At 70.9% G+C, this 56,503-nt stretch carries 51 protein-coding genes and 1 pseudogene (1 of these 52 cut by a window edge); 29 read left to right on the forward strand and 23 right to left on the reverse strand.

From position 1 onward, the window contains the following. From ACZ5NH_RS35475 to ACZ5NH_RS35495, 5 genes and pseudogenes are all read left to right on the forward strand, one after another. Window positions 1-423 (forward strand): annotated as a pseudogene (locus ACZ5NH_RS35475) (DUF3459 domain-containing protein); the annotation flags it as partial. Continuing rightward, entirely contained in the window at window positions 420-2,120 is a 1,701-nt protein-coding gene (gene treS / locus ACZ5NH_RS35480) for a maltose alpha-D-glucosyltransferase (protein ID WP_468781222.1), read from the forward strand. The pseudogene ACZ5NH_RS35475 and the gene treS, both read left to right, overlap by 4 nt. An 86-nt stretch (window positions 2,121-2,206) precedes the next feature. Then, window positions 2,207-3,577, forward strand: a complete 1,371-nt coding sequence (locus ACZ5NH_RS35485) for a maltokinase N-terminal cap-like domain-containing protein (RefSeq protein WP_468781224.1) — start codon at window positions 2,207-2,209, stop codon at window positions 3,575-3,577. Window positions 3,578-3,656: 79 nt separating this feature from the next. Then, the gene (gene glgB / locus ACZ5NH_RS35490) at window positions 3,657-5,861 is read left to right on the forward strand and encodes a 1,4-alpha-glucan branching enzyme (RefSeq protein WP_468781359.1); all 2,205 of its coding nucleotides are present in this window, start codon (window positions 3,657-3,659) and stop codon (window positions 5,859-5,861) included. 84 nt (window positions 5,862-5,945) lie between these two features. After that, window positions 5,946-6,785, forward strand: a complete 840-nt coding sequence (locus tag ACZ5NH_RS35495) for a hypothetical protein (RefSeq protein WP_468781226.1) — start codon at window positions 5,946-5,948, stop codon at window positions 6,783-6,785. Here ACZ5NH_RS35495 and ACZ5NH_RS35500 read toward each other — a convergent pair. From ACZ5NH_RS35500 to ACZ5NH_RS35520, 5 genes are all read right to left on the reverse strand, one after another. Beyond that, on the reverse strand, window positions 6,772-9,012 hold the full coding sequence (locus ACZ5NH_RS35500) for a HelD family protein (RefSeq protein ID WP_468781361.1): 2,241 nt from the start codon (window positions 9,010-9,012) through the stop codon (window positions 6,772-6,774). The two genes, ACZ5NH_RS35495 and ACZ5NH_RS35500, sit on opposite strands and share 14 nt — an antisense overlap. Window positions 9,013-9,180: 168 nt before the next feature. After that, on the reverse strand, window positions 9,181-9,513 hold the full coding sequence (gene trxA / locus ACZ5NH_RS35505) for a thioredoxin (RefSeq protein ID WP_388620997.1): 333 nt from the start codon (window positions 9,511-9,513) through the stop codon (window positions 9,181-9,183). Beyond that, window positions 9,510-9,938: a MerR family transcriptional regulator gene (locus ACZ5NH_RS35510; RefSeq protein ID WP_388620996.1), complete on the reverse strand. Its 429-nt coding sequence runs from the start codon at window positions 9,936-9,938 to the stop codon at window positions 9,510-9,512. The genes trxA and ACZ5NH_RS35510 overlap by 4 nt, the downstream gene beginning before the upstream one ends. Before the next feature lie 60 nt (window positions 9,939-9,998). Next, window positions 9,999-10,763, reverse strand: coding sequence for a DUF2127 domain-containing protein (locus ACZ5NH_RS35515; protein WP_388620994.1), 765 nt, complete (start codon window positions 10,761-10,763; stop codon window positions 9,999-10,001). A gap of 110 nt (window positions 10,764-10,873) precedes the next feature. Then, window positions 10,874-12,547: an MFS transporter gene (locus tag ACZ5NH_RS35520; RefSeq protein WP_468781229.1), complete on the reverse strand. Its 1,674-nt coding sequence runs from the start codon at window positions 12,545-12,547 to the stop codon at window positions 10,874-10,876. Between the two features lie 156 nt (window positions 12,548-12,703). On the opposite strand from ACZ5NH_RS35520, the gene ACZ5NH_RS35525 reads away from it, so the two are divergent. Then, window positions 12,704-13,342 (forward strand): TetR/AcrR family transcriptional regulator, encoded by a 639-nt coding sequence (locus ACZ5NH_RS35525; RefSeq protein ID WP_388620990.1) that lies wholly within the window; start codon window positions 12,704-12,706, stop codon window positions 13,340-13,342. Between the two features lie 99 nt (window positions 13,343-13,441). Here ACZ5NH_RS35525 and ACZ5NH_RS35530 read toward each other — a convergent pair whose 3' ends face one another. Further along, a complete protein-coding gene (locus ACZ5NH_RS35530; RefSeq protein ID WP_388620988.1) occupies window positions 13,442-14,821 on the reverse strand; it encodes a cation:dicarboxylate symporter family transporter in 1,380 nt (459 codons plus the stop codon). 155 nt (window positions 14,822-14,976) lie between these two features. On the opposite strand from ACZ5NH_RS35530, the gene ACZ5NH_RS35535 reads away from it, so the two are divergent. Beyond that, window positions 14,977-16,608 carry a sensor histidine kinase gene (locus tag ACZ5NH_RS35535; RefSeq protein ID WP_468781232.1) on the forward strand — a complete coding sequence of 544 codons (1,632 nt, stop codon included), beginning with the start codon at window positions 14,977-14,979 and terminating at the stop codon, window positions 16,606-16,608. After that, window positions 16,605-17,297 (forward strand): response regulator, encoded by a 693-nt coding sequence (locus tag ACZ5NH_RS35540; RefSeq protein ID WP_468781234.1) that lies wholly within the window; start codon window positions 16,605-16,607, stop codon window positions 17,295-17,297. The genes ACZ5NH_RS35535 and ACZ5NH_RS35540 overlap by 4 nt, the downstream gene beginning before the upstream one ends. A 132-nt stretch (window positions 17,298-17,429) precedes the next feature. Here ACZ5NH_RS35540 and ACZ5NH_RS35545 read toward each other — a convergent pair whose 3' ends face one another. Continuing rightward, complete coding sequence (locus ACZ5NH_RS35545; RefSeq protein ID WP_468781236.1) at window positions 17,430-17,987, reverse strand: hypothetical protein; 558 nt, start codon at window positions 17,985-17,987, stop codon at window positions 17,430-17,432. Window positions 17,988-18,020: 33 nt separating this feature from the next. Here ACZ5NH_RS35545 and ACZ5NH_RS35550 point away from each other — a divergent pair, with 33 nt between their 5' ends. Further along, window positions 18,021-18,509, forward strand: coding sequence for a hypothetical protein (locus ACZ5NH_RS35550; RefSeq protein ID WP_468781238.1), 489 nt, complete (start codon window positions 18,021-18,023; stop codon window positions 18,507-18,509). Window positions 18,510-18,628: 119 nt separating this feature from the next. After that, window positions 18,629-19,318, forward strand: coding sequence for an XRE family transcriptional regulator (locus ACZ5NH_RS35555; RefSeq protein WP_468781240.1), 690 nt, complete (start codon window positions 18,629-18,631; stop codon window positions 19,316-19,318). On the opposite strand, the gene ACZ5NH_RS35560 is transcribed toward ACZ5NH_RS35555, so the two are convergent. After that, complete coding sequence (locus ACZ5NH_RS35560; protein ID WP_451552525.1) at window positions 19,315-20,340, reverse strand: ATP-dependent 6-phosphofructokinase; 1,026 nt, start codon at window positions 20,338-20,340, stop codon at window positions 19,315-19,317. The genes ACZ5NH_RS35555 and ACZ5NH_RS35560 overlap by 4 nt on opposite strands. Before the next feature lie 209 nt (window positions 20,341-20,549). Here ACZ5NH_RS35560 and pta point away from each other — a divergent pair, with 209 nt between their 5' ends. From pta to pyk, 3 genes are all read left to right on the forward strand, one after another. After that, window positions 20,550-22,625: a phosphate acetyltransferase gene (pta, locus tag ACZ5NH_RS35565; RefSeq protein ID WP_468781242.1), complete on the forward strand. Its 2,076-nt coding sequence runs from the start codon at window positions 20,550-20,552 to the stop codon at window positions 22,623-22,625. Window positions 22,626-22,648: 23 nt separating this feature from the next. Then, window positions 22,649-23,869, forward strand: a complete 1,221-nt coding sequence (locus ACZ5NH_RS35570; RefSeq protein ID WP_468781244.1) for an acetate kinase — start codon at window positions 22,649-22,651, stop codon at window positions 23,867-23,869. An 87-nt stretch (window positions 23,870-23,956) separates the two neighbouring features. Further along, on the forward strand, window positions 23,957-25,393 hold the full coding sequence (pyk, locus tag ACZ5NH_RS35575) for a pyruvate kinase (protein ID WP_468781246.1): 1,437 nt from the start codon (window positions 23,957-23,959) through the stop codon (window positions 25,391-25,393). A 100-nt stretch (window positions 25,394-25,493) separates the two neighbouring features. On the opposite strand, the gene ACZ5NH_RS35580 is transcribed toward pyk, so the two are convergent. From ACZ5NH_RS35580 to ACZ5NH_RS35595, 4 genes are all read right to left on the reverse strand, one after another. Beyond that, window positions 25,494-26,861 (reverse strand): hypothetical protein, encoded by a 1,368-nt coding sequence (locus ACZ5NH_RS35580; RefSeq protein ID WP_468781247.1) that lies wholly within the window; start codon window positions 26,859-26,861, stop codon window positions 25,494-25,496. Then, on the reverse strand, window positions 26,851-27,405 hold the full coding sequence (locus ACZ5NH_RS35585; RefSeq protein ID WP_468781249.1) for a DUF6114 domain-containing protein: 555 nt from the start codon (window positions 27,403-27,405) through the stop codon (window positions 26,851-26,853). The genes ACZ5NH_RS35580 and ACZ5NH_RS35585 overlap by 11 nt, the downstream gene beginning before the upstream one ends. A gap of 117 nt (window positions 27,406-27,522) precedes the next feature. Further along, window positions 27,523-28,161 carry a DUF6230 family protein gene (locus tag ACZ5NH_RS35590; RefSeq protein ID WP_388620964.1) on the reverse strand — a complete coding sequence of 213 codons (639 nt, stop codon included), beginning with the start codon at window positions 28,159-28,161 and terminating at the stop codon, window positions 27,523-27,525. A gap of 624 nt (window positions 28,162-28,785) precedes the next feature. After that, window positions 28,786-29,754, reverse strand: a complete 969-nt coding sequence (locus tag ACZ5NH_RS35595) for a tetratricopeptide repeat protein (protein WP_468781251.1) — start codon at window positions 29,752-29,754, stop codon at window positions 28,786-28,788. 233 nt (window positions 29,755-29,987) lie between these two features. On the opposite strand from ACZ5NH_RS35595, the gene ACZ5NH_RS35600 reads away from it, so the two are divergent. Continuing rightward, window positions 29,988-30,605 (forward strand): TetR/AcrR family transcriptional regulator, encoded by a 618-nt coding sequence (locus ACZ5NH_RS35600; RefSeq protein WP_388620961.1) that lies wholly within the window; start codon window positions 29,988-29,990, stop codon window positions 30,603-30,605. Window positions 30,606-30,611: 6 nt separating this feature from the next. Here ACZ5NH_RS35600 and ACZ5NH_RS35605 read toward each other — a convergent pair whose 3' ends face one another. From ACZ5NH_RS35605 to ACZ5NH_RS35620, 4 genes are all read right to left on the reverse strand, one after another. Further along, window positions 30,612-32,312, reverse strand: coding sequence for an acyl-CoA mutase large subunit family protein (locus ACZ5NH_RS35605; protein WP_468781253.1), 1,701 nt, complete (start codon window positions 32,310-32,312; stop codon window positions 30,612-30,614). A gap of 86 nt (window positions 32,313-32,398) precedes the next feature. Then, window positions 32,399-32,737, reverse strand: coding sequence for a DUF3817 domain-containing protein (locus tag ACZ5NH_RS35610; RefSeq protein ID WP_388620958.1), 339 nt, complete (start codon window positions 32,735-32,737; stop codon window positions 32,399-32,401). Between the two features lie 43 nt (window positions 32,738-32,780). Further along, window positions 32,781-33,290 carry a MarR family winged helix-turn-helix transcriptional regulator gene (locus ACZ5NH_RS35615; RefSeq protein ID WP_453308460.1) on the reverse strand — a complete coding sequence of 170 codons (510 nt, stop codon included), beginning with the start codon at window positions 33,288-33,290 and terminating at the stop codon, window positions 32,781-32,783. A 22-nt stretch (window positions 33,291-33,312) separates the two neighbouring features. After that, window positions 33,313-34,569 carry an MFS transporter gene (locus ACZ5NH_RS35620; RefSeq protein ID WP_468781255.1) on the reverse strand — a complete coding sequence of 419 codons (1,257 nt, stop codon included), beginning with the start codon at window positions 34,567-34,569 and terminating at the stop codon, window positions 33,313-33,315. 74 nt (window positions 34,570-34,643) lie between these two features. Between ACZ5NH_RS35620 and ACZ5NH_RS35625 the strand changes: the two genes are divergently transcribed. Next, window positions 34,644-35,696, forward strand: coding sequence for an ArsR/SmtB family transcription factor (locus tag ACZ5NH_RS35625; protein ID WP_468781257.1), 1,053 nt, complete (start codon window positions 34,644-34,646; stop codon window positions 35,694-35,696). On the opposite strand, the gene ACZ5NH_RS35630 is transcribed toward ACZ5NH_RS35625, so the two are convergent. The 3 genes from ACZ5NH_RS35630 to ACZ5NH_RS35640 all read right to left on the reverse strand — a co-directional run bounded on the left by ACZ5NH_RS35630 (window position 35,644) and on the right by ACZ5NH_RS35640 (window position 37,129). Beyond that, window positions 35,644-36,396 carry a hypothetical protein gene (locus tag ACZ5NH_RS35630; protein WP_468781259.1) on the reverse strand — a complete coding sequence of 251 codons (753 nt, stop codon included), beginning with the start codon at window positions 36,394-36,396 and terminating at the stop codon, window positions 35,644-35,646. The genes ACZ5NH_RS35625 and ACZ5NH_RS35630 overlap by 53 nt on opposite strands. A gap of 98 nt (window positions 36,397-36,494) precedes the next feature. Next, complete coding sequence (locus ACZ5NH_RS35635) at window positions 36,495-36,788, reverse strand: MTH1187 family thiamine-binding protein (RefSeq protein WP_388620949.1); 294 nt, start codon at window positions 36,786-36,788, stop codon at window positions 36,495-36,497. Next, window positions 36,785-37,129 (reverse strand): DUF3817 domain-containing protein, encoded by a 345-nt coding sequence (locus tag ACZ5NH_RS35640; RefSeq protein WP_388620947.1) that lies wholly within the window; start codon window positions 37,127-37,129, stop codon window positions 36,785-36,787. Before ACZ5NH_RS35640 ends, ACZ5NH_RS35635 begins: the two co-directional genes overlap by 4 nt. A gap of 195 nt (window positions 37,130-37,324) precedes the next feature. Between ACZ5NH_RS35640 and ACZ5NH_RS35645 the strand changes: the two genes are divergently transcribed. The 4 genes from ACZ5NH_RS35645 (at window position 37,325) to ACZ5NH_RS35660 (ending at window position 39,985) form a co-directional block, all read left to right on the forward strand. After that, window positions 37,325-37,957, forward strand: a complete 633-nt coding sequence (locus ACZ5NH_RS35645; RefSeq protein ID WP_450981334.1) for an AIM24 family protein — start codon at window positions 37,325-37,327, stop codon at window positions 37,955-37,957. Window positions 37,958-37,959: 2 nt separating this feature from the next. Then, window positions 37,960-38,610, forward strand: coding sequence for an AIM24 family protein (locus ACZ5NH_RS35650; RefSeq protein ID WP_468781262.1), 651 nt, complete (start codon window positions 37,960-37,962; stop codon window positions 38,608-38,610). After that, window positions 38,607-39,416 (forward strand): AIM24 family protein, encoded by an 810-nt coding sequence (locus ACZ5NH_RS35655; RefSeq protein WP_468781264.1) that lies wholly within the window; start codon window positions 38,607-38,609, stop codon window positions 39,414-39,416. Before ACZ5NH_RS35650 ends, ACZ5NH_RS35655 begins: the two co-directional genes overlap by 4 nt. A gap of 92 nt (window positions 39,417-39,508) precedes the next feature. After that, the gene (locus tag ACZ5NH_RS35660) at window positions 39,509-39,985 is read left to right on the forward strand and encodes a MarR family winged helix-turn-helix transcriptional regulator (protein WP_388620939.1); all 477 of its coding nucleotides are present in this window, start codon (window positions 39,509-39,511) and stop codon (window positions 39,983-39,985) included. 108 nt (window positions 39,986-40,093) lie between these two features. On the opposite strand, the gene ACZ5NH_RS35665 is transcribed toward ACZ5NH_RS35660, so the two are convergent. The 3 genes from ACZ5NH_RS35665 to ACZ5NH_RS35675 form a co-directional block, all read right to left on the reverse strand. Further along, entirely contained in the window at window positions 40,094-41,293 is a 1,200-nt protein-coding gene (locus ACZ5NH_RS35665; RefSeq protein ID WP_468781266.1) for an MFS transporter, read from the reverse strand. 147 nt (window positions 41,294-41,440) lie between these two features. After that, complete coding sequence (gene meaB, locus ACZ5NH_RS35670) at window positions 41,441-42,397, reverse strand: methylmalonyl Co-A mutase-associated GTPase MeaB (protein ID WP_388620935.1); 957 nt, start codon at window positions 42,395-42,397, stop codon at window positions 41,441-41,443. Window positions 42,398-42,468: 71 nt separating this feature from the next. Then, window positions 42,469-43,668: an acetyl-CoA C-acetyltransferase gene (locus ACZ5NH_RS35675; protein ID WP_468781268.1), complete on the reverse strand. Its 1,200-nt coding sequence runs from the start codon at window positions 43,666-43,668 to the stop codon at window positions 42,469-42,471. A gap of 149 nt (window positions 43,669-43,817) precedes the next feature. Between ACZ5NH_RS35675 and mce the strand changes: the two genes are divergently transcribed. The 9 genes from mce (at window position 43,818) to ACZ5NH_RS35720 (ending at window position 55,267) form a co-directional block, all read left to right on the forward strand. Then, on the forward strand, window positions 43,818-44,258 hold the full coding sequence (mce, locus tag ACZ5NH_RS35680) for a methylmalonyl-CoA epimerase (RefSeq protein WP_388620931.1): 441 nt from the start codon (window positions 43,818-43,820) through the stop codon (window positions 44,256-44,258). A 206-nt stretch (window positions 44,259-44,464) separates the two neighbouring features. Further along, on the forward strand, window positions 44,465-48,346 hold the full coding sequence (gene scy, locus ACZ5NH_RS35685; protein ID WP_468781271.1) for a polarized growth protein Scy: 3,882 nt from the start codon (window positions 44,465-44,467) through the stop codon (window positions 48,344-48,346). A gap of 182 nt (window positions 48,347-48,528) precedes the next feature. Beyond that, the gene (locus ACZ5NH_RS35690; RefSeq protein WP_468781273.1) at window positions 48,529-49,464 is read left to right on the forward strand and encodes a cellulose-binding protein; all 936 of its coding nucleotides are present in this window, start codon (window positions 48,529-48,531) and stop codon (window positions 49,462-49,464) included. Window positions 49,465-49,548: 84 nt separating this feature from the next. Next, the gene (locus tag ACZ5NH_RS35695; RefSeq protein ID WP_468781275.1) at window positions 49,549-50,502 is read left to right on the forward strand and encodes an ATP-binding cassette domain-containing protein; all 954 of its coding nucleotides are present in this window, start codon (window positions 49,549-49,551) and stop codon (window positions 50,500-50,502) included. Window positions 50,503-50,507: 5 nt separating this feature from the next. Further along, on the forward strand, window positions 50,508-51,278 hold the full coding sequence (locus ACZ5NH_RS35700; protein WP_388620926.1) for an ABC transporter permease: 771 nt from the start codon (window positions 50,508-50,510) through the stop codon (window positions 51,276-51,278). A gap of 130 nt (window positions 51,279-51,408) precedes the next feature. Continuing rightward, window positions 51,409-52,818, forward strand: a complete 1,410-nt coding sequence (locus ACZ5NH_RS35705; protein ID WP_468781277.1) for an ABC transporter ATP-binding protein — start codon at window positions 51,409-51,411, stop codon at window positions 52,816-52,818. Further along, the gene (locus tag ACZ5NH_RS35710; protein WP_388620923.1) at window positions 52,815-53,702 is read left to right on the forward strand and encodes an ABC transporter permease; all 888 of its coding nucleotides are present in this window, start codon (window positions 52,815-52,817) and stop codon (window positions 53,700-53,702) included. Before ACZ5NH_RS35705 ends, ACZ5NH_RS35710 begins: the two co-directional genes overlap by 4 nt. A 362-nt stretch (window positions 53,703-54,064) precedes the next feature. Beyond that, complete coding sequence (locus ACZ5NH_RS35715; protein ID WP_468781279.1) at window positions 54,065-54,679, forward strand: hypothetical protein; 615 nt, start codon at window positions 54,065-54,067, stop codon at window positions 54,677-54,679. 132 nt (window positions 54,680-54,811) lie between these two features. Then, a complete protein-coding gene (locus tag ACZ5NH_RS35720) occupies window positions 54,812-55,267 on the forward strand; it encodes a hypothetical protein (protein WP_468781281.1) in 456 nt (151 codons plus the stop codon). A gap of 15 nt (window positions 55,268-55,282) precedes the next feature. On the opposite strand, the gene ACZ5NH_RS35725 is transcribed toward ACZ5NH_RS35720, so the two are convergent. Next, window positions 55,283-55,615: an ATP/GTP-binding protein gene (locus ACZ5NH_RS35725; protein WP_468781283.1), complete on the reverse strand. Its 333-nt coding sequence runs from the start codon at window positions 55,613-55,615 to the stop codon at window positions 55,283-55,285. 222 nt (window positions 55,616-55,837) lie between these two features. Between ACZ5NH_RS35725 and ACZ5NH_RS35730 the strand changes: the two genes are divergently transcribed. Next, window positions 55,838-56,503: the 5' portion of an LLM class flavin-dependent oxidoreductase gene (locus ACZ5NH_RS35730; protein WP_468781285.1), read on the forward strand. The gene runs 363 nt beyond the window's last position; only the first 666 of its 1,029 coding nucleotides appear in the window; its start codon is at window positions 55,838-55,840; the stop codon falls past the right edge of the window.

Here is a 56,503-nt window from a genome sequence, read left to right on the forward strand (position 1 = left end):
CAGCTCAGGCACCGGGACTGGGAGGCTGCGGCACGCGAGGGCCGGACCATCGCGCCGCTCATCACCAGGCTCAACACCATCCGACGGCAGCACCCGGCCCTGCGTCAACTGCGCGATCTGCACTTCCACCACGCCGACAGGGACGCGGTGATCGCGTACTCGAAGCGGAGCGGGTCGAACACGGTTCTGGTGGTCGCCAACCTCGACCCCCACGACACCCAGGAGGCAACGGTCTCGTTGGACATGCCGCAACTCGGCCTGGACTGGCACGAGTCCGTGCCGGTGCGCGACGAGCTCACCGGCGAGACCTACTACTGGGGCAGGGCCAACTATGTGCGCCTCGAACCGGGCCATCGGCCCGCGCATGTCTTCACCGTCCTGCGACCGTCCAACCCGCAGATCGGAGGGTCACCCACAATATGATCGTGAATGAGCCCGTCCCGGACACCTTCGAGGACACACCCGTCAAGGACCGGGACCCGGAGTGGTTCAAACGCGCCGTCTTCTACGAGGTCCTGGTCCGCTCCTTCCAGGACAGCAACGGCGACGGCGTCGGTGACCTGAAGGGTCTGACCGCCAAGCTGGACTATCTGCAGTGGCTCGGCGTGGACTGCCTGTGGCTGCCGCCGTTCTTCAAGTCACCGCTTCGGGACGGCGGTTACGACGTCTCCGACTACACCGCCGTACTGCCCGAGTTCGGTGACCTCGCCGACTTCGTGGAGTTCGTGGACGCCGCCCACCAGCGCGGCATGCGCGTGATCATCGACTTCGTCATGAACCACACCAGCGACCAGCACCCGTGGTTCCAGGAGTCGAGGCGGGATCCGGACGGTCCGTACGGGGACTACTACGTCTGGGCCGACGACGACAAGCAGTTCCAGGACGCCCGGATCATCTTCGTCGACACCGAGGCCTCCAACTGGACGTACGACCCGGTACGCAAGCAGTACTACTGGCACCGCTTCTTCTCGCACCAGCCGGACCTCAACTACGAGAACCCGGCGGTGCAGGAGGAGATGATCTCCGCGCTGAAGTTCTGGCTGGATCTCGGCATCGACGGGTTCCGGCTGGACGCCGTGCCGTACCTGTACCAGCAGGAGGGCACCAACTGCGAGAACCTGCCGGCGACCCACGAGTTCCTCAGGCGGGTGCGCAAGGAGATCGACACCCAGTACCCCGACAAGGTGCTGCTGGCGGAGGCCAACCAGTGGCCGGAGGACGTCGTCGACTACTTCGGGGACTACTCCTCCGGCGGCGACGAGTGCCACATGGCGTTCCACTTCCCGGTGATGCCGCGCATCTTCATGGCCGTGCGGCGTGAATCCCGCTACCCCGTCTCGGAAATCCTCGCCAAGACACCGGCCATCCCCTCGAAGTGCCAGTGGGGCATCTTCCTGCGCAACCACGACGAGCTGACCCTCGAAATGGTCACCGACGAAGAGCGCGACTACATGTGGGCCGAGTACGCGAAAGACCCGCGGATGCGCGCCAACATCGGCATCCGCCGCCGCCTCGCGCCGCTGCTCGACAACGACCGCAACCAGATCGAGCTGTTCACCGCGCTGCTGCTGTCCCTGCCCGGCTCGCCGATCCTGTACTACGGCGACGAGATCGGCATGGGTGACAACATCTGGCTCGGCGACCGCGACGCCGTGCGCACCCCGATGCAGTGGACCCCCGACCGCAACGCGGGTTTCTCGTCCTGTGACCCGGGACGCCTGTACCTGCCGACGATCATGGACCCGGTCTACGGCTACCAGGTCACCAACGTCGAGGCGTCGATGTCGTCGCCGTCGTCGCTGCTGCACTGGACCCGGCGCATGATCGAGATCCGCAAGCAGAACCCCGCCTTCGGACTGGGGTCCTACACCGAGCTGCAGTCCACCAACCCGGCGGTGCTCGCCTTCCTGCGGGAGTACGAGGACGACCTCGTGCTCTGCGTCCACAACTTCTCCCGCTTCGCACAGCCCACGGAGCTGGACCTGAGCCGGTTCGGCGGGCGGCACCCGGTCGAGCTGTTCGGCGGGGTCCGCTTCCCGGCGATCGGCGAGCTGCCGTACCTGCTCACTCTCGCGGGGCACGGCTTCTACTGGTTCCGCCTGCGGCGGGAAGCCGCGTAGTGGGCCCTCGTGGGGCGGTTTCCACCGCCCCACCCGGGGCACGCATCAGTAACACCCCGACGACCCGGGGAAAGGACGTGACGCCCATGGCGGAAACGGTCACCTCTTCCAGCACCACTCCTCTCCTCGCCTCGCTCGACCCCTTGTTGCGCGAGTGGCTGCCGAGGCAGCGCTGGTTCGCCGGCAAGGGGCGCCCGGTCACCGGGTTCACCCCCGTGGCCGTCACCGAACTGCTGCCGCCCGACGGCCGGCTGGGCCTGTACCACCTGCTGCTGCGCGTCCACCAGCCGTCCGCGCTGGGCGCCGAGCCCCATCCGGGCGACTGCTACCAGCTCCTCATAGGCGTGCGCGAGGCGCTGCCGCCCCGGCTGGCGCCCGCGCTGATCGGGCATGTGGCGGACGGGCCGCTCGCCGGACGCACGGTGTACGAGGCCCTGTACGACCCCCGGCCCGCCGAGGTGCTCCTGGAGGCCCTGCGCACCCGGGCGCGCATCGGCGGGCTGCGTTTCGAGCGGGAGCCGCGCCAGGAGATCCGCGAGGGTCTCGTGGCCCGGCTGATGACCGCCGAGCAGTCCAACTCGTCGGTGGTCTACGGCGATACGTTCATCCTGAAACTGCTGCGCCGGGTGGTGCCCGGCGTCAACCCCGACCTGGAGATACCCCTGGCGCTGGCCCGCGCGGACTGCCCCCGGGTGCCCGCGCCGACGGCCTGGCTGCACGCCGAGCTGGACGCGGATTCGTATGTGCTGGCGGTGCTCCAGCCCTTCGTCAGCGGGGCGAGCGACGGCTGGGAGCTGGCGCTGCGCGAGCTGGCCAAGGGCGAGGACTTCGCCGCCGAGGCACGGTCGCTGGGCCGGGCCACCGCCGAGGTGCACACCGCGCTCGCCCGCGCCCTGCCGACGGTCACCCTCGGTCATGTGCAGCTGCAGTCGCTGGCCGACGGGATGACCGAGCGACTGGAGGCGGCCGTCCAGGCGGTGCCCGGCCTGCGGCCGTACGAGAGCGGACTGCGCTCCGCCTACGCGGCGCTGGCCTCGCTCGCCGCCGAGGGCCGCACCTGGACCGCTCAGCGGATCCACGGCGATCTGCACCTGGGCCAGTGTCTGCGCTCCCCTTCCGGGGAGTGGTCGCTGATCGACTTCGAGGGCGAGCCGGCCCGGCCGCCGGCCGAACGGCGGATGCCGCAGCCGCCGGTGCGGGACATCGCGGGGATGCTCCGCTCCTTCGACTACGCCGCCCACTCCGTGACCCCGCCCGCGCCGGACTGGGCGCGCGTGTGCCGGGCCGCCTACTGCTGTGGGTACGCGGAGGTGTCCGGCCGCGATCCGCGCACCGATCCGGTGCTGCTGCGGGCCTTCGAGACCGACAAGGCGGTCTACGAGGTCGTCTACGAGGCCCGGCACCGCCCCGACTGGCTCCCCGTACCGCTCTCGGCGATCCGTCGCCTCGCCGCGTGAACAACCAGGAGGCTCGTCCGTGACCCCGAAAGGCAAGAAGCACACCAGGACCAGGGAGAAGACGGTCCCGAGGCAGAAGGTGCCGGCGCACGAGCGGCCGGCGGCCGCCGTCTCCCCCGCCGACCGGGAAAGGCTGCTGCACGGCACCCACCATGACCCTCACTCCGTCCTGGGCACCCATCCGGTGCCCGGCGGCGTGGTCTTCCGGGTCTTCAGGCCGTACGCGCTGTCCGTCACGGTCGTCACCGGCGAGCTGCGGGCCGAGCTGCACGACGACGGCGACGGGTTCTTCTCGGGGCTGCTGCCGCTCGCGGGCGCACCGGAGTACCGGCTGCTGGTGGCGTACGAGGGGAACGTCCTGGACACCGAGGACCCCTACCGTTTCCTGCCCACCCTGGGCGAGCTGGACCTGCATCTGATCGGTGAGGGCCGGCACGAGCAGCTGTGGCAGGCGCTCGGCGCGCATGTCACCAGCCACCAGGGGGTCACCGGCACCCGGTTCGCGGTGTGGGCGCCCAACGCGCGGGGCGTGCGGATCGCGGGCGGCTTCAACTTCTGGGACGGGACCGGCTTCCCGATGCGCTCGCTGGGCTCCTCCGGGGTGTGGGAGCTGTTCGTGCCGGGGATCGGCGCGGGCGAGGTGTACAAGTTCGAGATCACCCGCCCCGACGGCTCGCGCACCCTGCGCGCCGATCCGCTGGCCCGCCGTACCGAGGCCCCGCCCGCGACGGCGTCGATCGTGGACGTCCCGCAGCACGAGTGGGCCGACGCGGAGTGGATGGCGCACCGGGCCGACACCCCCGTGCACGAGGCGCCCTTCTCCGTCTACGAGGTCCACCTGCCCTCGTGGCGCCCGGGCCTCACCTACCGACAGCTGGCCGAACAACTCCCCGCCTACGTACGGGAGATGGGCTTCACGCATGTGGAGCTGATGCCGGTCGCCGAGCATCCCTTCGGCGGGTCCTGGGGCTACCAGGTCACCGGGTTCTACGCCCCGACGGCCCGGCTCGGCACCCCGGACGACTTCAGGTATCTGGTGGACCGGCTGCACCAGGCCGGCATCGGGGTGCTGATGGACTGGGTGCCGGCGCACTTCCCGCGCGACGACTGGGCGCTGGCCGAGTTCGACGGGCGGCCGCTGTACGAGCACCACGATCCGCTGCGGGCCGCGCACCCGGACTGGGGCACGCTGGAGTTCGACTTCGGCCGCCGGGAGGTGCGCAACTTCCTGGTGGCGAACGCCGTGTACTGGTGTGAGGAGTTCCACATCGACGGCCTGCGCGTGGACGCCGTCGCCTCGATGCTCTACCTGGACTACTCGCGCGAGCCGGGCCAGTGGACGCCGAACGAGCACGGCGGCCGGGAGAACCTGGACGCGGTGGTCTTCCTGCAGGAGATGAACGCCACCGTCTACCGGCGCTGCCCGGGGGTGGTGACCATCGCCGAGGAGTCGACGGCCTGGGACGGCGTCACCCGCCCCACCCACCACAAGGGCCCGAGCGGCTTCGGCGGGCTCGGCTTCGGCCTGAAGTGGAACATGGGCTGGATGCACGACTCGCTGGAGTACATGGGCCACGAGCCGGTGCACCGCAGGTACCACCACCACGAGATGACCTTCTCGATGGTGTACGCCTACAGCGAGAACTACGTCCTGCCCATCTCCCACGACGAGGTCGTGCACGGCAAGCGGTCCCTGGTGTCGAAGATGCCCGGCGACTGGTGGCAGCAGCGCGCCGGCCACCGCGCCTACCTGGGCTTCATGTGGGCCCACCCCGGCAAGCAGCTGCTCTTCATGGGGCAGGAGTTCGCGCAGGGCGCCGAGTGGTCCGAGGCACACGGCCCCGACTGGTGGCTGCTCGACCCGTCCTACGGCGCCGAGGCCGACCACCGGGGCGTACGGGATCTGGTACGGGACCTGAACGCGCTGTACCGGGCGACCCCGGCCCTGTGGCAGCGGGACACCGACCCGGCGGGCTTCCAGTGGATCACCGGGGACGCGGCGGACGACAACGTCTTCGCCTTCCTGCGCCTCGACGCCGACGGCAACCCGCTCCTCGCGGTCTCCCACATGTCCCCGGTGGTCCGCCACGACTACCGGCTCGGGGTCCCCGAGGACGTGCCCGCCTGGCACGAGTCGCTGAACACGGACGCCGCGCGGTACGGCGGCGGCGACGTCACCAACCCCGACATCATCAAACCGGAACCCCAGGGCTGGCACGGCCGCCCGGCCAGCATCCGGCTGACCCTGCCGCCGCTGGCCACTCTCTGGCTGCGGCCCGCCTGACCGGGCGGCGCGCGCCCTATAGTGCCTCCAGGTCAACTCAGGTACACCACGGGGGGATTGAGGCGCGTGCGACTTTGGAGATCAGTGACCGCTTTGCTGTGCGCCGTGGCCGTCCTGCTGCTGGGCGGCTGCGGCACCCGGGTGGCCGGAGGCGCCTCGCCCACTCGGACCGGGCCGGTCCCGTGGACCACCTTCGGCCCGTCCGGAGTCACCGGTGCAAGGATCGGCGCCGACCACCGCACGCTGAGCCTGGACGCGCGCGTGCCCAGCGGCGAGCACCCGTGCGTGCGGGATCTCAAGGCGGTGGACACCGACGCCGAGTACGGCACGGTGCCGGGCACCGTACATGTGCAGATCACCTTCAGCTCCCCGTCCGGTGACAGGCGTTCCGGGTGCACCAGGGAGACGACGGCCACGGTCCGGGTACGGCTGCCCAAGCCGCTGGGCGAGCGGGAGCTGGTGGTCGACAACGACATCGTCTTCACCGCCGACGGCGCCAAGCCGCCCGCGCTGCGGCTGTGCGGGGAACTCGGCTGCCATCCGCCGGCCACCGACTGCACCACCGCCTCCTACGAGCAGGCGATGATCGCCGTCGACGCCCCCATGCACTCCTACCGGGACGCCGAGCACTGCGACGGAAAGTGGCTGGTGCTGGACTTCTCCTGGCGCACGGGACCGGCGTGCGGCGACGACACCAAGGACCCCGCCTGCGCGTCCCGCCTCGGCGACCGGTACTTCTTCCGGGCCGAGCACTCCGGCTGGCAGCCGTTCCTCGAGAGCGCGGCCGGCGGGTGCCGGGCCGTGCAGCGCAGGGAACCGGCCTTCCCGACCGCGCTGTGCGCGTCGCTGGAGCCGCTGTCCTCCTCGCTGCACCCGAGCTACCCGCCGCCGTCGCCCACCGGCGGTTCGCCTAGTCCCCGGTGACGCCCGCGGCCAGCGCCTTGGGCCGCTCGTCCGTGTACAGCACCCCGAGCCGCTGGGTGGCCCGGGTCAGGGCGACGTACAGGTCGCTCGTGCCGTAGCGGGCCGGTTCCACCACCAGGACCGAGTCGAATTCGAGGCCCTTGGCCTGGCGGGGGTCGAGCAGCACGACCGTACGGGTCAGATCGGGCTCGGCGCCCGCCGTGACGCCGTCCAGCCGGCCGGCCAGCGAGCGGTGCAGCTCGCGCGGGGCGATGACGGCGAGGCGGCCCTCGGCCGGGGTGAGTTCGGCGACCGCCTTGGCCACTGCCTCGGGCAGGTCGCCGTCGGCCCGCCGCACCCAGGGCCGTACACCGGTCGACCGGACCGAGCTCGGCGGCTCGAAGTCCGGGTTCTCGGCGCGGACCACGGCCGCGGCCAGCTCCATGATCTCGGCCGGGGTGCGGTAGTTGACGCCGAGCCGGGTGTGCTCCCAGCGGTCCTCGACATAGGGGGCGAGGATGTCCGCCCAGGAGCCGACACCGGCCGCCTCGGCGGTCTGGGCGGGGTCGCCCACCAGGGTCATCGAGCGGGTCGGGCTGCGCCGCATCAGCAGCCGCCAGGCCATCGGCGACAGCTCCTGCGCCTCGTCCACGATGATGTGCCCGAACGCCCAGGTCCGGTCGGCCGCGGCGCGCTCGGCGGCGCTGCGGTGGTCCGCCTCCTCGTGCCGCTCGGCGAACCGCTCGGCGTCGATGATGTCGTGCGCCGACAGCACCTCCGACCCGTCCGGGTCACCGTCCTCCTTGTCCTCGAACTCGTAGGTCCGGGAGGCGTACGACACGTCCAGCACGCCCTGCGCGTAGGCGATCTGGGTCTCTCGTTCGCGCTCGGCACGGGCCCGTGCCGAGCGCTCGTCCTCGCCGAGGAGTTCGGCCGCCTCGTCCAGGAGGGGGACGTCGGCGACGGTCCAGGCGCGGGTCACCGGGCGGCGGATCGCGTCCGCGTCCGCCTGAGGCAGGTAGCCGTCCGGCTCCGCGAGGAAGTCGGCGACGAGCCGCTGCGGGGTGACCCGCGGCCACAGCTGGTCGATCGCGGACCAGACCTCGGGGTTCTCGGCGAGCTCGTCGCGGATCTGGGTGATGTCGGAGGCGTCGAGCAGGCTGCTGCCGTCGTACGGGTCGGTGCCGACGCGTTCGGCGTACAGCTCGGTGAGGGTGTTGAGGATGTGGCCCTCGAAGTACTCACGGGCCGCGTTGTGCGGCAGCTTGGCGGCGCGGGTGCGCTCGCGGGCGACGGAGACCAGCCCGTCGTCGAGCATCAGCACCTCGCGGTCGTGCTCGATCGCGATGACCGGGTCCGGCAGGGCCTGCCGGTCGCGTACGACGGCGGCGAGCACGTCGGCCATGTCGGCGCGGCCCTTCACGGCGGCCGCCTCGGCGGTGTCCGTCGCGGTCGCCTTCACGCCGGGGAACAGCTCGCCGACCGTGGCCAGCAGCACCCCGGTCTCGCCGAGGGAGGGCAGCACCTCGCCGATGTAGCCGAGGAACGCCGGGTTGGGGCCGACGATCAGCACGGCCCGGCGGGCCAGCAGCTCGCGGTACTCGTAGAGGAGGTAGGCGGCGCGGTGCAGGGCGACCGCGGTCTTGCCGGTGCCGGGCCCGCCCTCGACCACCAGCACCCCGCGGTACGGCGCCCGGATGATCTGGTCCTGCTCGGCCTGGATGGTCTGCACGATGTCGCTCATGCGGCCGGTGCGCGCCGAGTTCAGCGCGGCCAGCAGCACGGCGTCCGCGTTGTGGTCCTCGTACCCGGTGCGGCTGGCGTCGCCGAGGTCGAGGATCTCGTCGTGCAGGGAGGTCACGGTCCGGCCCTCGGTGCTGATGTGCCGGCGGCGGCGCAGGCCCATCGGGGTGTGACCGGTGGCCAGGTAGAAGGGACGGGCGACGTCGGCCCGCCAGTCGATGAGGACGGGGGTGCGCTCGGCGTCGTCCTCGCGCAGCCCGATCCGGCCGATGTGGTGGGCGGTGCCGTCGGCCAGGTCGATCCGGCCGAAGCAGAGCGAGCCGTCCACGGCGTTCAGCGCGGCGAGCAGCCCCGAACGCTCGGCGACCAGGATGTCCCGCTCCAGCCGGGCCTGCATGGGCTTGTCGCCCTGGGCGAGCGCGTCCGCGACCGAGGTCTCGGCGTCGCCGCGCAGCACGTCCACGCGCGCGTACAGTCCGTCGATGAATTCCTGCTCGTGCCGCAATTCATCGTTCGGAAATTCGGTGTTTGACAATTCCGCTCCCGCCCGGATATACTGTGCTCAGTGAACTTCTCCGTGACTTGTCGAAATGAAGTCACGAACCACTAAATATACGCACAGAAATCCCCCGAGCGCAATTGCTCAGGGGATTTTTTCGTGGACGGCTCCGCTTTACAGCACGTCGGCCAGTTCCTCCAGCAGCCGCCGCTTGGGCCGCGCCCCCACCATGGACCGCACCGGCTCACCGTCCCGGAAGACCATCAGGGTCGGCGTGGACAGCACCCCGTAGGCGACCGTCGTCCCCGGATTGCGGTCGACGTCGATCTGCACGATCTTCAGCCGGTCGCCCTCCTCGAAGGCGATGTCCTTCAGCACCGGCGCGAGCTGCCGGCACGGACCGCACCAGTCGGCCGTGAACTGCACCAGCACCGGCAGGTCCGAGCCCCGTACCTCCGTCTCGAAATCCGCGTCCGTCACCTCGGTCAGTCCGCTCACCAAGCTCATCGCGAAAGCCCTCCCAGCTCGCACACGGGCTCCGGGCCACCCGGAACCAGCGCCTCGGCGGCCAGCGCGTCACGGGCCAGCTCGGCCCGCCGCAGCTGCCCGGCGACCGTCTCCCGCACCGCCGACAGCTGCCCGATGAGCGCGTCCAGCTCCGCCAGCTTGCGGCGGTAGACCTGGAGCGAGGCCGGGCAGGAGTCGCCGTCCGGGTGCCCGGCACGCAGACACTCCACGAAGGGGCGGGTCTCCTCCAGCTCGAACCCGAAGTCCTGCAGCGTCCGGATCTGCTGGAGCAGCCTGAGGTCGCTCTCGTCGTAGATGCGGTGTCCCTTGTCGTCGCGCCGGGCGGGCAGCAGCCCCCGTGCCTCGTAGTAGCGCAGGGTGCGGGTGCTGGTCCCGGCCCGCGCGGCCAGCTCGCCGATTCGCATGTCTACGACCGTAGGTGTTGACGTCGGCGTCAAGGCAAGGCCGGGGGCCACGATGCACCCTCAGACGGTCACCCCCGCCGACTCCTCCACCTCCATCAGGGAGGCGCTGTGCCGCTCCTCCTCGAAGGCCCTGCGGCCACCGCGCAGGCCGAACAGGCGCTTGGCCAGGGCGATGTAGAGGACCGCGAGGATGTTGAGGACCAGGGTGGTGATCTTCAGATAGCTGACCTTCTCGGTGAGCTCGTAGATCTCCAGGGGGAGGAAGGCGGCGGTGGCGACGACCGTCAGATACTCCGCCCAGCGCTTGGCGTACCAGAGGCCGACCGCCTCGACCAGTTCGATCAGGGCGTAGACCAGCAGCAGGGCGGCGACCAGCAGCAGCGTGGAGTGCTTGTAGCCGAACGCCTTCTGGATGGAGCCGACCACCGGTGAGTGGTCGAGGTCGTAGTGGAAGTGCCTGAAGACCGGGCGGAAGGCATCCAGGTTCTCGTTGAAGAGCCGGCGCACCGCGTCCTGGCTGTTGCTGAACTTCCACACCGCGACCGCGACAAGGACGATGAACACCCCGCGCACGGCCCGCTCGATCGAGAGGAAGCGCAGGATGAACAGGTCGCGGAGCACCTTGCCGCGCGGCACCAGCGGGGCGTCCGCGGCCGGTCCGGAGCCGTGCGGCTCACCGAGCACGAAGTCGCCGCAGCGCAGACAGCGCCACACCTCCCCGAGCGCGGTCTCGGCGTGCAGCCGGATCCGCAGCCGGGGGTCGTCGGGCGCGTAGGTCACGTGCCCCTTGCGCGCGCAGGTGCGCCGGTCCCAGTCGATCTTCATGTCCCCCGTGCCTCCATACAGGTACTGACTCACACGTACTGACGCCAGGCACGAACGTGCCGTTCCGGTCGGTCCGGAGCGGCACGTTAGCGGATGGAGGCGGGAAACCGTCAGTCGGCCGAGCTGTTCACCAGCTCCCTCTCCTCGGTCTTCACCTCCGGCGCGGCGGCTTCACGGCGTGGCAGCAGGACGGCCACGAGGACCGTGCCGATGCCGAGGATCACCGCGCCGACCAGGCTGGTGTGCGCGACGGCGGAGGAGAAGGAGGAGCCGACCGCGTCGGCCATCTGCCGGGCGCCCGCGGCGAGTTCGGTGGCCTGCTGCTTGAGCTGTGCGGCCTGCTGGGGGTCCTTGGCGCGGGCCGCCTGTGCGGCCAGCGCGTGTGCCTTGTCGCCGATTCCCTGGGCGACGGCGTACCCGGCGCCGACCGAGTCCCGCGCGGTGTCCAGGGCGCTCGCCGGGAGCTTGCTGCCCGCGCCGGCGTCGCGGAGGTGGTTGCCGTACGACGTGGCGAGCAGCGAGCCGAGGATGGCGATGCCGAGGGAGCCGCCGAGCTCCAGCGAGGTGTCGTTGACCGCGCCGCCGACGCCCAGTTCGGACTCGGGGAAGGCGCCCATGATCGCGTCGGTGCAGGGCGAGAGGGCGAGGCCGATGGCGAGGCCGAGGATGATCAGGGGGGCCAGGAAGTCGGCGTACGTCGAGGCCGCGTCGACCCGGGTCAGCAGCGCAAGGGCCGTCGTACCGCCGACCATGCCCGCCGTGACGGTCCACTTCATGCCGACGCGCGGGGTGAGCCAGCCGGTCAGCGCCGAGCCGACGAAGACGGCGCCGGCCAGCGGCAGCATGCGTAGGCCGGTCTCCAGGGCGTCGTAGCCGAGGACGAACTGCAGATGCTGGGTGAGGTAGTAGAAGGCGCCGAAGACGGCGAGGAAGAACAGGGCGACGGCGAGGTTGGAGCCGGCGAAGCGGCGGGTGGTGAAGCGGCGCACGTCGAGGATCGGGCGGGGGTGGCGCAGCTCCCAGGCGATGAAGGCGACCAGGCCGATGCCTGCGATGACCGCCGCCGTGACGGCCTTGACGCCCCAGCCGAAGTGCGGGCCCTCGATGATCATGTAGACCAGCGAGCCGGTCCAGATCACCGACAGCAGCCCGCCGGCGTAGTCGATGCGGTCGTGGTGACCGGCCTTGGAGGGCGGCACCAGGACCAAGGCGGCGACGATCGCCACGGCCGCGATGGGCACGTTGATCAGGAAGGTCGAGGACCAGCCGTGGTCGCGCAGCAGGGCGCCGGCGACGACCGGTCCGGCGGCGATGGCGAGGCCTGCCGTCGCCGTCCACAGGGTGATCGCCTTGGCTCGCTCGCCCCGCGGGAAGGTCGCGGCGAGCAGGGAGAGCGTGGCGGGCATGATCAGCGCCGCCCCGACACCCATCACGGCACGGGCCGCGATGACGGTCGCCGCGCTGTCGGCGAGGTACCCGAAGACCGCGCCGCCGCCGAAGACGACGAGGCCGAGGACGAGCGCGCCGCGCCGGCTGTACTTGTCGCCGATGGCGCCGAGCAGCAGCATCAGCGCGGCGTAGGGGACGGTGTAGCCGTCGATCACCCACTGCAGGTCGGCGCTGGTCAGCCCGAGGTCCTTCGTCATGTCGGGCGCGGCGACCGTGAGGGCGGTGTTCGCCATCACGATGATCAGCAGGCTCAGGCAGAGCACGAGCAGTGCCCACCAGCGCCGGGCGTAGGGGCGCTCCATCTTCTCGACCGGTTCGGTCATGACGAGTCGCATGTCAGGGGTCGCCTTCCTCAGGTGTGCGACGAGTACGTGATGCACGGCATGGATTTGCACAGCGTCGTGCAATTGCACAACACTGTGCAATGTACGTCGTTGCACAGCACTGTGCAAGTCGAGTGAGACGCAGCGGGAAGGCGGAGGGAAGGCAGAATGACGGCCATGACCACGGGTAACACCAGCCGCGCCGACGCCAACCGGCGCCGCATCCTCGACGTCGCCCTCGCCGAACTGCTGCGCGATCCCGACGCCTCCATGGACCAGATCGCGCGCGCCGCGGGAGTCGTACGACGGACGGTGTACGGCCATTTCCCCAGCCGCGAGGCACTGATCAGCACCCTGGTCGACGGGGCGGTGGCGGCGCTGGCGGACGCGGACGCCCGCGCCCGTGCCGGGGTGGCCGACCCGGCGGAGTCGGTGGCCCGCTCGGTGCTCGCCATCGGGGAGATCGCCGACCGCTACCGGCTGCTGATCGCCCTGGCCCAGCGCACGGTCACCGTCCAGGGCATCCGCGAACGCCTCGCCCCGTTGCGCGAGGGCAAGGTCCGACTGCTCCAGCAGGGCCTTGATCAGGGCGTGTTCAGCTCACCCCTGCCGGCGCCGGCACTGGCGTACGTGCACGAGCAGGTGATCATGGCGGTGATGGAGGCGGTGAACGACGGCCTGCTGACAGCACAGGAGGCGGGCCGCTCGGCCACGGTCACGGTGCTGACCGCGGCGGGCGTACCCGCCTCGACGGCCACCGAGCTGGTGGCCAAGGTGAGTGAGGAACGAGAGAAGCCGGGCGGCTGAGGCACGGGGGAGCCCCAGCCGCCCGGCGGTGGTTCCCGGATGCCCGGCCCGGGTTCAGGCGGGGCCGGGCATCCGGAGTTCCTTTCGGGTGATCGGGGATCAGGCCTTGGCCAGCTCCCCCTCGCGGGGCTCGGGAACCTCGGCGACCGTGCCCTGGCCCTCGTCCATCAGCGTGGTCTCGTCGAACGGCAGCTCACCCGCGAGCACCTGCCGCACCCGCTCCTTGTCGATCTCCTTCGTCCATGTGCCCACCAGCACCGTGGCGACCGCGTTGCCCGCGAAGTTCGTCAGCGCACGGGCCTCGCTCATGAACCGGTCGATACCGACGATCAGCCCGACCCCGTCGACCAGCGCGGGCTTGTGCGACTGCAGACCGCCGGCCAGCGTGGCGAGACCGGCGCCGCTGACGCCCGCCGCGCCCTTGGAGGCCAGCAGCAGGAAGAGCAGCAGCGGGATCTGCTCGCCGACGGACATCGGCGTGCCCAGGGCGTCCGCGATGTACAGCGACGCCATGGTCATGTAGATCATCGTGCCGTCGAGGTTGAAGGAGTAACCGGTCGGCACGGTGATGCCGACGACCGGCTTGCTGACTCCCAGGTGCTCCATCTTGGCGATCAGCCGCGGCAGCGCGGACTCGGAGGAGGAGGTGGACAGGATCAGCAGGAACTCCCGCCCCAGGTACTTGAAGAGGGAGAAGACGTTCAGGCCCGCGACGGCGCGGAGGATCGCGCCGAGCACCACGAAGACGAACAGCACACAGGTGACGTAGAACCCGAGCATCAGCACGGCGAGGCTCTTCAGCGCGTCCAGTCCGGCCGAACCGGTGACGGCCGCGATCGCGCCGAACGCGCCGATCGGCGCGGCCCACATGACCATCGACAGGATGCGGAAGACCAGCCGCTGGATGTGCTCGATGCCGCGCAGCACCGGCTGCCCGACCGAGCCCATGGCCTGCAGCGCGAACCCGGCGAGCAGGGCCACCAGCAGCGTCTGGAGGACCTGGCCCTCGGTGAAGGCGGAGACGAACGTGGTCGGGATGATCGACAGCACGAAGTCGACGGGCGGCAGCGCGTCCGGGGACACCTGGGCATGCCCGGTCTGCTTGATCGCGTTCGTCAGGTGCAGCCCGTCACCGGGGTGCAGCACATTGCCGACGACGAGCCCGATGGTGAGCGCGACGAGCGACATCACGAGGAAGTAGCCGAGGGCGATACCGCCGACGGCGCCGACCTTGGTGGCCTTCCGTACGGACCCGATCCCGAGCACGATCGTGCAGAAGATGATCGGCGAGATCATCATCTTGATCAGGTTCACGAAACCGGTTCCGAGCGGCTTCAGCTGGACAGCGGCGTCGGGCCAGATGAGGCCCACGGCGATGCCGAGCGCGACCGCCACGATGACGGCGATGTACAGATAGTGGGTCCGGTCCCGCTTCACGCGGGGTGCGGCAGGTGCCGTATCGGGGGTTATGGCGGCCACGACTGCCCTCCTTGACGTCTTCGTCGGCGAACAACCGGCGTGCGGCTCACGTCCGGGGGTTGTTTGGGGAATGCCGTGACTATCTCCCGACCTGTGAGGGCGGTCACCCTTCCGTTCATTTAGTTCACGCTTAACCGGAGAGGCACACTGCTGACATGCGCTTCCCGTCCCTCCCCCGACCTCGCAGCCTCGCCGGCCAGCTGTTCGCCGTGCAGGCCGTGCTGATAGCGGTGGTCGTGGCCGGGTATGCGCTGTTCACCTACGTCAGCGACCAGCGGCAGGCCGAGGACGCGGCGGTCCGCCAGGTCACCGCGGTGGCCCGCTCGATCGCGGACGCCCCCTCGGTCCGCTCGGCGATCCACACCTCCCACCCCACGGTGGAGCTGGAGCCGTACGCGCTCATGGTCATGCGGGACGCGGACGTCGACTTCGTCACGATCATGAACCCGGCGGGCATCCGCTGGACCCACCCCGACCGGACACAGATCGGCAAACGCTTCCTCGGCCGTATCGACCCCGCCCTGCACGGCCACACCTTCACCGAGACCTACACCGGCACCCTCGGCCCCTCCGTGCGCGCGGTGACCCCGGTCGAGGAGAACGGCCGCGTCATCGGCCTGGTCAGCGCCGGCATCAAGGTGGAGGCGATCAGCGCCCGGGTCCAGGGGCAGGTCACGGCCCTGCTCGGCTTCGCGGGGGCCACCCTGCTGCTCGGCGCGGTCGGCACGTATGTGATCAACGCGCGCCTGCGCCGTCACACCCACGGCATGAACGCCACCGAACTGAGCCGGATGCACGACTACCACCAGGCGGCGCTGCACGCGGTCCGCGAGGGCCTGCTGATGCTGGACGGGCAGTACAGGGTGGCGCTGATCAACGACGGCGGCCGCGAACTGCTGGGCCTGGGCGCTCCGGACACGGAGCTGGTCGGCAGCTCGGTGGCCGACCTGGGCCTGCCGGCCCCGCTGACCGGCGCACTGCTGTCCTCCGAGCCCCGGGTGGACGAGGTGCACCTGACGGCGTCCCGGGTGCTGGTGGTGAACACCTCCCCGGTGACGGGCGGGGAGCGCCGCGGCACGGTCGTCACCCTGCGCGATGTCACCGAACTCCAGTCGCTGATGGGTGAGTTGGACTCGGAGCGGGGTTTCACCCAGGCGCTGCGCTCACAGGCGCACGAGGCCGCCAACCGTCTGCACACGGTGGTGTCGCTGATCGAGCTGGGCCGGGCCGAGGAGGCGGTGGAGTTCGCCACGGCGGAACTGGAGCTGGCCCAGGCACTCACCGACCAGGTGGTCGCGGCGGTCGGCGAACCGGTGCTCGCCGCCCTGCTGCTCGGCAAGACGGCGCAGGCCAACGAGCGGGGCGTGGAGCTGGTGGTGTCGGAGGACAGCCGCCTGGACGACGGCCTGCTCCCGGACGACCTGTCCGCCCGTGACCTGGTCACGATCCTCGGCAACCTGATCGACAACGCGGTGGACGCGGCGCAGGGCAGCGTCCGGGCGCGGGTGACGGTGACGGCGTACGCCTCGGACACCGAGGTGGTGCTCAGGGTGTCCGACACGGGCCCCGGGGTCGACCCGGACCATGCCGACCTGGTATTCCAGCGGGGGTTCTCGACGAAGCCGGCCGGGCCCGGCGGACGGGGCCTCGGGCTGGCCCTGGTCCGGCAGGCGGTGACCCGCCACGAGGGCACGTTGACGGTGGCGGAGTCCGACGAGGATGGCGAGGGCGGAGCGGTGTTCGAGGTCCGGTTGCCGCTGCGCACCCCCACGGGTGGCAGCAGATGACGAACGAGCAGCAGCCCATCCGCGTCCTGGTCGTCGAGGACGACCCGGTGGCCGCCGACGCGCATGTGATGTACGTCGGCCGGGTATCGGGATTCACCGCGGTCGGCAAGGCGCACACAGGCGCGGAGGCGCGGCGCTTCCTCGACCGCACGCCCGTGGACCTGCTCCTCCTGGACCTGCATCTGCCGGATGTGCACGGCCTGCAGCTGGCCCGCTCCCTGCGCGCGGCCGGCCATCACGCGGACGTCATAGCGGTCACGTCGGCCCGGGACCTGGCGGTGGTCCGCGAGGGTGTCTCCCTGGGCGTCGTCCAGTACGTCCTGAAACCCTTCACCTTCGCCACGCTCAGGGACCGCCTGGTCCGCTACGCCGAGTTCCGTGCGGCGGCGGGCGAGGCGAGCGGCCAGGACGAGGTCGACCGGGCCCTGGCCGCACTCCGCGCGCCGTCGCCCGCCGCACTGCCCAAGGGCTTGAGCGGGCCGACGCTGGAGCGGGTGACGGGGGCACTGCGGGAGGCTTCCGAGGGGCTGACCGCGGCCGGCGTCGCCGAGGCGGTCGGTATCTCACGGATCACGGCCCGGAGGTATCTGGAGCACCTGGTGGAAGCGGGACGGGCGGGCCGGAGTCCGCTGTACGGGCAGGTGGGGAGGCCGGAGTTGGTTTATCGGTGGGTGCCTCAGGGGCGGTGAGGGCCTCGGCCCGGGCGAGGGCTTGCGCGGCTTCGCCAGGCGCGTCGGCCCGGGCCGGCGCCTGCTGCTTGTACTCCGCCTTGCCGATGACGGGCCCGCGGAAGTCCCCGCCCCGGAAGTCGACGTGATCGCTCACCCGGCCGCACTCCCCGCCCCGAACGGCACGGCGTACTGGACGATGCACACCCCCAGCCCCACGACCGCGACCGCCTCCAGCGCGGACAGGACCACCAGCCCGGCCGAGGCATCACCGCCCGCCCAGTACACGACGAGCGCGCTCAGCGGCACGACGCAGAAGGCGAGGAGGTCCACCACGCACTGCGCGACCTTCCGGGAGACGCGCCCCGGGTCCGTGCGGTGCGCGACCTCCCACGCGAAGACCTCGCCCCCCTCGGCCTGAGCCGTCGCGGCGAGCCGGGGCCCCAACTCGCCCCGCACATAGGCCCCGATCGCCGAGATCTTCTGGTCGTTCACGAGATAGGTCCACCCGAGCACCACGCACACCGGCGGCAGCGCCAGCAGCATCGCCGGCTGTTTGGCCTGGGCGGCGGCGGCGATCACGGCGGCCACCACGGTGAGAGTGACGTAGAGCAGATTGTCCCGGAACCCGATCCGGGTCTTCTGCTCGTCCTTGATCGTCTGGTACTCGGCGAGCAGCAACTGGCCCACCGTGACGTCCCGTTCAGCCACGTGCACCCCTTCCCCAGGCATTACCTTAAGGGTGTGCCGGAGACGAAGCCCACTGTTCTGGTCCTGACCGCACTCGCGCTGGAGTACGCCGCCGTGGGCGCACACATCGAGGGACGAAGGGACCGGCCCCACCCCGGCAACGGAACCTTCGTGGAAGTGGGGCACCTGCCCGGCACACCCTGGCAGGTGGCCGCCGCCGAGCTGGGCGAGGGCGCCAAGAACACCGCCGCGCTCACCGCGTCGCTCATCGGCCGGCTGCGCCCCGAGGCCTGGCATGGCTCCCACGCGCTGCTCTCGGCGGCCCGTGCCGCGGTGCGGGACCTGCCCGACGCACGGGCGCACTTCAAGCCGATCGCCACGGCGGACGTGTCGTCCTCGCCGACGCCGAGTCCGAGATGGAGGGTTGGAGAACTTCATGGACGGGGTGCCGACGGAGCTGGAGGAGGCGGCCTTGCCGGCCTCGGTCAGCATCAACTACGACTGGGCGGCGGTTTCGCGCTGGGCGGGGCGGTCAAGGGGTGAGCCGGAAGGGTGTTCCGTCCGTTACCTACCGAACGGCCGGAACTGTACGTTCCGACAATCCGTGATCCTGGCCGAACAGACCGTAGCCATCGCGTCACAGCGGCCCTAGCTTGTGCGAGGTGCGCCAACCCTCAGCTCCCCCCTTCAACGCCCCCGCGGCCCGCCGGCTGCGCGCCGCGCTCGGCATGGGCCCCGAGCACGTCGCCTACGGCCTGCGTGCCTCCTACGGACTGCCGTACGTCACTCCCGATCTGGTGATCGCGTGGGAACGCGGCGCCGCCGCACCCAGCCACCCCGAACTCACCGCGCTGGCCGGCGTGCTGTGGTGTTCCCCGGGCGAACTCCTCGGCCGGCCGCAGACCCTGCGCGAGCACCGCATCGCCCGCGCCGTCGCGCCCGAGGACGTCGCCCGCGCCGTGGACATGGACCTGCGCGCCTATCTGCACATGGAGGAGGGCGGGCAGTGGCGGGGCAACGAGCGCCAGTCGGCCGCGCTCGCCCGGGTGCTGGATCTCACCCTGCCCGACTTCGTCGCCGTCACCGGCCGCGAGGCGAAACTCGCCGAACTGCTGCACAGCGCGGTGACCACCCGCTGGCAGGCCCATGTGCGTCCGGTGGCGAAGCTGGCACCCGTGGACCGGGCCGTCCTCGAAGGTGTTCTGCAGGAACTGCACGAGGACTACCAGGGCCACATGGCCGCCACCCTGAGCTGGGGCGGCGGCAGCACAAGCGCCAGCGAGTCCGGCCGGGAGTTCCTCGACCGGATCGTGGCGAACTTCTGGAAGGGCGTGGCGGACCGGACGGCCTAGAAGACCGACTCCGCCTCGTCCATGCGGTCCTTGGGCACCGTCTTCAGCTCGGTGACCGCCTCCGCGAGCGGCACCATCACGATGTCGGTGCCGCGCAGCGCGGTCATCCGGCCGAACTCGCCGCGGTGCGCGGCCTCGACGGCGTGCCAGCCGAAGCGGGTGGCGAGGACCCGGTCGTAGGCGGTGGGGACGCCGCCGCGCTGGACGTGGCCGAGGATGACCGGCTTGGCCTCCTTGCCGAGGCGCCGCTCCAGCTCGTACGCCAGCGCGGTGCCGATGCCCTGGAAGCGCTCGTGGCCGTACTGGTCGATCTCGCCCTTGCCGTAGTCCATGGTGCCCTCGGCGGGGTGTGCGCCCTCCGCGACACAGATGACGGCGAACTTCTTGCCGCGGTCGAAGCGCTCCTCGACCATCTTGACCAGGTCGGCGGGGTCGAAGGGGCGCTCGGGCAGGCAGATGCCGTGGGCGCCGGCGGCCATGCCGGACTCCAGGGCGATCCAGCCCGCGTGCCGGCCCATGACCTCGACGACCATCACGCGCTGGTGGGACTCGGCCGTGGTCTTCAGGCGGTCCATCGCCTCCGTGGCGACCCCGACGGCCGTGTCGAAGCCGAAGGTGCGGTCGGTGGAGGAGATGTCGTTGTCGATGGTCTTGGGGACACCGACGACCGGGAGTCCCGCGTCGGAGAGCATGCGGGCCGCGGTCAGCGTGCCCTCGCCGCCGATCGGGATCAGCGCGTCGATGCCGAACTCCTCGACCATGTCGGCGGCGCCGTCGCAGGCCTCGCGCAGCCGGTCGCGCTCCAGCCGGGAGGAGCCGAGGATGGTACCGCCACGGGCCAGGATGCCGCTGACCCCGTCCAGGTCGAGGGTGCGGTAGTGCCGGTCGAGCAGACCCCGGTAGCCGTCCTCGAAGCCGATGACCTCGTCGCCGTACTGCGCAACCGCCCGGTGCACGACCGACCGGATCACGGCGTTCAGGCCGGGGCAGTCGCCGCCTGCGGTGAGAACTCCGATGCGCATCGTGCTGTGTCTCCTGCTCGCTGTCGTTACCGGTGAGCCAGTGTCGATTGTTTCACGTCCACCGGGGCAGTGAGTCACTTGACGGGCGCCTTATCCGGGGCCAGGGGTATTGTCAAGAGGGTTCCGCTCACCTTGGTGGGCGATTTTTATGCCGAAGACGCGACATTCAAGACATACAAGTCACACGAACAGAGGAACGGAGTGGACGCGTGACGCGCAGCGTGTACGTGACCGGGATCGACCGCGGTGACGGCCGCCAGGTCGTGGAGCTGGGGGTCATGGAGCTCCTGACCCGGCAGGTCGACCGGGTGGGCGTGTTCCGTCCGCTCGTGCACGACGGCCCCGACCGGCTGTTCGAGCTGCTGCGGGCGCGGTACCGCCTCTCCCAGGATCCGGCGACCGTCTACGGCATGGACTACCACGAGGCGTCCGCGCTCCAGGCCGAGCAGGGCACCGACGAGCTGGTCTCCGCGCTGGTCGAGCGCTTCCACCTGGTGGCGCGTGACTACGACGTCGTCCTCGTCCTCGGCACCGACTTCGCCGACACCCAGCTGCCGGACGAGCTGTCGCTGAACGCCCGCCTCGCCAACGAGTTCGGCGCCTCGGTGATCCCGGTGGTAGGCGGCCGCGGGCAGACCACCGAGTCGGTGCTCGCCGAGACCCGCAACGCCTACCGCGCCTACGACGGCCTGGGCTGCGACGTGCTGGCGATGGTCACCAACCGGGTGGCCCGCGAGGACCGCGACGAGATCGCCGAGCGGCTCGCGGACCGGCTGCCGGTGCCCTGCTACGTCGTCCCCGACGAGCCCGCGCTGTCCGCGCCGACCGTCGCCCAGATCGCCCAGGTCCTCGACGCCAAGGTGCTGCTCGGCGACGACTCCGGGCTCGCCCGGGACGTCCTCGGCTTCGTCTTCGGCGGCGCGATGCTGCCCAACCTGCTCGGCGCCCTGACCCCGGGCTGCCTGGTCGTGACCCCGGGCGACCGCGCCGACCTGGTCGTGGGCTCGCTGGCCGCGCACAGCGCAGGCACCCCACCGATAGCCGGCGTGCTGCTGACCCTGAACGAGGTGCCGAGCGAGGAGATCCTCACCCTCGCCGCCCGCCTCGCCCCCGGCACCCCGGTGCTCTCCGTGACGGGCAACAGCTTCCCCACCGCCGAGCGGCTGTTCTCCCTGGAGGGCAAGCTGAACGCGGCCACCCCGCGCAAGGCGGAGCGGGCGCTCGGCCTGTTCGAGCGGTACGCCGACACCGCCGACCTGGCCGCGCGCGTGAGCGCCCCCAGCACCGACCGGGTCACCCCGATGATGTTCGAGCACAAGCTGCTGGAGCAGGCCCGCGCCGACAAGCGCCGGGTCGTCCTGCCGGAGGGCACCGAGGAGCGGGTGCTGCACGCAGCCGAGGTGCTGCTGCGCCGGGGCGTGTGCGACCTGACCCTGCTCGGCCCGGTCGACCAGATCCGCAAGAAGGCCGCCGACCTCGGCGTCGACCTCGGCGACAGCCAGCTGATCGACCCCGCCACCTCCGAACTGCGCGACTCCTTCGCCGAGAAGTACGCCCAGCTCCGGGCCCACAAGGGCGTCACCGTCGAGCTGGCCTACGACGTCGTCTCGGACGTCAACTACTTCGGCACCCTGATGGTCCAGGAGGGCCTCGCCGACGGCATGGTGTCCGGCTCGGTGCACTCCACGGCGGCCACCATCCGCCCGGCCTTCGAGATCATCAAGACCAGGCCCGAGTCGTCGATCGTCTCGTCCGTCTTCTTCATGTGCCTGGCCGACAAGGTGCTGGTCTACGGCGACTGCGCGGTCAACCCGGACCCGAACGCCGAGCAGCTCGCGGACATCGCCATCCAGTCGGCGTCCACGGCCGCGCAGTTCGGCGTGGAGCCCAGGATCGCGATGCTGTCGTACTCCACGGGCACGTCCGGCTTCGGCGCCGATGTCGAGAAGGTGCGCGAGGCCACCGAGCTGGCCCGCTCGCGCCGGCCCGACCTGAAGATCGAGGGGCCGATCCAGTACGACGCGGCCGTCGAGCCGTCCATCGCCGCGACCAAGCTGCCGGACTCCGATGTCGCCGGGCAGGCCAGCGTGCTGATCTTCCCCGACCTCAACACCGGCAACAACACCTACAAGGCCGTGCAGCGCTCGGCCGGCGCGATCGCCGTCGGGCCGGTCCTGCAGGGGCTGCGCAAGCCGGTCAACGATCTGTCCCGGGGCGCGCTCGTCCAGGACATCGTCTCCACCGTCGCCATCACGGCGATCCAGGCCCAGACGCCCGCCAACTGAGTACAGAGAGCATCAGAATCACCGTGGCAGAAAACCTCGCGGCGAGCCGCGTCCTCGTCCTCAACTCCGGCTCCTCGTCGGTGAAGTACCAGCTCCTCGACATGCGCGACGCGAGCCGGCTCGCCGTCGGGCTGGTGGAGCGCATCGGCGAGCAGACCTCCCGGCTCAAGCACACCTGCCTCATCTCCGGGGACACGCGCGAGCACACCGGGCCGATCGCCGACCACGACGCCGCCCTCAAGGCGGTCGCCGAGGAGCTGGCCCGGGACGGGCTGGGCCTGGACTCGCCGGAACTGGCCGCGATCGGGCACCGGGTGGTGCACGGCGGCATGTTCTTCACCGAGCCGACCGTCATCGACGACGAGGTGCTCGCCGAGATCGAGCGGCTGATCCCGGTCGCCCCGCTGCACAACCCGGCCAACCTGACCGGCATCCGCACCGCCCAGGCACTGCGCCCCGACCTGCCCCAGGTCGCGGTGTTCGACACCGCGTTCCACACGACGATGCCGGAGTCGGCGGCGCGCTACGCGATCGACCCGAAGATCGCCGACCGGCACCGCATCCGCCGCTACGGCTTCCACGGCACCTCGCACGCCTACGTCTCGCGTCAGACCGCGCGACTGCTCGGCAAGGAACCGTCCGAGGTCAACGTCATCGTGCTGCACCTGGGCAACGGCGCCTCGGCGTCCGCCGTCGAGAAGGGCCGGTGCGTGGACACCTCGATGGGGCTCACTCCTTTGGAGGGGCTGGTGATGGGTACGCGCTCCGGTGATGTGGATCCGGCCGTCATCTTCCATTTGGCCCGGGTTGGGGATATGTCCATGGACGAGATCGACACTCTTCTCAACAAGAGGAGCGGTCTGTTCGGTCTGTGCGGGGACAACGACATGCGGGAGATCCGCCGCCGGATCGACGAGGGCGACGAAGCCGCCGCTCTCGCGTTCGACATTTACATTCACCGGCTCAAGAAGTACATCGGCGCCTATTACGCCGTGCTCGGGAAGGTGGACGCGGTCGCGTTCACGGCCGGGGTCGGCGAGAACGCGGCGCCCGTGCGGGAGGCGGCGATCGCGGGCCTGGAGTCCCTGGGCCTGGCGGTCGACCCGGAGCTGAACGGCGTGCGCTCGGGCGAGTCCCGGCTGATCTCGCCGGAGTCGGCGCGGGTGGCGGTGGCCGTGGTCCCGACGGATGAAGAACTGGAGATCGCGACGCAGACCTACGCACTGGTCGGAAAGAACAACTGAATAGCAGCACCTGAGCGGTGCGGCACTCATTTGTATCTTCCGCCAGACGGAATATTCCGTAGCGAAACAAACCGATAGGATCGCCCCATGCGCCGTTCGAAAATCGTCTGTACTCTCGGCCCCGCGGTCGACTCCCACGAGATGCTCGTCGCCATGATCGAGGCGGGCATGAATGTGGCCCGGTTCAACTTCAGTCACGGCTCCCACGCCGAGCACCAGGCGCGGTACGACCGCGTCCGGGCCGCGTCCAAGGAGACCGGCCGGCCCATCGGCGTCCTCGCCGACCTGCAGGGCCCGAAGATCCGCCTGGAGACCTTCGCCGAGGGTCCGGTCGAGCTGGAACGCGGTGACGAGTTCGTCATCACGACCGAGGACGTTCCGGGCGACAAGAGCATCTGCGGTACGACGTACAAGGGGCTGCCGGGCGACGTCTCGCGCGGCGACCAGGTCCTGATCAACGACGGCAACGTCGAGCTGAAGGTCCTGGACGTCGAGGGCCCCCGGGTGAAGACGATCGTCATCGAGGGCGGTGTCGTCTCCGACCACAAGGGCATCAACCTGCCCGGCGCGGCCGTCAACGTACCCGCGCTGAGCGAGAAGGACGTCGAGGACCTGCGCTTCGCCCTCCGCATGGGCTGCGACCTGGTCGCCCTGTCCTTCGTCCGGGACGCCAAGGACGTGCAGGACGTGCACCGCGTCATGGACGAGGAGGGCCGCCGCGTCCCGGTCATCGCCAAGGTGGAGAAGCCGCAGGCGGTGCAGAACATGGAGGACGTCGTGATGGCGTTCGACGGTGTGATGGTCGCCCGCGGTGACCTCGCCGTCGAGTACCCGCTCGAGAAGGTCCCCATGGTGCAGAAGCGCCTGATCGAGCTGTGCCGGCGCAACGCCAAGCCGGTGATCGTGGCGACCCAGATGATGGAGTCGATGATCACCAACTCCCGTCCGACCCGCGCCGAGGCCTCCGACGTGGCCAACGCGATCCTGGACGGCGCCGACGCGGTCATGCTGTCGGCCGAGTCCAGCGTGGGCGCCTACCCGGTCGAGACGGTCAAGACCATGTCGAAGATCGTCCAGGCGGCCGAGCAGGAGCTGCTCTCCAAGGGCCTGCAGCCGCTGGTGCCGGGCAAGAAGCCGCGCACCCAGGGCGGTTCGGTGGCCCGCGCGGCCTGCGAGATCGCCGACTTCCTCGGCGGCCGGGGCCTGGTCGCCTTCACCCAGTCCGGTGACACCGCGCGCCGCCTGTCCCGCTACCGCGCGATCCAGCCGATCATCGCCTTCACCACCGACGAGGGCACCCGCAACCAGCTCACCCTGAGCTGGGGCGTGGAGCCGCACGTCGTGCCGTTCGTGAACACCACCGACGAGATGGTCGACCTGGTGGACCAGGAGGTCGCCCGGCTCGGCCGCTTCGACGCGGGCGACACGGTCATCATCACCGCCGGCTCGCCCCCCGGCGTCCCCGGCACCACCAACATGCTCCGCGTCCACCACCTCGGCACCCAGAACTCCCAGCACAACTGACGGGCCCCACAAGGGCCTTGTACGGCGCTGAGGGCGCCCCCCTGGACCAGGGGGGCGCCCTCAGCTGTGTGCGGCTCCCGAACGGGCTTTGCAGGACCGGTCAGTCGGTCGTGTACACATGCATGCCGGGCACGTGCAGGTTGCCGCCGAACTGCGCCGCCTGCACCACGTGGACGTTGGTGAAGTAGATCAGCGGAAGGTTCAGCGGGGGCGGACTGTCGGGCGTGAACGTCATCGGGATCAGACCGAACAGGTTGCCCGAGATGCTCTGGGTGTACATCGTGGTGGCGCCGCCCCGGATGGTGGACGTCGAGCCCTGGGCCGCCTGCACGTGGTAGGTCTTGCCGGAGAGCTTGTCGTTCACCGTCTGGTGCAGGTCGCCGATGTCCGTGCCACCGGAGATGACGTACTTCAGCACCTTCTTGGTGGTGCCGGACGCCGTCTTCACCTCGACGATGCCCTGGTAGTCGGCGCCCTTGAGCAGCAGCGAGCTGGCACTGAGGTACCAGGGGTCGTCCGCCACCGGCACCTTGTTGTCGACGCCGCTCTGGTCGGTCGTGGCCGCCGGGCAGTTCTGCGCCGAGGCGGAAGAGCTCGCCGACGGGTTCGGCGTGGCCGACTCGGCCGCCTTGACGGTGTCCTGGGCCGTCTTGGTGACCGTGTCGGTGGTCTTCTTGACCGTGTCGGTCGCCTTCTTGACCGTGTCCCCGACCGTCTTGCCGGCCGTGGAGACGGTGTCCTTCACGGTGTCGGTGCCCTTGGAGCCGGACGACGACGCGTCCGGGGAGGCGCTCGCCGACGGGCTCGCGGACGGCGTCGAGCTCGCGGCGGAGCTGCCGGAGTCCGAACTGCCGCCGCCGAGGATGCCGCCGAGCGTGTCCCCGAGGGTGCCCAGCAGACCGCCGCTGCTCTTGGACGCGGACGGGGCGGGCGTGGCCGTGTCACCGCTGGACGACGAACCCGACGAACCGGAGCCCGAGGAGCCGGAGCCCGAGGAGCCGGAGGTCGCGGACGGCTGGGGCGTGGCCTTGTCGCCGGAACCTGAATCCGACGAAGAGGTCTTGCCCGAGTCACCGGACTGCGTGGCCTTCGAGTCCTTGGCGTCCGCGCTCGCCGAGGGCGACGGCGTGGCCGTGTCGGCGCTCTTCGAGGCGGACGGCGAGGGCGACGACGAGGCGTCCTTGGACCCGTCCAGCGCCTTCACACAGTCCTTGTACTCGTCGGCCGTCAGGCTCTTGGACGTGGTCGACGGGGACGGGCTGCCGCCGTTGCCGGCCGCGAGGGCCAGCGAGGAGGTGAAGCCCATGCCCATCAGCACCGCCGTCGGCATCGCCACGGTGGCTATCGCCTTGCCGGCCGGCATGTGGAACCTGGTGAACAGCGGCTTCCTGGGGGCCGCGTGTCGGGGCCCGGTTCTCGCGCGCGACCCGTCCACATCGGTCGCGCGGGTCACCTCGTCAGCCGGCACTGTGCCTCCCGTTCGCCCCGTTGGCCGGGCTCGTTCCTGACAGGTCGTTCTCCCCCGCCGCGTCCATGCGCTGCTCGGGCAGCGGCGCGGTCTGCGGGGCACCGCCCTCGCCCGGGCCCGCCTCGGCCGGCGAATGCGGCTGCGGCGGAGTGCCCGGCGACCAGGCGACGGCCATCGCCCCTCCGATGAGGGCGAGCAGGAAGCCCATGATGAAGCCGCCGAAGTTGGAGACGGGCAGGGACACCAGCGCCAGCAGGATCGCCGCGACGCCCGCGAACGTCCGTACGTGCTTCTGGAACCAGAGGCTGATGCCCAGGACGATGAGCAGTACGCCGATGATCAGGGATCCCGCTCCCGCCGTCGTCGCCATCGCCAGCGTCAGATGCCCGACCTGGAGGTGGAAGTAGGGGAAGTAGATGATCGGAAGACCGCTGAGCAGGACGTACAGACCGGCCCAGAACGGACGCGTGCCCCGCCAGGCGCGGAACTGCAGCCTCCGGCGGGTGAACTGGCCGGGCGCGGCGGCAGGAGTCTCGGCGCTCATGGAAAACAGCTCCCTGGTGCGGCGTTGCTGTGGTCGTGATGTGTGCCGCGCGTGAAGACGCGGCCGGAGAGGGGACGGGCGGGGGCGCCATCGGCTCCCCCGCCCGTCAACGAGTGCTTAGTAGCACTCCGCGCCATCGGTCGACAGCGACATGTGCAGACCGCTCAGCTTGAAGGTGCCGGCGGTGGTCGCCCACGCCGTCTGCTTCACACCGACCAGCGTGGCCGAGTCGGCCTGCTGGGCGAAGCCGTACGGGTTGGCCTGCTCGCCCCCGCCCTTCATGCCCGGACCCTTGTCGGCGTCCTTGGCGGCAACACCGATGTCGATGTTGTTGAAGGTGGCGTCGGCGTTGAGGTCCGCGACGTCGATGTAGATCCGGTCGGCCTCGACCTTGTCGTGACCCGGCCCACCCGCCCGCAGGATCAGGCTGACCTTGCCGAAGATCGGCACGTCGGGCGTGACCACGGACTGGCACAGGTTGGTGATCTCGGCGTGGGTGAACGCCGACACGGCAACCGGGTGGAGCGTCTTCTTGCCGTTCAGTTCGTAGCCGTTGTCGAGGGCGCCGTACTGCTCGAAACCCTTGCCCTCGAGCGAGTCGGCCGTCACCTTGAACGACTGACCCGACACACTGAACGACGCGGCGAGAGCGCCCTGCGCGAGGGCGACACCTATCGCGGCCGTCGCGGCGACGCTGGGCACCATGACCACAGCGAACCGCTTCCATCTGGTCCCGCCACGCACCTGGGACTCCATATTTCCTCCTTCTCGGACGTACATCTCCTGGCCCGGACTCGCCACCGGTCGGCGGCTCAACCAGGCAGGGATGGGAGAAGTGCTACGTCCTCGGAAAGGAGAGCGCCCGCGCTCGGCGGCGCGAACCGCGCCCGAATCACCGGCGATCACCCCCGAGCGACAACCACTGGTCGCGCCTGACACGCATCACGCACAACCTTGCTGGACAGGCTTCGCCGTTGGGCGAAGACCCCCCTGCCCTAGAGCCGGCGCCACTGCCGTCGGCTCTGCTCGGTGGGGACCCAGATTCTCCCGTGACCCGACCGGCTGCCGGGGGTGAGGGAATGGACCGAGCGTCGCCGATCGTGGTGCATTCTCGCGCCGGGCACAAGGGGGTTCGTTACTGGCTAGTAACGGCCGGATAACCGGAGGACGACCGACCGGTCTCGGAGCGCGACGCTGGGTGGCATCCATGGGCAGAGCAAAGCCGTTGATCCCTGGATCAAACCAGACAGATCAACGGCCTCGACTTACTCCGAGTAACAGTTTGCGCAATTACCAAGCTTTGGTAAAGCAGAGCCGCCGTGACGACTCGTCGGCAAACCTTTCACCCCGGCATCACAAGCCGTGGCGTTTAGCGACTGGTCAGAACAGGGCGCGCGCGAGGGCCCTTCGTGCGCCCACCACGCGCGCATCCTCTGGTCCCACGACCTCGAACAGTTCGAGCAGCCGGCGCCGCACGGTGTCCCGGTCGTCACCCACCGTACGCTGTACGGTCTCGATCAGCCGTCCGAAGGCGTCCTCGACATGCCCGCCCACCAGATCCAGATCGGCGGCGGCGATCTGCGCGTCGACGTCCTTCGGCTTCTCCGCGGCCTCCTGACGGACCTTCTGCGGGTCGAAGCCCTGCACCCGCTGCAGCAGCTCGGCCTGCGCGAGACCCAGTTTGGCCTCGGGGTGGGCCGGGTCGTCGGCCAGCACGTTCTGGTACGCCCGGATGGCGCCGCCCAGGTCGCCCGCGTCCAGCGCCTCGGCGGCGGCGTTCAGCGCCGCGTCGTACGGCCCCGCCTGCTCCTGCGCGACCGCCTCGCCCGGCTGCGCGTCCGGGTCGACGGTCAGGCCGGTGATGCCGAAGCGCTGCTCGGCGACCTGCACCAGCTGGTCCAGGGTCTGCCGGATCTGCTGCTCGCCGGCCGCTCCCTGGAACAGCGGCAGCGCCTGTCCGGCCACGACGGCGAAGACGGCCGGGATGCCCTGCACCCCGAACTGCTGCATCAGCATCTGGTTGGCGTCGACGTCGATCTTGGCGAGGAGGATGCGCCCGCCGTACTCGACGGCCAGCCGCTCCAGGACCGGGCTCAGCTGCTTGCAGGGCTGACACCACTCGGCCCAGAAGTCGATGACGACGGGTACTTCGGCGGAGCGCTGGAGGACGTCCCTCTCGAAGCCCGCCTCATCGACGTCGATGACGAGATCGGCCGGGGCGACGGCACCCGTGCCGCCGTGCCGGGCGGCCTCGGCGCGCGTCTGCTCGGCCTTGGCCTTGGCCTCCTGGGCCGCCTTCACCGCGGCGAGGTCGACGACGCCGCTCATGGACATGTTCCGTGGCTGCATGCGCCTATCCTCCCCCGTTATCGCGCCGGAATGAAAAAGTGTCGTGCGCGGGCGCCGGGTCCCCACCCCACGCCCCCGTGGTCACCGCTCGCGTGCGTCCCGTGTTCGTCCATCACGAGCCCGCACGCGCTTTCGCTACGACTCGTAGCGTAATGCCAGACGGACCCCCCGCGACACCACTCCCCGGTGATCTCCCTCACGACCGCACAGATCCCGCCGGTTATGGTCGAGGGATGCAGAGCCGCACTCCCGCCAGCCGTACCGGGCGCCCGCGCAGCGCCGCCGCGGACACCGCGATCCTGGCCGCGACCCGGGAGGCGCTGGTGGAACTGGGCTGGTCCAAGCTCACCCTGGGGGACGTGGCGACCCGGGCCGGGGTTGCGAAGACGACGCTGTACCGCCGCTGGGCCGGCAAGCCCGAGCTGGTGTGCGACGCGGTGGCGGAACTCTTCGACGAGCTGGAGCTTCCCGACCGCGGCAGCCTGGCCGCCGACATCGAGGGCGTGGTTTTGCAGTTCGCGGCCATCCTGGCCCGTCCGGAGGCCAAGAGTGGCCTGATGGCGGTGGTCGCCGAGTCCACCCGCGACGACGCCCTGCGCGAGCGCATTCGCGCCTCCATCGTGGAGCGCCAGATGCGCCTGGTCCTGCAGGGCCGCGCCCGCGCCCAGAGCCGCGGCGAACTCCCCCCGGAACCCGACCCGGAGGAGTCCGCCCGCACGGGCGACATGATCTTCGACATGGTCGCGGGCGCGGTGGTCCACCGCACCCTGGTGAGCGGCAAACCGGCGGACGAGGAGTGGGTCCGCGACTTCACGCGGGTACTGCTCCTGGGCCTTACCTCGTCCGCCTGAGCCCGCTCAGAAGCCCGCAGGCTCCGTGTACACACCCCACTCGTCCCGCAGCACCCCGCAGATCTCGCCCAGCGTCGCCTCGGCCCGCACCGCGTCCAGCATCGGCTCGATCATGTTGGAACCCTCCCGCGCGGCAGTCAGCATGGCCTCCAGCGCGGAGCGCACCGCGGACTCGTCCCGCGTGGCCTTGCGCGCACCGAGGACGCGCACCTGCTCCCGCTCCACCTCATGGCTGACCCGCAGGATCTCCAGGTCCCCGGTCACAGAGCCGGTGTGGACATTGACGCCGACGACCTTCTTGTCGCCCTTCTCCAGCGCCTGCTGGTAGCGGAAGGCGGACTCCGCGATCTCGCCGGTGAACCAGCCGTCCTCGATCCCGCGCAGGATCCCGGAGGTGATCGGCCCGATCGGGTGCCGCCCGTCCGGGTGGGCCCGCAGGCCCCGCTCCTTGATCTGCTCGAAGATCTTCTCCGCGTCGGCCTCGATCCGGTCCGTCAGCTGTTCGACGTACCACGAACCGCCCAGCGGGTCGGCCACGTTGGCAACCCCGGTCTCCTCCATCAGCACCTGCTGGGTGCGCAGCGCGATCTCCGCGGCCTGCTCGCTGGGCAGCGCCAGAGTCTCGTCGAGCGCGTTGGTGTGCAGCGAGTTGGTCCCGCCGAGGACCGCCGCCAGCGCCTCCACGGCCGTACGGACGACGTTGTTGTACGGCTGCTGGGCCGTCAGCGACACACCGGCCGTCTGCGTGTGGAACCGCAGCCACTGCGCCTTCTCGCTCTTCGCGCCGTACACGTCCCGCATCCAGCGGGCCCAGATGCGGCGGGCGGCACGGAACTTGGCGATCTCCTCGAAGAAATCGACGTGCGCGTCGAAGAAGAAGGACAAGCCGGGCGCGAAGACGTCCACGTCCAGGCCGCGGCTGAGCCCCAGCTCGACGTATCCGAAGCCGTCCGCCAGGGTGTACGCCAGCTCCTGCGCGGCCGTCGACCCCGCCTCACGGATGTGGTAGCCGGACACGGACAGCGGCTTGTAGGCAGGAATGCCGGCCGCGCAGTACTCCATGAGGTCGCCGATCAGGCGCAGATGCGGCTCGGGCTGGAAGAGCCACTCCTTCTGCGCGATGTACTCCTTGAAGATGTCGGTCTGCAGCGTGCCGTTGAGGACCGACGGGTCCACGCCCTGGCGCTCGGCGGCGACCAGGTACATGCAGAAGACGGGCACGGCGGGCCCGCTGATGGTCATGGAGGTGGTGACGTCACCGAGCGGGATGTCCTTGAACAGGACCTCCATGTCGGCGGCCGAGTCGATGGCGACCCCGCAGTGCCCGACCTCGCCGAGCGAGCGGGGGTCGTCGGAGTCGCGCCCCATGAGCGTCGGCATGTCGAAGGCCACGGACAGACCGCCGCCGCCAGCGGCCAGGATCATCTTGTACCGCTCGTTGGTCTGCTCGGCGTTGCCGAACCCGGCGAACTGCCGGATCGTCCAGGTACGCCCGCGGTAGCCGGTCGGATGGAGCCCGCGTGTGAAGGGGTACTCCCCGGGCCAGCCGATCCGCTCGAATCCCTCGTACGTGTCGCCCGGTCGGGGCCCGTACACCGGCTCCACGGGATCGCCGGAGAGCGTGGTGAAGTCTGCGTCCCGCTTGCGGGCCGCGTCGTAGCGGGCCTGCCAGCGTCGGCGGCCCTCCTCGATGGCGTGAGCGTCCATACCATCGAATTTACTTGGACGTCCTAGTAAATGTCGATGGCTGACCGCCGTACGGCGTCCGTACGGCGGTGTGACGCCGGTCGCCCTTACGCCTTGGCGACGGCCGGGGCCCGGTCGGCGACCTTGGCCTCCAGCTCGCGGCTGATCCTCCGCTCGACGAAGAAGGCGGCCGTGGGAATCGTCCCCGCGAGCAGCACCCACAGCTGCTTGCCGATCGGCATCTTCGTCTTGGAGCCCAGGTCGAAGGCGACGACGAGGTAGACGACGTACAGCCAGCCGTGGGCGATGGCGACGACCCGGGTGACGTCGGCGGCACCGCTGATGTCCAGCCCGTACTTCGCGATCATGCTCAGGCACAGCAGGACCAGCAGGACACCGGTGGTGTAGGCCATGACGCGGTAGCGGGTCAGCACGCTTCGTTTCATGCGAACGAGCGTAACCACCCGTTCCGGGAGATCTTGTCCGGGGTCACTCGTCCTCGAAGTCGTGCGCCGCGATGCGCAGCGGGCGGAGCATCGCGAAGATCTCCGCGCACTCCTCCGCGTCGTACACGCCGAGCCCGAAGTCCATCGCCATCAGGTCGCGGGTGGCCGCGTCGACCACCTCGCGGCCCTTGTCGGTGATGACGGCGAGGGTGCCGCGGCCGTCGTTGGGGTTGGGCCGCTTGGCGACCAGCCCGGACTTCACCAGCCGGTCGACCGTGTTCGTCACGGACGTGGGATGCACCATCAGCCGCTCGCCGATCTTGGACATGGGCAGCTCGCCGGCCTTGGAGAAGGTGAGCAGCACCAGTGCCTCGTACCGCGCGAACGTCAGTCCGTACGGCTTGACCACCGCGTCCACCTCGGCGAGCAGGATCTGCTGGGCCCGCATGATCGAGGTGATCGCGGCCATGGGCGGCACGTTTCCCCAGCGCTGCTTCCAGAGCTCGTCGGCGCGCGCGATGGGGTCGAACGGGAGGCTGAGTGGCTTCGGCACGTCATCAGACCCTACCGGCCGGTCATATTCCGGGCAGCCCCGTCTCGGCTTTCGGTCGCTTCTCGGCCCCCGGTTCCTTCTCCGTGGCCCGGGCGGCCATCGCCAGCCCGCAACAGCACAGCACACCCGTCACACCGGCCCCGGCCACCGCCGTACGCAGGCCCACCGTCTGCGCCGCCACACCGGCCAGTGCCATGCCGACGCCCTGGACGGTCATCAGCCCGGCCTGCAGCACGGTCATGGCCCGCCCGCGCAGCTCCCGCGGCACGGCCCGCACGAACCACTGGTCCAGGCCCAGCGTGTACGCCGACCCGGCCCCGGACAGCAGCAGGAGCACCAGGGAGGCGGCCAGTCCGGGGCGCAGGGCGTAGCCGAGGTACGGCAGCAGGGTCAGGCAGAGCAACGGGAGGGCGATGCGTTCGCGGGCCTTGGGCCCCAGCCGGGCCCCGGCGAACAGTTCACCGGCCACCGCGCCGACGGGCAGCGCGCACATCAGCAGGCCGAGGCCCACGGAGCCGCTGCCCAGCTCGTCGGCGTACGGCGCCGCCAGCGCCTCGGGTACGACCGAGAACGCCGACGGGATCCAGAACATGAGCAGCAGCACGCGCACCCGGCGGTCGGCCGGCAGGGCGCGCGGACCGGGCGGGGTGTCCGCGCCCCGGCGCGTGCGGGCCGGGCGGTGCCGGGTGCCGCAGCGCAGCAGCGTGGCGGAGGCGAGGAAGGTGCCGACGGTGATCAGCAGGGCGTGGCGCGGGCTGACGGCGGTCAGCAGCAGACCGCCGAGGCCGTAGCCGACGAGCAGCGCGCTCTGCGCGAGGATCCGCAGCAGCGAGCGGCCGAGGACGAACAGGTCCCCGTCGCCGAGGACGTCGGCCAGGGTGGCCATACGGGTGCCGGAGAACACCGGCGAGACGACGGCGAGCGCGCAGCGCAGCGCGAGCAGCAGCCCGATGCCGGTGCCCGGCACCGTCATCAGGGCCACACAGCCGGCGCACACCACATCGCAGCCGACCAGCACGCGCCGGGCCGGGAAGCGGTCGGCGACGGGCGCGAGCAGGGTGCCGCCGACGGCGTACGGCAGGAAGCCCAGCGCGAAGGTGAGCGCGCTCAGCAGGGGCGAGCGGGTGAGGTCGTAGACGAGGACGGAGAGCGCGATCTCGCTGACGATCACGCCCAGCATGGACAGGACGTGCGCGGCGAAGACGGCCCGGAATTCGGGTACGGCGAAGACACGGCCGTACCCGGCGGACGCCGGGCCGGCCCCGGTGGGAGCGGACATGCCGGGCAGCGTGCCCGGGGACGGTCCGGGAGCCGTAGAGTTTCGGCTCCAGCCGAATCCTCCCGGGGGTGTTCATGGCGTCGAGGCTGCACTTCGGCGACGACGACTTCCTGCGCTGCCGGTTCGCGATCTCCCCGCTGTGGGAGACGCAGGAGGCGGTGCGCACCCTGAGGCGGCCGGACCGGCACGCCTATCAGGCGCCCTGGCTACGGCGGATCAGGGACGCGGCGGCCGGGCTCGACCTGGCTCCGCTGTGGCTGCTGATGCCCCGGCGGGGGCACTCCCCGGACTGGCTCGGGGCGCCGCCGATCGGGCCGGCCGCCACGTTCGAGGAGGAGATCGCGGCCGTACGGGCGTCCGACCCGGAAGCGGCCCGCGAGGACACCGCGCTCTCCCTGGCCTGCACACCCGGCGCGCTGGAGTCGCCCCAGGGCCGCGCCTGGCTCGCGGACCCGGCCCGGATGATCGAGGAGCTGGCCGATGCGGTGGAGGAGGCCTGGCGGGCGCTGATCGCCCCGGACTGGCCCCGGCTGCGGGCTCTGCTGGAGGCGGACGTGGCCTTCCACTCCCGCCGCCTGGCCGCGGTGGGCCTCGGCACGCTGCTGCCGGAGCTGGACAGCCGCCTGTCCTGGGACGGGCGCACGCTGACGCTCGCCCTGCACACCGAGCACGCGCGCGACCTCGGCGGCCAGGGGCTCGTACTGATGCCGAGCGTCTTCTCGTGGCCCGACGTGATCACCGGTTTCGAACCGCCGTGGCAGCCGACGCTGGTCTATCCGGCCCGGGGAATCGCGGGCCTGTGGAGGGAGTCGGGCGAACGGACGCCGGAGGCTTTGGTACGGCTGCTGGGCCGAAACCGCGCCGAGGTGCTGGCCGCGCTGGACGAACCGGCGACCACCACGGCACTGGCCCACCGGCTACGGCTGGCCCCCTCATCGGTGTCGGCCCACCTGACGGTACTGCGGGATGCCGGTCTGCTGATCTCACGGCGCTACGGACATCAGGTGCTGTACGAGCGGACGCCCCTGGGGGTGGCACTGACGGGCTCCGGGACCTCGCAGGTCGCCCGGACCCTCACCCGTACGCCTCCAGCCGCCGCAGCACCCGCGGCGCACGCGCCCGGGTGACCGGCGCCCGCAGGCAGCGCCGGGCGGCGGGCGTCCCGGCCAGCGGCGCCTTGAAGACCGCGAGCGACCCGGCGACCACCAGCACCAGCGGGCACAGATAGGCCACGGTGTCGGCGAAGGACCCGAAGAGCCGCAGCAGCGACTCCAGCCCCAGCCCGGTCAGACACACCGTGAGGACAACCGCACGGACCGCCAGCTCGACGATCCAGTTGGCCAGGGCCCGCTCGGGAGTGATCCCCCGCTCCAGCCACAGCCGGAGCCGGTCGAAGGACCACGCCGTCGCCCAGCCCGTCAGCGGCCGCAGGACCAGGCGGTCCGCGACCGCCCCGAACGCGCCCCCGCGGGCGCGGTACTCGTACCCGGTGAGCAGGCGCACGCCCTGCGCGTCGGGCACGTAACGCCAGTAGGCGCTCGCCTCGGCGATCGGGGAGAGCGGGTGCGAGGAGGAGAAACGCAGGGCGCACACGCGCGTGCCGTCGGGGCGGTCCCGCTCGCCGGCGGCGACACCGGTGGCGGGCACGATGAGCAGCGGCAGCACACGCCACGTGCACGTGAAGCGCCGGGGCTCGCCCGCCACGCCCGGCAGGGGGGCGATGGACTTGAAGCGGAGGTCCCAGCGCAGGCGCGTGGCGGGGTCCTGGGTGTGCGCCCACAGCTCGTCGAAATCGGCGCGTATGTGTGTCTCTCGGTAGAGACCCATGGTGTTCCCCCAGGCCAGAGCATGAAGTTGAGCGATCGCTCGGATGATCAGGAGGGGAACGTACACCTCCCCCGGCGACCGCTCAAAAGGGGGCCGAACTACTGCGCCAGATGCCGTTCCACAGTCTCGACCTTGGAGGTGAGCCCGTCGGTCACGCCGGGGCGGATGTCGGCCTTCAAGACGAGCGACACGCGCGGGGCGCGCGCCTCCACCGCCGCGACGGCGCGCCTGACGACGGCCATGACCTCGTCCCACTCCCCCTCGATCGAGGTGAACATGGCGTCGGTGCGGTTGGGCAGCCCCGACTCGCGCACCACGCGGACGGCGTCGGCGACGTACTCCCCCACGTCCTCGCCGACACCCAGCGGCGTCACGGAGAAGGCGACGATCATGCGTTCACGATTCCTTCCTTGCGGGCGCGGGCCGCGATGACGGCGTTCTCGGCCTCGCGGCGCAGCTTGCGCTCGGCGAAGAAGCCGCCGGTGGGCAGCACCGAGAGGACGAAGTAGAGGAGACCGGTCTTCAGCGGCCACTTGGCGCGGTTCCAGGCGTCCGCCCAGAAGATCACGTACAGGATGAACAGGACGCCGTGGACCGCGCCCATGACGGGGACCGCGTTGAAGTCGGTGGTCCGCTTCAGCACCGAGCAGACGAGGAGGATCAGGAAGGACACGGCCTCGGGCGCGGAGACCAGGCGGAGGCGGCGGAGGGCGGTGGCGGTCTTGATGTCCACGGATCACCTTCGGTGGGAGGGGGCGCGACGGTCTCGCGGTTACGGTCCGTCGGCTGCGGGCTGCCGTTTGTGAACGCACGCACAAGCGTTCCACCATTGAAGCAAACGGCGGCCCTAGGGGTCCGCTCAGGGTCGTTATCCACCCACGGGCCCTGTTCCGTCCACCCGTGGCGCCGCTACTTTCGCTCCGTGGCGATGTTCCGACTGCAAGGCAGCAAGGTGCTCGCCGTCGACATGACCGGGGACGCCGTGAAGGCGAAGAACGGCTCGATGGTCGCGTACGACGGGCAGATGAGCTTCAAGAAGCTCACCGGTGGGGGCGAGGGACTGCGCGGGATGGTGACCCGGCGGCTCACTGGCGAGCAGATGACGGTGATGGAGGTGAAGGGGCACGGCACGTGCTGGTTCGCGGACCGGGCGACCGAGATCAACCTCGTGAGCCTCCGGGGCGACAAGCTGTACGTGGAGTCGAGCAACCTGCTCGTGACGGACGCGGGGCTGCGCACGGGCACGACGTTCACCGGGCTGCGCGGCGCCTCGCAGGGCAACGGTCTGTTCACCACGACCGTCGAGGGGCACGGGCAGGCGGCGATCATGTCCGACGGGCCGGCGGTCGTGCTCCGGGTCAGCCCGCAGTACCCGCTGATCGTCGACCCGGGTGCCTACATCGCCCACCAGGGCGACGTGCGGCAGTCCTTCCAGTCCGGGGTGACGTTCCGCACGTTCTTCGGGGAGGGCGGCGGCGAGGCCTTCCAGATCCGCTTCGAGGGCGACGGACTGGTGTACGTGCAGCCGAGCGAGCGGAACACGATCGCGGGGGATCTGTAGCCATGGCGTTCCGGGAGATCAACTCGAAGATGGTCGAGGCGACCGTGCTGCCCGGTCAGCGGCTGTTCAGTCAGCGCGGGGCGATGCTCGCCTACAAGGGCGACGTGTCCTTCACGCCGAACATCCAGGGCGGCCAGGGCGGGCTCATGTCCATGGTCGGGCGCCGGGTGACGGGCGAGGCGACCCCGCTGATGACGGTCGAGGGCAGCGGCACCGTCTTCTTCGGGCACGGCGGCCATCACGTCCACGTCATCAACCTCTCCGGCGACACCCTGTACGTCGAGGCCGACCGGCTGCTCGCCTTCGAGGGCACACTGCAGCAGGGCACGATGTTCATGGGCTCGCAGGGCGGGGTGATGGGCCTGGTCCGGGGCCAGGTCACCGGGCAGGGCCTGTTCACCACGACCCTCCGGGGCCAGGGCTCGGTCGCCGTGATGGCGCACGGCGGCGTCTTCGAGATCCCGATCACCCCCCAGCGCCCGGTCCACGTCGACCCACAGGCGTACGTCGCCCACCACGGCGAGGTCCGCAACAGACTGTCCACCGCGCTCGGCTGGCGCGACATGGTGGGCCGCGGCTCCGGCGAGGCCTTCCAGCTGGAGCTGAGCGGCAACGGCACGGTGTACGTCCAGGCGTCGGAGGAGAAGCTGTGAGCGCGTACGGAACCCCGGGCGCCGGGCCGGTGGTGTACGACCCGATGACGCTGCCCGCCGACGACAACGTGAACAAGTACACGTTCTGCGTGGAGCTCAAGAGCGGGCAGTGGTTCCTGCAGAAGGGGAAGATGATCGCCTACTACGGGGCGATCGAGTTCAACGGCATCGGGCACGGCCGACTCGACCGAATTGTCCGTACCTCGTTCCATTCGCCACTGCACGCGAGCGACTGGGTCGTGGCGGCGGGCTCGGGCAAGATGCTGCTCGCCGACCGGGCCTTCGACGTCAATTCCTACGACCTGGACGACGGGAACCTGACCATTCGCGCGGGCAACCTGCTCGCTTTTCAGCCAAGTCTCGCGCTCAAGCAATCGATCGTGCCGGGTTTTCTGACCCTTATCGGAACCGGAAAGTTTGTGGCCGCATCTAACGGTCCGGTGGTGTTCATGGAACCTCCGATCCGGGTCGACCCGCAGGCGCTCGTCGGGTGGGCCGACTGCCCGTCACCGTGCCATCACTACGACCATGGCTATCTGACGGGTGTACTGGGCGGTCTACGTGCGATGACGGGCCTCGGCGGGGCATCCGGGGAGGAGCACCAGTTCGAGTTCGTGGGCGCCGGGACAGTCCTGTTGCAGTCGACGGAGACCCTCATGGAGGAGACGGCGACGGGTGTCGTTCCGTCCGAACCGGGGGTGCCCGGAGGTGGCGGAGCGGCACCGGGCGGACACGGTCGGCAACCATCGGGGGCACCGCGCCTTCCCGGACAGCTGGGAGACCTCCAGCGCCGCTTCGGGCTGTGAGCGGTAGTCTGCGGAGGGTGACATCGAACGCGTGCGCACTGTCACACCACCCGAAGTAGTTCGCCATTCAACTTCTTAGGTAGACTTCATTCATGGAGACCGAGACGGCCACGCGCTGGCTGACCGATGCGGAGCAGTGCGCCTGGCGCACCCACCTGGAGGTCAACAGGCTGTTGACGTACCAACTGGAGAAGGATCTGCAGCCGTTCGGCCTGACTATGAACGACTACGAGATCCTCGTGAACCTGTCCGAGTCGGACGACGTACGGATGCGGATGAGCGACCTCGCCTCCGCGACCCTGCAGTCCAAGAGCCGGCTGTCGCACCAGATCACGCGGATGGAGAACGCGAACCTGGTGCGCCGCGAGAACTGCGAGTCCGACCGGCGGGGGCTGTACGCCGTGCTGACCGAGCACGGCATGGAGACGATGAGGAAGGTGGCGCCGCATCACGTCGCCTCCGTACGGCGCCACTTCATCGATCTGCTGTCGCCGGAGGCGCTGACCGAACTGGACAAGGCACTGAAGCCGATCGCCGACCATCTGCGGGGGCAGCGAGGCCGTCCCTGAGCCTCCTGGGGGAACCGCGCCCCGTCAGGGGCGCGGGGCTGTATCGATGTGCGGCTCCGCCGCGATGGGGGTCCCCCCGCTCGAGCGAAGTCGAGAGTGGGGGAGCGATCAGCCGCCGGCGACCCGCACCCCGCGACGGCGATACGCCGCCACGGCGGGCAGCACGGCCACCGCGCCCGCCAGGCCGAAACACGCCCCCAGCGGCACCCGTCCGATCAGCGCGCCCGTCACCATCGCTCCCGCCGAACTCCCCGCGTTCACCCCGGTGTTGACCCAGGCGCCCGCCTGGGTGCGGGCACCCTCGGGTGCCGTCTCCTCGACCACGAGGTACGCCGTCGTCAGGGTGGGGGCGACGAACGCTCCGGCGAGTCCCATAACCCCGGCGAGGGACCACACGCCGGGCGCCAGGCCCCCCGCCGCGATCACCAGGCCCAGCGCCACGGCGAACCCGCACAGCCGGACCCGGGCCGGTGTCCGCCACCGCACCCCTCCGTTGACCAGGCCGCCCACCGCACTGCCCGCCGAGAGCGCCCCCAGCACCCAGGGCACCACGCCGGTCCCGTACGACCGCTGCGCGACGAAGGCCATCGCCAGCAGGTCCAGCGCGCTGAGCGCCAACCCGGCGCCCATGGCCACGGCGACCGGCGCCCACAGGCCGAAGAGGGTGCCGCGCCTCGTCCCAGGGGCGGCGCCACGGGCACCGGGCAGCACGGGGGACGCGACGAAGGCGCAGGTACCGCCCACGACCAGCAGCGCGCTGAGCAGGATCCCGGACGCCGGGGGTGCGAAGCCGAGCAGCGCGCCCACCAGCACCGGGCCGGACACGTACAGCAGTTCCTCCGCGACCCCGTCCAGGCTGTAGGCGCGGGCCAGCATGCCCGGCTCGGGGGCGAGTTCGGCCCACAGCGCGCGCATCGTCGGCCCCAGCGGAGGCGCGCACGCGCCCGCGAGGGCCGCCGCGGCGGCGATGGCCGGCGGCGGTGCCCCGGGGCGCCAGGTCAGCGCGGCCAGGACGCACAGCAGGGCGCCGTAGAGCACGGACATGGGCAGCAGGGCCCTGCGCGCACCGTGCCGGTCGATCAAGGACGCTCTGAACGGGCTCAGGAAGACCGTCGCGGCGCCGAACAGGGAGAGCACGGCGCCGGAGACGGCGTAGGAGCCGGTGGCCCGGGTGACGGAGAGCAGCGCGGCGAGGGAGACCGTGCCGTAGGACAGGCGGGCGGCGAGGGCGGAGGCGAAGGTGCGGCGCGCGTGCGGAAGGCGCAGCACGGCGGCGTACGAGGGCCGCACAGGGGCATGCGTGGACATGCGGATGTTCCTCTGGTGGAGGCGGAAGCGGGGACACCGAGGGACGCGAGGGCCTCTTCGTCGGCCTCGCGGTCCGGTGTGCGCTCTACGCCAAGGTGAGGAACATGCCCGTCAACTTACCAGCGCGATCGCTGAGTCGGCGACCCCTCAGCCCTGTGTCAGGCCCGCCACCAGCTCGTCCGCCGCCCGGTACGGGTCCAGCTCGCCCGCGACGATGCGCTCCGCGAGCGCGCTGAGGCGGCGGTCGCCGTGGAGGTCACCGATGCGTTCACGCAGGGCCGTGACCGCGATGGTCTCCACCTCGTGGGCGGCACGGGCCTTGCGGCGCTCGACCAGCACCCCGCGCTCCTCCATCCACGCGCGGTGCTTCTCCAGGGCCTCCACGACCTCGTCGACGCCCTCGGCACGGGCCGCGACCGTCTTCACGATCGGCGGGCGCCAGTCGCCGGGGCCCCGGGACTCGCCGAGGCCGAGCATGTGGTTCAGTTCGCGGGCCGTGGCGTCGGCGCCGTCCCGGTCCGCCTTGTTGACGACGTACACGTCGCCGATCTCCAGGATGCCGGCCTTGGCCGCCTGGATGCCGTCGCCCATGCCGGGGGCCAGGAGGACCACGCTGGTGTCCGCCTGGGAGGCGATCTCGACCTCCGACTGGCCGACGCCGACCGTCTCCACCAGGATCACGTCGCAGCCCGCCGCGTCCAGCACCCGGATCGCCTGCGGAGCCGCCCAGGCCAGGCCGCCCAGGTGCCCTCGCGTGGCCATGGAGCGGATGTAGACCCCCGGGTCCGACGCGTGGTCCGACATGCGGACGCGGTCGCCGAGCAGGGCGCCGCCGGAGAACGGCGAGGACGGGTCGACGGCCAGGACGCCGACCCGCTTGCCCTGCTTGCGGTACGCCGTGACGAGCGCGGAGGTGGAGGTCGACTTGCCGACCCCCGGGGAGCCCGTCAGACCGACCACATAGGCATTGCCGGTCAGCGGGGCCAGGGCCGCCATGACCTCCCTGAGCTGCGGGGACGCCCCCTCCACGAGGGAGATCAGCCGGGCCACGGCCCGCGGCCGGCCTTCCCTGGCCTGGGCCACCAGAGAGGAGACGTCCTGCATCAAACAGCTCCGTTCAGTTCACAGACGTACAGACGCGTACAACGACGTGCGGACGCGCACGACGAGGGTGCTTACGCCTTCGGTACCCGCACGATCAGCGCGTCACCCTGGCCGCCGCCGCCGCACAGCGCGGCCGCGCCGGTGCCGCCGCCGCGCCGCTTCAGCTCCAGGGCGAGGTGCAGCACGAGCCGGGCGCCGGACATGCCGATCGGGTGGCCCAGGGCGATGGCACCGCCGTTGACGTTCACCTTTTCCGCGGACACGCCGAGGTCCTTCATTGACTGCACAGCGACCGCGGCGAAGGCCTCGTTGATCTCGATGAGGTCGAGGTCGGAGACCTCCAGGCCCTCCTTCTTCAGGGCGTGCAGGATGGCGTTGGACGGCTGGGACTGGAGGCTGTTGTCCGGTCCCGCCACATTGCCGTGCGCGCCGATCTCGGCGAGCCAGCTCAGGCCCAGCTCCTCGGCCTTGGCCTTGCTCATCACGACCACGGCGGCGGCGCCGTCGGAGATCTGCGAGGAGGAGCCGGCGGTGATCGTGCCCTCCTTGCTGAAGGCCGGGCGCAGCTTGCCCAGGGACTCGGCCGTGGTGTCGCCGCGGATGCCCTCGTCCTTGCTGAACAGGACCGGGTCGCCCTTGCGCTGCGGGATCTCCACCGGAGTGATCTCGGCCTCGAACAGGCCGTTCTTCTGCGCGGCGGCGGCCCGCTGGTGGGACAGGGCGGCGATCTCGTCCTGCTCGGCGCGGCCGATGCCGAGGCGGGTGTTGTGCTTCTCCGTGGACTCGCCCATGGCGATGCCCTCGAAGGCGTCGGTCAGGCCGTCGTAGGCCATCGCGTCCAGCATCTGGACCGCGCCGTACTTGAAGCCCTCGCGGGACTTCGGCAGCAGGTGCGGGGCGTTGGTCATGGACTCCTGGCCGCCCGCCACGACGATGTCGAACTCACCCGCGCGGATCAACTGGTCGGCCAGGGCGATCGCGTCCAGGCCGGAGAGGCAGACCTTGTTGATGGTGAGCGCCGGGACGCTCATCGGGATGCCGGCCTTGACGGCGGCCTGGCGGGCCGGGATCTGCCCGGCACCCGCCTGGAGTACCTGGCCCATGATCACGTACTGCACCTGGTCGCCGCCGATCCCCGCACGGTCGAGGGCGGCCTTGATCGCGAAGCCGCCGAGGTCGGCTCCGGAGAAGGACTTGAGAGAGCCGAGCAGTCGTCCCATGGGCGTGCGCGCGCCCGCGACGATCACCGAGCTGTTCGTTCCAGAAGGCATGAGCTGCGATCCCCTTACCGGCCTGCCCAGGCCGAGGAGTGAACGAGGGTTTACTTCGAATGTACTGATGGCACTCCGTGCCGTCATCGGCCTGTCAGTGTGATCGCTGGCACGTTGCGTAACCACGGCAGTGGCGGTGCACTGAATCCATGCTGACGCGAATCGACCACATCGGGATCGCCTGCCACGACCTCGACGCGACCGTCGAGTTCTACCAGGCCACCTACGGCTTCGAGGTGTTCCACACCGAGGTCAACGAAGAGCAGGGCGTGCGCGAGGCCATGCTCAAGATCAACGAGACCTCGGACGGCGGCGCCTCCTACCTCCAGCTGCTGGAACCGACCCGCGAGGACTCCGCGGTCGGCAAGTGGCTGGCGAAGAACGGGGAGGGCGTCCACCACATCGCCTTCGGCACGGCGGACGTGGACGGGGACGCCGCGGACATCCGCGAGAAGGGCGTGCGGGTCCTGTACGACGAGCCGCGGCGCGGCTCCATGGGGTCGCGGATCACCTTCCTGCACCCCAAGGATTGCCATGGCGTGCTCACAGAACTGGTCACTTCGGCCCCTGTTGAGTCCCCTGAGCACTGACCCCCGTACATATGGGCCGGTAGGGTTGGGGGCGGTCGTCCCCGAACGCGGGGGACGGCCGTTCCGGGGTCCGGGTTTCGGGGGACGAGCGTCGGGGCAGCAGCCCGTGCTCCGCCGTTGATCTGACACCATTCCCCGGGGGCCCCGTTCGGCGGATGGACGGAGCTCGCAGGAGAAACTGACCAGGGGACGGATGGGACCGCGCAGTGCGGGGCTACGAGAGCCAGGAGCGAGAGCCGGCGGCTGACGTCGACCACCTCTCTCGGTTCGAGGCCGAGATGAAGCGGCTGAAGACCGAGCGGGAAAAGGCGATCCAGCACGCCGAGGACCTCGGCTACCAGGTCGAGGTGCTGCGCGCCAAGCTGCACGAGGCGCGCCGCACCCTGATGACCCGGCCCGCCTTCGACGGCGGTGACATCGGCTATCAGGCCGAGCAGTTGCTCCGCAATGCCCAGATGCAGGCCGACCAGCTGCGCCAGGACGCGGAGCGGATGGCCGCCGAGGCGCGCGCGCAGACCCAGCGGATCCTGCAGGAGCACGCCGAGCAGGCCGCCCGGCTGCAGGCGGAACTGCACCAGGAGGCGGTGACCCGGCGCCAGCAGCTCGACCAGGAGCTGGCCGAGCGCCGCGCCACCGTCGAGTCGCACGTCAACGAGAACGTGGCGTGGGCCGAGCAGCTGCGCGCCCGCACCGAACAGCAGGCCCGCCGGCTGCTGGAGGAGTCCCGCGCCGAGGCCGAGCAGGCCATTGCCGCCGCCCGCGCGGAGGCCGAGCGGCTGACCCGGGAGGCCCGCGAGCGGCTGCAGAACGACGCCGAGGCGGCCCGCGCGGAGGCCGAGCAGCTGCTGCGCCGCGCCCGCACGGACGCCGAGCGGCTGCTGAACGCGGCGTCCACGCAGGCCCAGGAGGCCACCGACCACGCCGAGCGGCTGCGCACCGACGCGGCCGGCGAGTCGGACACCGCCCGCCGGCAGGCCACCGAGCTGAGCCGGGCCGCCGAGGAGCGGATGGCGGCGGCCGAGGAGGCGCTGCGCAAGGCGCAGGCCGAGGCCGAGAAGCTGCAGACGGAGGCCGAGCAGGCCGCCGCCAAGACCCTCGCGAGCGCCGAGGCGGCGGGCGAGGCCCGCACGCGGACGGCGAAGGAGCAGGTCGCCCGGCTGGTCGAGGAGGCCACCAAGGAGGCCGAGCAGACCAGGTCCGAGGCCGAGCAGCTGGTCGCGGACGCCCGTGCCGAGGCCGAGAAGATCGTCGCCGAGGCCGCCGAGAAGGCCCGCACGGTCACCGCCGAGGAGAGCGCGACCCAGCTGTCCAAGGCCGCCAAGACCGCCGAGGACGTGCTCAACAAGGCGTCCGAGGAGGCCAAGCGGACCACCAGGGCCGCCGCCGAGGAGGCCGAGCGGATCCGCACCGAGGCCGAGGCCGAGGCGGACCGGCTGCGCGCCGAGGCGCACGACATCGCCGAGCAGCTCAAGGGCGCGGCGAAGGACGACACCAAGGAGTACCGCGCCAAGACGGTCGAGCTGCAGGAGGAGGCCCGCCGGCTGCGCGGCGAGGCCGAGCAGCTGCGCGCCGACGCGGTCGCCGAGGGAGAGTCGATCCGCGCGGAGGCCCGCCGGGAGGCGGTCGCGCAGATCGAGGAGGCGGCCAGGTCCGCCGAGGAACTGCTGGCCAAGGCCAAGGCGGACGCCGACGAGCTGCGGCAGACCGCGACCACCGACAGCGAGAAGGTCCGCACCGAGGCCATCGAGCGGGCCACCAGCCTGCGCCGGCAGGCCGAGGAGACCCTGGACCGGGCCCGCAAGGAGGCCGAGCGGCTGCGCGCCGAGGCCGACGAGCAGGCCGAGTCGGTCAAGGAGGGCGCCGAGACCGCCGCGCGCGAGCTGCGCGAGGAGACCGAGCGTGCCGTCGAGGCCCGCCGCGCGGAGGCCGCCGGAGAGCTGACCCGGCTGCAGACCGAGACACGGGACCGGCTGGAGTCGGCCGAGCAGGCGCTCACCGAGGCCCGCGAGGAGGCCGCCCGGATCCGCCGCGAGGCCACCGAGGAGAGCGAGCGCCTGCGCGCGGAGTCGGCGGAACGGATCCGCGCGCTCCAGCAGCAGGCCGAGGCCGAGGCCGACCGGCTGCGCGACGAGGCCGCGTCCGACGCGTCCGCCTCGCGTGCCGAGGGCGAGGCCGTCGCCGTACGGCTGCGCTCGGAGGCCGCCGCCGAGGCCGAGCGGCTGAAGGCGGAGGCCCAGGACACCGCCGACCGGGTGCGCGCGGAGGCGCAGGCCGCCGCCGAGCGGCTCGGCACCGAGGCGTCCGAGACGCTGGCCGCCGCCCAGGAGGAGGCCGTCCGGCGCCGCCGCGAGGCCGAGGAGACCCTCGGTTCCGCGCGGGCCGAGGCCGACCAGGAGCGCCAGCGGGCCCGCGAGCAGAGCGAGGAGCTGCTGGCCGTAGCGCGGGGGCGCGTGGACGAGGCGCAGGCCGAGGCGACCCGGCTGGTCGAGGAGGCCGACCGACGCGCCACCGAGATGGTGTCCGCCGCCGAGCAGCACGCCCAGCAGGTGCGGGACTCCGTCGCCGGGCTGCACGAGCAGGCGCAGGAGGAGATCACCGGGCTGCGTTCGGCCGCCGAGCACGCGGCGGACCGTACCCGGCGGGAGGCCGAGGAGGAGGCGGACCGGGTCCGCGCCGACGCCTACGCCGAGCGGGAGCGGGCGAGCGAGGACGCGAGCCGTGTCCGCCGCGAGGCGAACGAGGAGTCTCAGGCCGCCAAGGCGCTGGCCGAGCGCGCGGTCGCGGAGGCGATGGCGGAGGCCGAGCGGCTGCGCTCGGACGCCGGCGAGTACGCCCAGCGGGTGCGCACCGAGGCCTCGGACGCGCTCGCCGAGGCCGACCAGGCCGCCGCCCGCACCCGGGCGGACGCCCGCGAGGACGCCAACCGCATCCGCTCGGACGCGGCGACCCAGGCGGACACCCTCATCACCGAGGCCCGCAAAGAGGCCGAGCGCCTCCAGAACGAGACGGTCGCCGAGGCCGAGCGGGTGCGTACGGAGGCCCTCGCCGAGGCGGACCGGGTGCGCGCGGAGGCTCTGGCGGCCGCCGAGCAGCTCATCGGGGACGCCACCGGCGAGGCCGAACGGCTGCGCGCGGAGGCCGCCGAGACGGTCGGCTCGGCACAGGCCCACGCCGAGCGGGTGCGGGCGGAGTCCGAGCAGCTCAGGGCGGACGCGGAGGAGGCGGCCGAACGGCTCCTGAACTCCGCCCGCGAGGAGGCCGAGCGGACCCTGGACGAGGCCCGCAAGGAAGCCAACAAGCGGCGTTCGGAGGCGGCCGAGCAGGTCGACACGCTCATCACCGAGACCACGTCCGAGGTCGACAAGCTGCTCAGCGAGGCGCAGGAGCAGGCGCTGAAGACCACCGCGGACGCCGAGTCGCAGGCCGACACGATGGTCGGCGCGGCGCGCAGCGAGGCCGACCGGATCGTCGCCGAGGCGACGGTCGAGGGCAACTCCCGGGTGGAGAAGGCCCGCACGGACGCCGACGAGCTGCTGGTCGGCGCCCGCCGGGACGCGACCGCGATCCGGGAGCGCGCGGAGGAGCTGCGCGACCGCATCACCACCGAGATCGAGGAGCTGCACGAGCGGGCCCGGCGCGAGGCCGCCGAGACCATGAAGTCCACCGGCGACCGCTGCGACGCGCTCATCAAGGCCGCCGAGGAGCAGCTGGCCAAGGCGGAGGCGAAGGCCAAGGAGCTGGTGTCGGACGCCAACTCCGAGGCGGGCAAGGTGCGCATCGCCGCCGTCAAGAAGGCGGAGGGGCTGCTCAAGGAGGCCGAGCAGAAGAAGGCCAGCCTCGTCAAGGAGGCCGAGGAGCTCAAGGCCGAGGCGATCCGCGAGGCCCGGCGCACGGTCGAGGAGGGCAAGCGCGAGCTGGAGATCCTGGTGCGCCGGCGCGAGGACATCAACGCCGAGATCTCCCGGGTCCAGGACGTCCTGGAGGCGCTGGAGTCCTTCGAGGCCCCGTCGGCCGGCAAGGAGGGCTCGGTCAAGGCCGGCGCGACGGTCGGCGCCCCCCGATCGGGTGGCAAGTCGTCAGACGGCTAGTGTGAGCGGTGCGTTCCGGTAACGTCTGGGGGCTTTGCCCGAGTCATTGGCAAGTCGTCCGGCGGCCAGCCACCCAAAAGAGGTGCCATTCTCCAGATCAAAACCGTATCCGCTCGATGACACACCGCTTCGGCCCCTAGGATTCCCCTTATCACCTCACCGGTCTCATTGACAGGAACCCCATGAGCGACACTTCCCCCTACGGCTTCGAGCTTGTGCGGCGTGGGTACGACCGCGCTCAGGTGGACGAACGTATCTCCAAGCTCGTCTCCGACCGTGACAGCGCCCTCGCCCGCATCACCGCCCTGGAGAAGCGCATCGAGGAGCTCCACCTCGAGACGCAGAACGCGCAGGCCCAGGTCACCGACGCCGAACCGTCGTACGCGGGTCTCGGTGCCCGGGTCGAGAAGATCCTGCGCCTGGCCGAGGAAGAGGCCAAGGAGCTGCGTGAGGAGGCCCGGCGGGCGGCCGAACAGCACCGCGACCTCGCCGAGTCCGCGGCCCAGCAGGTCCGCAACGACGCCGAGTCCTACGCCACCGAGCGCAAGGCCAAGGCCGAGGACGAGGGCGTCCGGATCGTCGAGAAGGCGAAGGGCGAGGCCGCCCAGCTGCGTTCCGAGGCCCAGAAGGACGCGCAGTCCAAGCGCGAGGAGGCGGACGCCCTCTTCGAGGAGACCCGCGCCAAGGCCGCGCAGGCCGCCGCCGACTTCGAGACGAACCTCGCCAAGCGCCGCGAGCAGTCCGAGCGCGACCTGGCCTCGCGCCAGCAGAAGGCCGAGAAGCGGCTGGCGGAGATCGAGCACCGCGCCGAGCAGCTGCGCCTGGAGGCCGAGAAGCTGCGCACCGACGCCGAGCGCCGCGCCCGCCAGACGGTGGAGACCGCCCAGCGCCAGGCCGAGGACATCGTGGCCGACGCCAACGCCAAGGCCGACCGCATCCGCTCGGAATCCGAGCGCGAGCTGGCCGCGCTGACCAACCGACGCGACTCGATCAACGCCCAGCTGACGAACGTCCGCGAGATGCTGGCGACGCTGACGGGCGCGGCGGTCGCTGCCGCGGGCACGCCCGGGGACGACGAGCCCATCTCCCGTGGGGTGCCGGCCCAGCAGACCCGGTAACCCTTCCGCGCACGGTCGCCGAAGGACACGAGGCCCCCTCCCGCTCCGGTGGCAGGGGGCTTTGTCCCGTCTTAGCGTGGCCGCATGATCGAGCTGGCGGGGCTGACCAAGCGGTACGGCGAGAAGGTGGCGGTCGACCATCTCACCTTCGCGGTGCGGCCCGGCATCGTCACCGGCTTCCTCGGGCCCAACGGCGCCGGGAAGTCCACGACCATGCGGATGATCCTCGGGCTCGATCACCCCACCGCCGGTGACGTCCGGATCGACGGCAAGCACTACGACCAGCTCAAGGACCCGCTGACGTACATCGGCGCGCTGCTGGACGCCAAGGCCGTGCACGGCGGGCGCAGTGCCTACAACCATCTGCTGTGTCTGGCGCAGAGCAACGGGATCCCGAGGTCGCGGGTGGCGGAGGTGCTGGACACCGTCGGGCTCACCGCCGTGGCGCGGAAGAAGGCCAAGGGGTTCTCGTACGGCATGGGACAGCGGCTGGGGATCGCGGCGGCCCTGCTCGGGGATCCGCGGATCCTGATGTTCGACGAGCCGGTCAACGGGCTGGACCCGGAGGGCATCCACTGGATCCGGCATGTGATGAAGTCGCTGGCCGCGCAGGGGCGGACGGTGTTCGTGTCCAGCCATCTGATGAGCGAGATGGCGCTGACCGCCGACCATCTCGTCGTCATCGGGCAGGGGCGGCTGCTGGCGGACACGACCATGACCGACTTCATCCGGCAGTACGCGCGCAGTTACGTCCGGATCCGCTCTCCGCAGCGCGAGCGGCTGCTCGATGTGCTGCACGAGGACGGGATCACCGTCGTGGAGGCGGGCGGGGGCGCGCTGGAGGTGGCGGGCGGCAAGGCCGAGCGGATCGGTGAGCTGGCGGCGCGGTACGGGATCGTGCTGCACGAGCTGAGCCCCCGGCAGGCCTCGCTGGAGGAGGCGTTCATGCAGCTGACGGCACAGTCGGTGGAGTACCACGCGCACGCCGGGCCCGGGGACGCCCCGCGGGAGTGGGGCGCCGAGTGGAAGGGGGCCTGACGTCCATGGCAGCCGTGCAGGTCATCCGGTCCGAGTGGACCAAGATCCGGTCGGTGGCATCCACGGTGTGGACGCTGTCGCTGGCCGTGGTGGTCACGATCGCCATCGGAACGCTCATCTCCGCGCTGTCGCGGAGCCAGTTCGACTCGATGCCGGTGCAGGACCGGCTGTCGTTCGATCCGACCTACGTCAGCTTCGCGGGCATGACCCTGGGCCAGCTCGCCATGATCGTGTTCGGTGTGCTGGTCGTCTCCAACGAGTACAGCACCGGCATGATCCGGGTCTCGCTGGCCGCCGTACCGCAGCGCGCCACCTTCCTGTTCGGCAAGATCGCGGTCGCGGGCGCGCTCGCGCTCGTGGTCGGCATGGCCACGAGCTTCGCCGCGTTCTTCCTCGGCCAGGCGATGCTCGGTCCGCACGGGGCGCGGCTCGGCGACCCGGGCGTGCTGCGCGCGGTCGTCGGCGGCGGCCTCTACATGACGCTGATCGCGGTGTTCTCCATGGGCGTGGCCGCGATGCTGCGCTCGCCGATGCTGTCGCTGGGCATCCTGATGCCGTTCTTCTTCCTGATCTCCACCATCCTCGGCAACGTCGACGCGACGAAGAAGGTCGGCCGGTTCCTGCCGGACCAGGCGGGCAGCCGGATCATGCAGGTGGTCCCGAGGGCCGACGACACGCCGTACGGGCCCTGGGGCGGGCTCGGGATCATGGTGCTGTGGGTGATCGCCGCGCTCGCCGGCGGGTATGTCCTCCTCAAGCGCAGGGACGCCCAGTAGCGGTTTTCGCCACGCACCGTAGTGTTCTGGCTTTGCCGTCCCTTGGGCGGAACCGTCAGCGCCTCGATATCCTCCTAACCCTTACGGGGGCGGCTCCCCGCTGTCCTGAACCTTTCGATGGGTGCGGAGCATGATCGAGGCTGTCGGCCTGACCAAGCGCTACGGCGACAAGACCGCCGTGTACAACCTTTCCTTCCAGGTGCGGCCAGGTGCCGTCACCGGCTTCCTCGGGCCGAACGGCTCGGGCAAGTCGACGACGATGCGGATGATCCTCGGGCTGGACAACCCGACGTCCGGGTCGGTGACGATCGGCGGCTACCCGTACCGCAAGCTGCCCAACGCCCCCCGCCAGGTCGGCGCGCTGCTCGACGCCAAGGCCGTGCACGGCGGCCGGACCGCCCGCAACCATCTGCTGAGCCTCGCCCAGCTGTCGGGCATCCCGGCCCGCCGCGTGGACGAGGTGCTCGGTGTCGTCGGCCTGCAGGACGTGGCGCGCAAGCGCTCCAAGGGCTTCTCGCTGGGCATGGGCCAGCGGCTCGGCATCGCCGCCGCGCTGCTGGGCGATCCGCAGGTGCTGCTGTTCGACGAGCCGGTCAACGGCCTCGACCCCGAGGGCATCCTCTGGGTCCGCAACCTCATGAAGGCCCTGGCCGCCGAGGGCCGTACGGTGTTCGTCTCCTCCCACCTGATGAGCGAGATGGCGCTCACCGCCGACCACCTCATCGTCATCGGGCGCGGCCAGCTGCTCGCCGACATGAGCGTGAAGGACTTCATCTCGGCCAACTCCGCCGACTTCGCCCGGGTGCGCACCCCGGACACCGAGCCGCAGCTGCGCGAGAAGCTGAGCACCACGCTCACCGAGGCGGGCGGCCATGTACTGCCGGAGCAGGACGGTGCGCTGCGGGTGACCGGGCTGCCGCTGCCCCGGATCAGCGACCTCGCGCACGAGGCGGGCGTCCGGCTGTGGGAGCTGTCGCCGCACCAGGCCTCGCTGGAGGAGGCGTACATGCGGATGACGCAGGGCGCGGTCGACTACCGCTCGACCATCGACCAGAAGGCGGGCCTGCAGCAGCCGCTGCCGCCGGGCGCCCAGCCGCCCATGCCGGTGCCCGGCCAGGGCCAGCCCGGCTGGTACGCCCCGCCGCCGCCCCAGCAGGGCGGGCAGCCCTTCGCGATGCCCCAGGGGTCGGCGGGACCGTACGGCGGCCCGCAGGCTGCCGGTTACGGCGCTCCCGGCGCCCCCAACCCGTACGCCCAGCAGTCCCAGGCCGCGGGCGCGCCGACGACTCCCGCCGCCCCGCAGGCCCAGCCGCCCGCTTCGGCCCAGCCGGCCGCTTCGGCCCAGCCGCCCGCTTCGGCCCAGCCGGCCGCTTCGGCCCAGCCGCCCGCTTCGGCCCAGCCGCCCGCTTCGGCCCAGCCGCCCGCTTCGGCCCAGCCCGCCGGCGCGGGAGCGCCCGCGCCGCAGCAGGCGCCCGCCACCGCTCCCCCGGCCCCGGCCACTGCCCCCGCCGACCTGACCAAGCCCGAGGACGCCCGATGAGCACCCACCAGCCCCCCATGCCGCAGGCCCCCGCAGCCGCGCCCCACTGGCAGGCGGCGCCCGGCGGGTCGTACCCCGGTTACACCTCGCCGATCCCGGTCGTGCGCACCCACCTCGGGCACGCGCTGTCCTCGGAGTGGACCAAGATCAAGTCGGTGCGTTCGACGATGTGGACGCTCGGCGTCTTCGTGGTGCTCGTCCTCGCCATCGGCCTGCTGACCGCCTCGGTGGTGAAGTCCAACTCCAGCCCGGAGACCCTGTCGGACCAGAACCCGCTCCAGTTCGGCTTCTTCGGCCTGCTGCTGGGCAGCATGTGCATCATCACGCTCGGCGTGCTGACCACGGCCTCGGAGTACGGCACCGGCATGATCCGTACGACGATGGTCGCGTGCCCGAGCCGGGGCCGGGTGCTCGCCGCCAAGGCGGTCGTGTTCTTCGCCGTCGCCTTCGTCGTCACCCTGGCCGTGTCCGGCCTCATGGCCATGATCCACGCGTCCATGCTGAACGGCGTCGGCGGCGCCCGCACCCCCTCCACCGGCGACTGGCTGAAGGCGACCCTCGGCATCAGCCTCTACATCGCGCTGCTCGGGCTGTTCTCGCTGCTCATCGGCTCGATCATCCGGCACTCCGCGGGCGCCATCACCATCATGATCGGCGCGGTCCTGGCCCCGCTGGTGATCGCGCTGTTCATGGCCTCGCAGTCGCTGTCCAAGGTGCGGCAGTGGCTGCTGGAGTACTCCATCCCGAGCCAGATGAGCTGCTTCTACGACAACTCCCTGAGCAGCTCCGGCCCCACGGGCTGGGACCCGCTGTGGATCATGCTGGGCCTGTCGGCAGCCGCGTTCGCCGGCGCCATCGCGCTGCTGGAGAAGCGGGACGTGTGAGCCTCGCTTGATCGGGTGAGGGCCTCCCCGGCGCTGTGGATCGCCAGATCCCCACGGCACCGACGGGAGGCCCTCGTGTTTGACGAGCGATTTCAGGCCGGCGCGCCTCTACCCACTTGGAATGCCCTGTACCGCCGCACAACCGAATACATAAGGTGGCGCCGCGCATGACGGGTACCTGACCAGACCCGTCTCTCCCGCGCACATCAGTCTGCGACCGGGGGAACTCCGTCGCTCACGGGGAGGGGTCGCTTCGCCATGCCGTCGTACCGGCCGTCTCCAGGCGTCGAACCGTCGGGGGCGCTATTGCGTGTGGGCTCGAAATGGGTGGGCCCGGCAAGTGGCTGCCAGAAACGGAGACCATGAACCAGGCCGATCGCGCCTATGAGCAACTGGTCACGAACGGGGAGTGGCGCAAAAGCGGATATGCGAAGTTCGACGGTTATCAGGACGGAACCCTCATCGACGCCAAGAACCAGGCTCTGAAACCGCAAGCGAAGGACCAGGTACGAGCGGCAGGCGATGTGCCGATCATCTGCAGAAAGAGACCCACTGTGAGCTACAGCCCGTCGATCTACAAATTCGCCGAAGGCAGTGACGTGCCTGTGCCCTTGGACCTGGACCTCGTTCGGTCCGTGCTCGATCCGTACGACGTCGGCGACCCGACCCTGACGGTAATGGAGGACGGAGGGCTGCAGTTCTGGGTCCGAGCCTCCGACGGCAGTGGGGCCGAGATCTTCGTCGACGAGACCGGCATCCTGGTGGAGCGTCCGCATTCCGGTACCGGGGTGTTCGGTGTCATCACCGAACTCACCTCACGGCTGCAGGCGGTCATCCTCGAACCGCGTACGGGTGCTGTCCTCTGCGACGCCGAAACGTACGCACATCTTCCGGCGCCCATGAAAGACGAAGCGGTTGTCATCGAGATGACTGGTGAAGCCGTCGCGGCTGCGCTGGTCGGCCCGAGGAACTCCTGACCGGACCAGAGATTCGAGGGAAGGGCATTTCTCCGGTCGACTCAGCAGTCCGCCGAACAGTAGGGAACCTGCCGGGTGCGGCGAGCGTCATCGAAATGCTCATCGCACCGTCCCAAGGAAAGGAGAAACGCTATGTCCGAGTACGGCTTCACCCGCGCGTCAGATGAAGTTCTGGCGGTCCGTGACGAACTGGCCGACCACGTGGTCCAGGCGCTCCGGCGTGCGGGATTGCCCGCCTTCCGTGACGGGGAGACCGGAACGGCGACCCGATCGGGCGCGGTGGTCTGCGTCGATCCCGATGCCGAGACGGCTTCGGCCCCCGTGTCAGTGGGCTGGAGATGCGATCCCGGCATGACCCAGGCCGCTGTCGACAGCCTCACCTCCGGCAATCCCGACGCGCCGATTGTCCGGTACTCCGGGATGATCGGTCTCCATATGCAAAGCGCCCTGATCAAGATCCTTCTGTCGGAAGGGATCATCGCAACACTGGAGAACGACTCCATGAATCCGGATCACGTCCTGGTGTGGGGGACGGTGTCCGACCTGCCGTCCGCGCTGCGGCCCACCTTCGTTCCACCGGCACGTTAGCCGCGAGGAGACCGGCTAGAACCTCGGCGCGTTACGGGACCGCGGCACCCTTGTGGTGCGGCGGTCCTTCGCGTTCCAGCAGGCCTTGTGCCAGTGGCGGCGGTCGTCCACGCCCGCGTGCTCCGGCCAGGCCACCACATGCGGGACGCCGGAGGGGATCATCTGGTCGCAGCCCGGGCAGCGGTAGGTCTTGCCCTCCGCGCTCGCCCCGGCGACATGGCGCACGCTCCAGTCCTCGCCCTGCCAGCTCTCGGTCGACTGCCAGCCGCCGTACCGGCCGGCGCGGTAGTCCTCGGCGCTCCGGCCCGACGATCCGGCTGCCTTCGGTCGATTGCGACGCGGGGACACGGGACACCTCTCGGGGCTGTACAGGAAGCACGGGCTGCATCCAGCCTACGCGCCGCCGTGTGGGGTACGCGTACGGAACCAACCCACCCAAGTCACCCTCCAGGGCGGCCCATTCTGCAGACAATCCGCAAATCTCTCCGTCAGGCCGTGTCCTGCGCACGTGTCAGACGGTTATGCCCTGTGGGGGAGCTCCGGGTCGGAGCCAAGGAAGCAGGAAAAGAGATGTACGTAGGAAGTTTTGTGCTGGGCGCCCAGTTCCCGGGCCAGGGCCCCGGGGAGGCCCTGCACCGGGTGGTCCGCTCCGCGGAGGTCGCCGAGGAGGCCGGTCTTGACGCCGTGTGGCTGGCCGAGCACCACTTCGTGCCGTACGGCACATGCCCGTCCGCCGTCACCCTGGCCGCCCTGCTGCTCGGCCGCACCCGCCGCATCCGGGTCGGCACTGCGGTCAGCGTACTGCCCACCGCCCACCCGGTCGCACTCGGCGAACAGACCGCGCTGCTGCACCTGACGAGCGGCGGCCGGTTCACGCTCGGCGTGGGCCGGGGCGGGCCCTGGGTGGACCTGGAGGTCTTCGGCGCCGGCCTGGAGGCGTACGAACACGGATTCCCCGAGTCACTCGATCTGCTGCTGCGCTGGCTGCGCGAGCCACGGGTGTCGGCGTCCGGCGAAAGGTTCAGCTTCCGCGAGGTGCCGGTCGTACCCCGTCCGTCGGAGGCGCTGACCGAGACTCCGGGCCCGGAGGTCGTCGTCGCGTGCACCTCCCCGGCGAGCGTACGGCTGGCCGCCGAGCGCGGGCTGCCGATGCTGCTCGGCATGCACGTCGGGGACGAGGAAAAGGCCGAGATGGTGGCCCTCTGGGAGCGCTGCGCCCGCGCGGCGAGCCGGCCG

The sequence above is a fragment of the Streptomyces sp. NPDC031426 genome (assembly GCF_055581585.1).

Coding starts and splice junctions, on each gene's coding strand:
- treS (WP_468781222.1), top strand. CDS start 420: ATGATCGTGAATGAGCCCGTCCCGGACACCTTCGAGGACACACCCGTC.
- ACZ5NH_RS35485 (WP_468781224.1), top strand. CDS start 2,207: ATGGCGGAAACGGTCACCTCTTCCAGCACCACTCCTCTCCTCGCCTCG.
- trxA (WP_388620997.1), bottom strand. CDS start 9,513: ATGAGCTTGGTGAGCGGACTGACCGAGGTGACGGACGCGGATTTCGAG.
- ACZ5NH_RS35510 (WP_388620996.1), bottom strand. CDS start 9,938: ATGCGAATCGGCGAGCTGGCCGCGCGGGCCGGGACCAGCACCCGCACC.
- ACZ5NH_RS35515 (WP_388620994.1), bottom strand. CDS start 10,763: ATGAAGATCGACTGGGACCGGCGCACCTGCGCGCGCAAGGGGCACGTG.
- ACZ5NH_RS35520 (WP_468781229.1), bottom strand. CDS start 12,547: ATGCGACTCGTCATGACCGAACCGGTCGAGAAGATGGAGCGCCCCTAC.
- ACZ5NH_RS35525 (WP_388620990.1), top strand. CDS start 12,704: ATGACGGCCATGACCACGGGTAACACCAGCCGCGCCGACGCCAACCGG.
- ACZ5NH_RS35535 (WP_468781232.1), top strand. CDS start 14,977: ATGCGCTTCCCGTCCCTCCCCCGACCTCGCAGCCTCGCCGGCCAGCTG.
- ACZ5NH_RS35540 (WP_468781234.1), top strand. CDS start 16,605: ATGACGAACGAGCAGCAGCCCATCCGCGTCCTGGTCGTCGAGGACGAC.
- ACZ5NH_RS35560 (WP_451552525.1), bottom strand. CDS start 20,340: ATGCGCATCGGAGTTCTCACCGCAGGCGGCGACTGCCCCGGCCTGAAC.
- pyk (WP_468781246.1), top strand. CDS start 23,957: ATGCGCCGTTCGAAAATCGTCTGTACTCTCGGCCCCGCGGTCGACTCC.
- ACZ5NH_RS35585 (WP_468781249.1), bottom strand. CDS start 27,405: ATGAGCGCCGAGACTCCTGCCGCCGCGCCCGGCCAGTTCACCCGCCGG.
- ACZ5NH_RS35590 (WP_388620964.1), bottom strand. CDS start 28,161: ATGGAGTCCCAGGTGCGTGGCGGGACCAGATGGAAGCGGTTCGCTGTG.
- ACZ5NH_RS35595 (WP_468781251.1), bottom strand. CDS start 29,754: ATGCAGCCACGGAACATGTCCATGAGCGGCGTCGTCGACCTCGCCGCG.
- ACZ5NH_RS35600 (WP_388620961.1), top strand. CDS start 29,988: ATGCAGAGCCGCACTCCCGCCAGCCGTACCGGGCGCCCGCGCAGCGCC.
- ACZ5NH_RS35605 (WP_468781253.1), bottom strand. CDS start 32,312: ATGGACGCTCACGCCATCGAGGAGGGCCGCCGACGCTGGCAGGCCCGC.
- ACZ5NH_RS35610 (WP_388620958.1), bottom strand. CDS start 32,737: ATGAAACGAAGCGTGCTGACCCGCTACCGCGTCATGGCCTACACCACC.
- ACZ5NH_RS35620 (WP_468781255.1), bottom strand. CDS start 34,569: ATGTCCGCTCCCACCGGGGCCGGCCCGGCGTCCGCCGGGTACGGCCGT.
- ACZ5NH_RS35625 (WP_468781257.1), top strand. CDS start 34,644: ATGGCGTCGAGGCTGCACTTCGGCGACGACGACTTCCTGCGCTGCCGG.
- ACZ5NH_RS35630 (WP_468781259.1), bottom strand. CDS start 36,396: ATGGGTCTCTACCGAGAGACACACATACGCGCCGATTTCGACGAGCTG.
- ACZ5NH_RS35635 (WP_388620949.1), bottom strand. CDS start 36,788: ATGATCGTCGCCTTCTCCGTGACGCCGCTGGGTGTCGGCGAGGACGTG.
- ACZ5NH_RS35645 (WP_450981334.1), top strand. CDS start 37,325: ATGTTCCGACTGCAAGGCAGCAAGGTGCTCGCCGTCGACATGACCGGG.
- ACZ5NH_RS35650 (WP_468781262.1), top strand. CDS start 37,960: ATGGCGTTCCGGGAGATCAACTCGAAGATGGTCGAGGCGACCGTGCTG.
- ACZ5NH_RS35660 (WP_388620939.1), top strand. CDS start 39,509: ATGGAGACCGAGACGGCCACGCGCTGGCTGACCGATGCGGAGCAGTGC.
- ACZ5NH_RS35665 (WP_468781266.1), bottom strand. CDS start 41,293: ATGTCCACGCATGCCCCTGTGCGGCCCTCGTACGCCGCCGTGCTGCGC.
- meaB (WP_388620935.1), bottom strand. CDS start 42,397: ATGCAGGACGTCTCCTCTCTGGTGGCCCAGGCCAGGGAAGGCCGGCCG.
- ACZ5NH_RS35675 (WP_468781268.1), bottom strand. CDS start 43,668: ATGCCTTCTGGAACGAACAGCTCGGTGATCGTCGCGGGCGCGCGCACG.
- mce (WP_388620931.1), top strand. CDS start 43,818: ATGCTGACGCGAATCGACCACATCGGGATCGCCTGCCACGACCTCGAC.
- ACZ5NH_RS35690 (WP_468781273.1), top strand. CDS start 48,529: ATGAGCGACACTTCCCCCTACGGCTTCGAGCTTGTGCGGCGTGGGTAC.
- ACZ5NH_RS35695 (WP_468781275.1), top strand. CDS start 49,549: ATGATCGAGCTGGCGGGGCTGACCAAGCGGTACGGCGAGAAGGTGGCG.
- ACZ5NH_RS35700 (WP_388620926.1), top strand. CDS start 50,508: ATGGCAGCCGTGCAGGTCATCCGGTCCGAGTGGACCAAGATCCGGTCG.
- ACZ5NH_RS35705 (WP_468781277.1), top strand. CDS start 51,409: ATGATCGAGGCTGTCGGCCTGACCAAGCGCTACGGCGACAAGACCGCC.
- ACZ5NH_RS35710 (WP_388620923.1), top strand. CDS start 52,815: ATGAGCACCCACCAGCCCCCCATGCCGCAGGCCCCCGCAGCCGCGCCC.
- ACZ5NH_RS35715 (WP_468781279.1), top strand. CDS start 54,065: ATGAACCAGGCCGATCGCGCCTATGAGCAACTGGTCACGAACGGGGAG.
- ACZ5NH_RS35720 (WP_468781281.1), top strand. CDS start 54,812: ATGTCCGAGTACGGCTTCACCCGCGCGTCAGATGAAGTTCTGGCGGTC.